We start from the raw sequence: 55,116 nt of genomic DNA, 5'->3' as shown, positions 1-55,116 counted from the left end.
AGTAACTTGCGTCACCTACGACAGCCCCCACGACGACAGCAGCCCGAAGAGCTGCTCCCGCTCGGGACCGGTGAGCAGCCTGCTCGGGGGCCGGACGTCGGGGCGGCACAGGCCCAGCTGCCCGAGGGCGTCCTTGACCACGCTGACGTTGTTCGCGTTCCCGTTGGCCGCCCGGAGTTCCTCGAACGGGCGGATCCGCTCCCAGACGGCCATCGCCGCCGGGTAGTCCCCTGTGGACAGTGCGTGGAACATCTCCAGCGAGATCGCCGGGTCGACGTTCACCAGGCCGGACGTGAAGCCGGTCGCGCCGACGGCGAAGTAACCGGGCGCCGAGAGCTCCGCCAGGCCCGCGATCCACACGAACCGGTCGAAGCCGGCATCGCGGGCGACCGAGCCGAAGCGCACCGGGTCCGGGACCGCGTACTTCACGCCGATGACGTTCGGCGCCACCTCGCCGAGCGCGTGCAGCTGATCGCCGGTGATCGCCGGGTTGCGGACGTAGAGCACGACGCCCAGTTCCGGCACCGCCGCGGCGATCGCCGCATGGTAGTCGACCCAGCCATCGCCGGAGATGTACGGGTGCACCGGCTGGTGGATCATGATCATGTCCGCGCCGGCCTCGCGCGCGTGCACTGCCGCCCGCGTCGCCGAGGCGACGTCGTGACCGATCCCGGCGAGCACGCCGGCCCGGCCGGCTGCGGCTTCGACGGTCACCTCCAGGCAGTGCCGCGCTTCGTTCGCGTCGAGCGCGTAGAACTCGCCGGTGTTGCCGTTCGGCGTCACGACCTCGATGCCGCCGGTGATCAGCCGGTCCACCAGCTTCGCGTACGTCTGGCCGTCGACGGCGCCCTCGGCGTCGAACGGCGTGACCGGGATGGCCACCACCCCGGACAGCCGCCGCCTCTGCTCCTCGAACGTCATCGGGCCCCCTTCGGATCGCCGGTCTCGGTGGTGCGTTCGCCGGGCAGCCCGAAGGCGACCCGGTCGATGAAATCGGTGATGTGCTTGCGCAGCAGGTGTTCGGCCTGCCGGGCGTTGCCGCTCTCGGCGGCGTTCAGGATCGCCCGGTGTTCGGCCGCTTCGCCCTGCCAGGTGGGGCTGATGCCCCAGCCGGTGACGGTGATCAGCGCGGCCTGGTCGCGCAACCCGTCGAGGACTTCGACCAGCAGCGGGTTCCCGCAACCGGCGTAGAGCGCGCGGTGGAACAGCCGGTTGGCCAGGCTCGCCTTCGCCCGGTCGCCGGCCGCCGCACCGGTCTCGACCCCGGCCAGCACCTGCCGCGCTTCCCCGAAGTCCGCGCCCTGTTCGACGGCCCGCCGGAGGGCTTCGGGCTCCAGCAGCGCGCGCAGGTCGTACACCGCGTACGCGCTCTCGGCGTCCATGACCCGGACCGCAGCGCCCTTGTACGTGCTCATCGTGACCAAACCGGAACCGGCCAGGATCCGGAGGGCCTCGCGCACCGGCGTCTTCGACACCCCGAGCAGGGCGCCGACCTCGGCTTCGACGAGCGTTTCGCCCGGCCCGAACTCCCCGCTCAAGATCGCTTCCTTGATCGCGTCACGCACGAAATCCGTCCGCGAGACGGGCGGCGGCGGCCTCCGGGCCGAAGAAGTGCTCGCCACTGGCATGTCCGATCTGATATACGATGCGACATACAACATTATCACGGACCTAGGGAGCAGCCATGCAGCGTTGCACCGGCTTCCGATTCCGACGAGTGTTGCTGGCGGTGAGCCTCGCCGCGGGCCTGGCGGCCTGCGGCGCGCCCGGTGGCGACGGCGGCCAGGCGGCAGATCCCCAAGCCGTGCCGGACAAGCCGGGCAAGCCGGTCGAGCTGAACATCCTCGACGTCGCCGGCAACCTGCAGCTGACCAAGCAGATGATCGAGAACTTCAAGGCCGCGCACCCGGAAGTCCTCGCGAAGGTCACCTATTCGACGGCGCCCGCGCCGAGCATGGCGGGCAAGCTCAAGGCCGAGCAGGACGGCGGCGTCGCCCAGACCCACCTGGTGCTCAGCGGCACCGACGGCCTCTCCGCCGGCATCGCGAACGGCACCCTGGCGAAAGTCCTGCCGGACTTCTCGAGCCGGTTTCCCAACCTGATGCAGAACTACCTCGAGCCCGCGGCCAAGATGCAGGAGCTGGCCAACGGCTACGGCATCGAGGTGGTGTACTACCCGTCGGGCCCGCTCCTGGAGTTCAACCCCGGCGCGGTGCCCGCCGCCCCGGCGTCCCCGCAGGAGCTGCTCGACTGGGCGAAGGCGCACCCGGAGAAGTTCCAGTACGCCCAGCCGTCGAACTCCGGCCCGGGCCGGACGTTCCTGATGGGCCTGCCGTACCTGCTGGGCGACAAGGACCCGAAGGACCCGGAAAAGGGCTGGGACAAGACCTGGGCGTTCCTGCAGGAGCTCGGCAAGTACGTGAAGTACTACCCGTCGGGCACCACGGAGACGATGAAGAACCTCGCGTCCGGCTCGGTGGACATGATCATGTCGACGACCGGGTGGGACATCAACCCGCGCAAGCTCGGCACCGTGCCCAACACGGTCAAGACGGCGATCATGCAGCCGATGCACTGGGTCACCGACGCCCAGTACGCCCTGATCCCCAAGGGCCTTTCGCCCGACCAGGAGTCGGCGATCCTGCAGCTGGTCGCGTGGATGCTCAAGCCGGACCAGCAGGCGATCGCCTACGACGACGGCTACTTCTACCCCGGCCCGGCGGTCAAGGACGTCACCCTGCAGATGGCGCCCCAGAAGAGCCAGGACACCATTCGGCAGTTCGGCCGCCCGGAGTACGAGCAGTGGATCGCGCAGTACCCCAAGGAGACGTCGCTGCCGGCCGAGCAGCAGGTCAAGGCGTTCGACAAGTGGAACCAGCTGGTCGGCGGCTCGAAGGTCGGCAAGAAGTGACGTTCGGGCGGCTGCGGCTGGACGGCGTCTCGCGCAGCTTCGGCACCGCGAACGCCCTGCGCGGCCTCGACCTCGCGATTCCCAGGGGCGAGTTCGTGGCCCTGCTCGGCCCGTCCGGCTGCGGCAAGTCGACGGCGCTCAACTGCCTGGCCGGCCTGCTGCCTCTGACCGCGGGCAGCATCTGGCTCGACGACACCCGCATCGACGGGCAGCCGCCGGAGCAGCGCGGGTTCGGGATGGTGTTCCAGAACTACGCACTGTTCCCGCACATGTCCGTCCGCGCGAACGTCGGCTTCGGCCTCAAGATGCGCAAGGTCGGCCGCGCCGAAGCCCGGCGGCGGGTCGACGAGGCGCTGCGCCTGGTGCAGCTGACCGAGCACGCGGCGAAGTTCCCCGCGCAGCTTTCCGGCGGCCAGCAGCAGCGCGTCGCCATCGCCCGCGCCGTCGTGCTGGAGCCGCCGGTCGTCCTGATGGACGAGCCGCTGTCCAATTTGGACGCCAAGCTCCGGCTCGAGATGCGGATGGAGATCCGCCGCCTCCACCAGACGCTCGGCCTGACCACGGTGTACGTCACCCACGACCAGGAGGAGGCCCTGTCGCTGGCCGACCGCCTGGTGGTGCTGCGCGAGGGCGCGGTCCAGCAGGTCGGCACACCCGAGGAGGTGTACGCCCAGCCGGTGAACAGCTACGTCGCGTCCTTCATGGGCTACCGCAACCTCCTCGACGTGACGGTGACCGGGGCGGCCGGCTCCACGGTCACCGTGGAGGGTGCGGGGGTCCGCCTCACCGGCCGCGGCACGCTCACGGAGGGCCCGGCGAAGGTGGCGATCCGCCCGGAGGACTTCGTGATCGGCGACGGCACCGAGAACGCCCTCGACGTCACGGTCGAGATCGTCGAGTACCACGGCCGTGAGCTGTCGGTCTCCGCCCGGCTGGCGACGGGCGTGCCGGTCTACTTCCGGACCGACAAGCGCCTCGCCCCGGGTGACACGGCGAAGATCGGCGTCCCCGCCGAGCGGGTCCTGGTGTTCGCGCCGTGACCGCCGGGATCGCCGGGATTGCGACGAGGGTGGGCGCCGGGCGCCGCGGCGGTTTCGCCGCTGGCGCGCCGGGTGCCGATGTTGCCGGCGGCGCGGTGGTGGCCGTCGCGCGGAGTGGCGCTGCTCGCGGTGTGGTGACGGCCGCCGTGAAGGCGCCCGCGGTGGTGGTGCCCGTCGCGGGCAGTGGCGCGGCTCGCGGTGTGGTGGTGCCCGCCGCGAAGGGGCCCGCGGTGCTGGTGCCCGTTGCGCAGGGCGGTGTCGCCTGCGGGGCCATGGTGGTTGCCGCCGCGGCTCACGCGGTGATGGTGGCCGCCGCGCGGGCAGTTGTTGCGCGCGGTGCAGTGCCGGGTGCCGCCGTGGTCGTCGGCATGAGCACGGCCGCCCGCGGTGGGGAGGTCGCGCCATGACCGCCGTCGCGAGTGCCCGTCCGGCGCTGCGGCACCGCCTCGCCGAACGCGGCATCGACCGCACCCTGCTGCTCCTGGTGCCCGGCCTGCTGGTGACCGCCTGCCTGTTCCTGTACCCCTTCCTCTACGGCCTCCAACTGTCGTTCGCGCCGCGCAAGGGCGGCGTCTTCGCGAACTACGCGCGGTTCTTCGGCGACCCCTACCTGCGCAACACCATCTGGACGACGCTCGGCATCGCCCTCCCGGCCACCTTCATCAACGTGCTCGCCAGCATCCCGATCGCCTACGTGATGCGCGGCCGCGTCCGCGGCAAGCGCCTCCTGACGACGATCCTCGTCGTGCCGATCACGCTCGGCACGGTGCTCACCGCGCAGGGCCTGATCATGTACGGCGGGCCGGCGGGCTGGCTGAACAAGGTGCTCACCGTCCTCGGCGTCACCGACCAGCCGTTGCCGCTGATCCACAACTACACCGGCGTGCTGCTCTCGCTGGTGATCACCGGCTTCCCGTTCTCCTTCCTGCTGACGTTGTCCTATCTGTCGGGTATCGACCCGTCCCTGGAAAAGGCGGCCGCCACGCTCGGCGCGAACGGCGTCCAGCGCTTCCGGCGGATCACGCTGCCCCTGCTGGCACCCGGCCTGGCGATCACCTTCTGCCTTTCGTTCGTCATGGCGTTCTCGGTCTTCCCGAGCGCGCAGCTCGTCGGCGACCCCGCGAACGAGACCCGTGTCATCTCGATCGCCGCCTACCACGCCGCGTTCGAGGAGTACGACTACTCGATGGGCTCGGCCGTCGCGATGCTCATGGCGGTGGTCATGCTGATCGTGATCGGCCTGGTCATGGCGTGGCGCGGCACGCTGTACCGCGGAGCGACCGGAGGCAAGGGATGACCGGTTGGGTCGCACGTCCCGGACGTTGGGTCGTCTGGACCGTCGTCGCGTTCTTCTTCGTCAACCTCGCGGGCGTGGTGCTCTCGGTGGTCGTCGACTCGTTCGGCACCCAGTGGTTCGGCACCTGGCTCCCGGACGGCTTCACCACCCATTGGTACGCCGACGCCTGGCGCGAGTTCGGCCTCTCCGACGTCCTCCTCACGACGGCGATCGTCGCGCTCGTGGTGATCGCCGTGTCGGTGGCCGTCGGCGTCCCGGCCGCCTACGCGCTGGCCCGCCGCTCGTTCCCCGGCAAGCGCCTGGTGATGCTGCTGTTCGTGCTGCCGATCCTGATCCCTCCCATCACCTACGGCATCCCGCTGGCCACCGTGCTGTACAAGTTCCACCTGGCCGGCACCATCACCGGCGTCATCCTCGCCAACCTCGTGCCCTCGGTGCCGTTCGTCGTGCTGACGATGACGCCGTTCATCGAGCAGATCGACCCGAAGATCGAGGCCGCGGCCCGCATGTCCGGCGCGCGGACCGTCTCGGTGTTCACCCGGATCCTCGGCCCGCTGCTGCTGCCGGGCATCCTGGCCGCGTCGATCCTGGTGCTGGTGCGCACGGTCGGCATGTTCGAGCTGACGTTCCTCACCGCCGGCCCGGACTCGACGACCCTCGTGGTGGCGCTCTACAACTCCGTGTTCGCCGCCGGCATCCGCGCCAACCAGTCCGTCGACGCCATGGCGACCATCTACACCGCCTCCATGCTCGTGCTCCTTCTCATTGCGTTGCGGTTCGTGAACCCGACCCAGCTGGTGACCCGGATCCGGGAGGAGGCCTGACTCGTTCGCTCATGCGTTCGACTCTACCCCGAAAAGTCGAACGCATGATCGACACGATTGAGCGAACCTGCAGGTCTTGCGCCTCCCCCGAGGGGAGCTGCCACGCTGATGGCATGCGGTACTCCATCGGCGAACTCGCCCACCGGACCGGGCTGACGGTCAAGGCCGTCCGGTTCTACTCGGATCGCGGCCTTGTGCCGCCGTCCGGGCGCAACACCGCGGGCCAGCGCCGTTACGACGACGCCGCGCTCGCCCGGCTCGACATCATCCGTGTGCTGCGCGACCTCGGTGTCGACCTTGCCACGATCCGGCAGGTGATCGACGGCGAGACCACCGTCGCGGAGGTGGCGGCGGAGCACGCCGCGGCGGTGGAGGTACAGATCGGCGTGCTGCGCCGGCGAAGGGAGGTGCTGAACGCAGTGGCGAACCGTGGCTCGCGCCCTGAGGAAGCGGGGCTGGTGCACCAGGCGAACCGTGGCTCGCGTCCGGAGGAAGCGTGTGTGGTGCACGGGGCGAGTCTCGTGCGCGAGGTGAATCGTGGCTCGCGTCGCGAGGATGCGAGTTCCGTGCCCTCGGTGACGTCCCCCGCGGAAACGGATCTCGCACACCAAGCGAATCTCGCGCACCAGCGGGCCCTGTTGTCCGAAGTGGAGCGGCAGTGCCTGATCGGTGACTTCCTCGCCGACGCCTTGGGTGATCGCCTCGAGCTGGCGGGGATCGCCCGGACCTTGACCCCGGACCTGCCCGAGCACCCCAGCCCCGAGCAGGCCGAGGCGTGGCTCGAGCTGGCCGCGCTGATGCGGGACACGGACTTCCGCGCGAACCTGCGCGGGTTCGCGGACAGTCACGAACCCGGGTTGCGTCGTGACCTGGCGGCCGAGGTGCGGGAGGCCGTCACCCCGGCCGTCGTGGCCGGGATCGTGCCGAAGTCACCGGCGGCGAAGGCGATCGTCGACGGCCTGGGGCGCGAGCCCGGCGAGCTCCGGGAATGGCTCGGCGTCGCCAACGACCCGCGCCGCGAGCGCTACCTACAACTATTGGGGGTGATCAACGGCTGGGCGGCACCGGAAAGCCTGGCTCCCGCCTTCGACTGGCTGGCCGAGGCGATGGCGGCCTGACCGACTCGACGATCGATGCCAGCGCGTCCTCCACCGGTCGGGCGTCGGCCCGGCTCCCGTCGCGCAACCGGACGGATAGCTGCCCGGCGGCGACCTCCTGCGGCCCGATCACGGCTTGGAACGGCACCAGGCGACCGTCGCGGATCCGGGCGCCGAGGCTGCCGTCCGCGGCGATTTCGGCCCGCAGGTCGTCGCAGCGGTCCAGGACTTCACGCGCGTACGGCACTTCCGCGGCGGACACCGGGAGGAGCCGGAGCTGCACCGGTGCGAGCCAGGCCGGGAACGCGCCGCCGTGGACCTCGATCAGCTGGGCGACCGCGCGCTCGACGCTGCCGATGATGCTCCGGTGCACCATCACCGGGCGGTGCTTCGCCCCGTCCGCGCCGACGTACTCGAGGCCGAACTGCGCGGGCTGGTGGAAGTCGACCTGGACGGTGGAGAGGGTCGATTCCCGGCCTGCGGCGTCCGCGATCTGGACGTCGATCTTCGGTCCGTAGAACGCCGCTTCGCCCTCGCCTTCGTCGTACGGGAGGTCACCAAGGACCGAACGGAGGATGTCCACCGCGCCGGACCAGTTCCCGGGCACGTACTTCCCGCCGGGGCCGGGCAGCGAGAGCCGGTAGCGGGCCGGGCTGATGCCTAGTGCGTCGTACGCCTGCCGGATCAGGGCCAGCGCCGCGGCCGCCTCGGCTTCGACCTGGTCGAGGGTGCAGAACACGTGGGCGTCGTTGAGCTGGATCGCGCGTACCCGGGACAGCCCGCCGAGCACGCCGGACGGCTCGCTGCGGTACATGCCGCCGATTTCCGCGAGCCGCAGCGGCAGCTCGCGGTGGCTGCGGCCGCGCGAACGGTAGATCAGCGCGTGGTGCGGGCACAGGCTCGGGCGCAGCACGAGCTGCTCGCCGCCGACGTCCATCGGCGGGTACATGTCGTCGCGGTAGTGCGACCAGTGCCCGGAAATCTCGTACAGCTCGCGTTTGCCCAGCACCGGCGAATGGACGTGCCGGTAGCCCGCGCGCCGTTCGAGGGCGTGGACGTACTCCTCGAGGCTGTGGCGGACGATCGCGCCGTCGGGCAGCCAGTAGGGCAGGCCGGCGCCGATCAGCGGGTCGGTGCCGAACAGGCCGAGTTCGCGGCCGAGCTTGCGGTGGTCGGGCATGGTGGACTCCCTCGTGGACGGCGAGGCGGGAGACCACAAGACGAAGCCCGGGGCACCCGCCCCGGGCTCGAAACGTCGTTCAGCGCGCCGGGACACTCCTCGGCGTCGTCGTCACTGCAGCGCGCTTCATGGGATCGACGTTAGCAGCCGCGGTCAATACTTTTGATCCTCCGGCAGCCGGAACGTGTCGAACCGCGGTTTCCCGGCAGGCCGCAGCACAAGCACGTTCACGCCCGCGGCGGTCTGGCGGGTTTCGACGTGCTCGAACGCCTTGGGCACCACGCCGTCCGGGAAGAGCCGGCGGCCCTTGCCCAGCACGATCGGGTACAGCCACAGGCGGTACTCGTCCACCAGGTCGTGCGCGATCAGCGTCTGCAGCAGGTCGCCGCTCCCGTGGACCTGGAGTTCGCCGTCCAGCCGGGCCTTGAGTTCGCGGACGAACCCGACGACCTCACCATCCACGATGGACGTGTTGGCCCACGACGGGTCCGCCATGGTCCGCGACGCCACGTACTTCGGCAGGGTGTTGAGCCCGGACGCGACCGGGTCGGCGGGGTCGGTGACCTTCGGCCAGTGCGCGGCGAAAATCTCGTACGTCCGCCGTCCGAGCAGGAAGGCGTCCGCGCGGGTGAACCACTCCGCGACGAATCGGCCCATGTCCTCCTCGTAGTACGGCTTCACCCAGCCGCCCAGGTCGAAGCCGCCGGAAGTGTCCTCCTCCTCACCTCCCGGTGCCTGGTAGACGCCGTCGAGGGTGAGGAACGTCGTCACGGTGAGTTTGCCCATGGTGTCTCCTTCGGGTCGGTCCTGCCTGTCCCGTCGGACGGGGCACCCTCGGATCGACAAACCGCGCGGAGAATTTTTCAGGAGCTCAGGAACAGCTCCAGCTGCTCGACGACGAACGCGTGGTCGTCGGCCTGCGGGAGCCCGGAGACGCCGACCGTGCCGACCGGCCCCACCCCGCGGACCAGCACCGGGAAGACGCCGCCGTGGGCCGCGTAGAGGTCCGGGTCGAGGCGGGAATGCTCCTCGAACGAGCCGCCCTTCGAGCGGAACTGCGTCCCGATGTAGAAGGAGCTGCGGCCGTAGCGGTCGACGACGCGGCTCTTGCGGTCGATCCAGGCGTCGTTGTCGGCCGACGTCCCGGGCAGCGCGGCGTGGAAGAGGCGCTGGCCGTTGCGCCGGATCGAAATCGTCACCGGCAGCCCGCGGTCCCGGGCGGCCGTCAGCAGCTGCTGGCCGAGGGCCAGGGCGGTCTCGTTGTCGAACTTCGTGAACTGGAGGCGTTCCTCCTGCTCGGCGAGCTGGGCGAGGCGGTCGGCTTCGATCATGAGGCTATTAAATCAACACTGTTGTTTAATTGCCAGCGAACTCGGTCAGCGACAGCACGTTGCCGTCCGGATCGGGGAACCAGGCGATCCGGCCGCCCGGCGTGGTCCAGATTTTGTCGGTGTCCTGTGGCAGCGTGGCGTAGGTGAGGAACTCGACGCCACGGCCGCGCAGCTCGGCCACCGCGGCCCGGATGTCGGCGACAGCCCAGCCGAGCACCGTGAACGGCTGCGGCGTGAACTCGGCGACGGCGGTGACGCGCAGCAGGGTCGCGCCACTGCGGAACACGGACGCGAAGGGGGTTTGCTCGATGAACTCGAGCCCGATGACATCCGTGTAGAAGGCGCGTGAGCGATCGAGGTCGGTCGACGGTGCGAAGGCGACCAATTCCGCTGAGTTGAGCATGGCTTCACCTCTCGGTGGCGAACGTACCCCTCCGGCCGAGCCGCGACCGGGGGACGAGGAGGTGGGCATGGGCCGGATCCGTCGGCGCACGGTGCTGGGCGGCGCGGCCGCGGCCACCGTCGCCGGCACGCTGCCGGTCGCCTGCGCCCCGGCGCCGCGGACGGGCACGATCGACGACGTCCGCCACGTCGTCGTGCTCATGCAGGAGAACCGGTCGTTCGACCACTACTACGGCACGATGGCCGGTGTCCGCGGCTTCGGCGACCGCGCGGCCCTGCGCGACGTCTTCCACCAGCGCGGCGACAAGGGCGGGCCGGTGCTGCCGTTCCGGATCGACACGTCCGTTGTGGACGGTCAGGACCTCGGCGAGCTGCCGCACGACTGGAACAGCACGCACCGCGCGTGGAACGGCGGCGGGTACGACCGCTGGATCGCGGCGAAGAGCCCCATGACGATGGGGTACTTCACGCGCGACGACCTGCCGTTCCAGCACGCGCTGGCCAGCGCGTTCACCCTGTGCGACCACTACTTCTGCTCGATCCAGGGCCCGACGCACCCCAACCGGCTCTACCACTGGACCGGCACGATCGACCCGGACGGCCTCGCCGGTGGCCCCGCGACGCACAACGCGCCCGACTACGAGCCCTCCTTCCGCTGGACGACCTACCCCGAGCGCCTCGAGGCCGCGGGCATCACGTGGCGGATCTACGCGAACGACGAGGAACGCGGCGTCCCCGAGCACTTCGTCGGCGACTACGGCGACAACCCGCTCTGGCTGTTCCAGAACTTCCACGACGCGCTGTACTCGATGGACCCCGTCAAACGCCGGCTGGCCGAGCGCGGGAACCTGCGCAAGAAGCTCAAACCCGACTCGGGGAAGGGCAAGGACCTCGACCACGTGCTGGCCGAGTTCCTCGCCGACTGCGCGGGCGGGACGTTGCCCGCGGTGTCCTGGGTGGTGGCCCCGTACGGCTACTGCGAGCACCCGGCCGCGCGGCCGGTCGACGGTGCCGCCTACATCCAGCGCATGCTGAAGGCGTTGTGGGACAAGCCGGAGCTGTGGGAATCGACCGTCGTCTTCATCAACTACGACGAAAACGACGGCTTCTTCGACCACGTCGTCCCGCCGTCGCCGCCGCCCGGCACCCCCGGCGAGTACCTGCCGGGCAACCGGCCGGAGAAGGGCGAGCCGTCCGGGCCGCCCGTCCCGATCGGGCTGGGCCCGCGCGTGCCGATGACCGTCGTTTCGCCGTGGAGCCGCGGCGGCTGGGTGAACTCGCAGGTCTTCGACCACACGTCGGTGCTGCGCTTCCTGGAGACCTGGACCGGTGTGCGCGAGCCGAACATCTCGGCCTGGCGCCGGGCCATCTGCGGCGACCTGACCAGCTGTTTCGACTTCCGCGCGCCCGACACGACCATCCCGCTGCTGCCGGACGCGGACGCGTTGCGCGCCGAAGCCGACCGCACGCAGCGACGCCTCCCGAAGCCGGGGCTGGGGCCGGCCGCGCTGGTGCAGGACCCCGGCACGGCGAAGGCGCGCCCGCTGCCGTACCAGCCGGTCGCCTGGGTCACGGTTGAGGCGAAGGCCCTCAAACTGCACCTGACCAACCACGGGACGCAGGCGCTGCAGCTGGCCGCGTACGCCTACCACGCGGGCGGGACGTCGCAACGCTTCGACGTCGGCCCCGGCGCCTCCACAGCCGGCGAGGTCGCGCACAGCGGCACGTACGACATCGCCATCCACGGCCCGAACGGCTTCGTCGTCGAGGCTTCGGGCGGCGTGGGCCTCGACGCGTCCGTCACGTTCCTCGACACGCCCGCGCTGCGGGTCACGGTGACCAACAACGGGCCGGCGCCGGTCACGCTGCACGACGTCACCCTCCCGCCGGGCGGTACGCACGACTTCCCAGTGGCGACGAGCAACGGCTGGTACGACGTCACGTTCGAGACGCCGGGGTGGCGCCGCCGCTTCGCCGGGCACCTGGAGGACGGCCGCCCGTCGCGGACCGGCCCCTAGCGGAGGGCGTCGAGCGCGAAGGCGGCGAGCATCGCGACGCCGTGGGGCATCGCGTCCTCGTCGAAGAGCACGCGGTTCGAGTGGTTCGCCGCCGCTTCGGCGGGGTCGACGCCGGGCGGGCACGCGCCGAGGAACGCGTACGCGCCGGGGACGCGTTGCAGGACGTAGGAAAAGTCCTCCGCGCCCATCAGCGGATCGGCGAGCAGTTCGACGTTCTCCGGCCCGAGCACCTCCGCGCCGAGTGCCAGGACTTCGGCGGCGACCCGGTCGTCGTTCACCGTCACCGGGTAGCCCGGCTCGACGTCGGCGACCACGCGGCAGCCGTAGGCCGCGCCGACCTGCTCGCACACCTTCGGCAGCTCGGCCCGGACCAGCGCGCGCGTCTGCTCGGACAGCGTGCGGATGGTGCCCTCGAGCTCGGCGGTCTCCGGGATGATGTTCGACGTCGTGCCGGCCTGGATCCGGGTCACCGAGAGCACCGCGGGGTCGAACACGCTGACCCGGCGCGTGATCATCGTGTGCAGCGCCCCGACCATCGCGGCGGCGGCCGGCACCGGGTCGATCGTGTGCTGCGGCGCCGAGCCGTGGCCGCCCTTGCCGGTGACGCGCACGTGGAACGAGTCCGCCGACGCCATCAGCGGGCCGGGCCGCAGCTGCAGCAGCCCGCTGCGCGCGTTGGCGAGGATGTGCACGCCGAACGCGCGCTGGACCCGCGTCCCGGCCGCGTCGAGCACGCCCTCGTGGATCATGAACCGGGCGCCGTGGTGGCCCTCCTCGCCCGGCTGGAACATGAACACGACCGACCCAGCCAGCTGGTCCCGGCGCTCCGCGAGCAGCCGCGCCGCCGAAGCCAGCATCGCGACGTGCGTGTCGTGCCCGCACGCGTGCATCGACTCCGGGTCCTCCGACGCGAACTCGAGGCCGGTCTCCTCGGTCAGCGGCAGGGCGTCCATGTCGCCGCGCAGCAGCACCGCCGGACCGGGCCGCGCGCCGCGCAGGACGGCCGTCAGCGACGTTGTGGCCCTGCCCTCGGTGATCTCGAGCGGCAGGCCGTCGAGGGCCTCGCGGATCGCCGCCTGCGTGCGCGGCAGGTGGAGGCCCTGTTCCGGGTGGCGGTGCACGGCCCGCCGGAGGGCGACCGTGCGGTCTTGCAGCGCCCGCGCGTCGTCGAGGAGCCCGGCGAACGGCGTGCCGGGCAAGGTGGGCAGGTCAGTGGGGCCGGTCATGGTCCCGATAGTGCCCCATGCGGCGCTTCGGGCGCACCGTGCGTGCGCCGGACCGACCGGCGGAATACGGTGTGCGCATGGCGGTGGATGAGCCGGTCACGGGCTTCGCGGTGGCTGTGGTCCGGGAAGACGGTCGGTGGCGGTGCAGTGCGCTCGACCCGGGGGCGTTGACCGAGCTGGACGCAGCGATCACTGAACTGGGCAAACTACGTTCCACCGGCGCGAGCTTCGGGCTGCTGGCGGTCGACGACGAGTTCTTCGTGATCGTCCGGCCGAGCCCGCGGGGGCCGTCGCTGCTGCTCTCGGACGCGGCGGCGGCGCTGGACTACGACATCGCGGCGGACGTCCTCGACGTCCTGCGCGTCGACCCGCCGGACGAGGAGGACGACTCCGTCTGGCCCGAGGGCGACCTGGAGATCCTCGCCGATCTCGGGCTGCCCGGGCCGGAGCTGGAGGTCATCGTCGGCGAGGTCGACCTGTACCCGGACGAGCAGCTGCAGATGGTCGCGCAGCGCTGCGGGTTCGGCAGCGAGTTCGCCAAGCTCCTGGACGAGCTCTGAGACGCCCGTCCGACACCGAGGCCGTGGAGGCCGCGCTGGAAGCGGCGCGCGCCCCCGGCGCGGACGTGCCGATCGGGGCGGTCGTGTTCGGCCCCGACGGCGTGCCCCTGGCGGCGGCGCGCAACGCCCGCGTCGAGCTGGGCGACCCGACAGCGCACGCGGAGATCCTCGCCCTGCGCGCGGCGGCCCAGGTGGTGGGCGACGGCTGGCGGCTCGAGGGCTGCACGCTGGCGGTGACGCTGGAGCCGTGCACGATGTGCGCGGGCGCGCTGGTGCTGGCCCGCATCGCCCGGCTGGTGTTCGGGGCGTGGGAGCCGAAGACGGGCGCGGTGGGGTCGCTGTGGGACGTCGTGCGTGACCGTCGTCTCAACCACCGGCCTGAAGTGCACGGAGGCGTCCTGGTGGAGGAGTGCGCCGGGCTTTTGGAGACGTACTTCGCTACGCGCCGCTGAGTTTTGGGTACTCCTCCGGTATGACGATGAAGCACCGGATCCAGCAGGCAGTGGGCAGCGCTCGCGAGAAGGCCGGCCTGGCGACCGGCAACCGCCGTCTGGAGGTATCGGGCCGCGCCCAGCGGCGCTCGGCCCAGCTCCGTTCAACGGCGTCCGACGTCCGCCGCCGGGCCACGCGCGCGGTACGGGAGGCGCAGGTCAGGCTGCGCGGCGGGCGGCCGGTCGACCCCAGGTGAGACCGGCGTCGGCCCTCGGGTATTGTTCTTCGCGGTGGCGTGTCCGAGCGGCCGAAGGAGCACGACTCGAAATCGTGTGACGGCTAATCCCCGTCCGTGGGTTCAAATCCCACCGCCACCGCTCCTGAACGCCCGGTGCCTCTCGAAGGCGCCGGGCGTTTTGCTATGAAATGCGCATGACGCAGGTGTGGCTCGCGGTCCTCTCCCTGATCGGCGTGGTGCTCGGTGGTGGCCTTTCGTACCTGGTGCAGACCACCGTGCAACGGCGCAACGAGCGCAGTGAGCGGCGGCGGCTGGCCGCCGAGCGCGTCGAGAAGCGGCGTGAGGAGCAGCTGGACCTGTTGCGCCAGTTCATCCGCGTCGCCCAGCAGGCCGAGCGGGCCGCCGAGGATCGGGATGACGACGATGATTCGTGGAAGACGGCCGCTCTCGATGTCGTCGACGAGCTGTGGGTGTGCGAACGGATGATCCACGTCCTGTTCGCCTCGGACCTGCACGGCCTGGCCCGCGCCTACGTGAAGGCGCTGGACCACGTCATCTGGCAGAAGCCCGGCGAAGGCACGATGTGGGACTACCTCCGAGGCCCGAAGGTCGCCTTCCTCGACGCGGCGCGGGATGAGCTGAGCCGTCCGCTTGACTTGAAGGGCTCTTGAAGTGTGACCGTGGCGGCATGACCATTCTCGTCACCGGGGCCACCGGCCACACCGGACGGCACGTCGTCGCCGGCCTCCGCGCCGCGGGCGTCCCCACCAGAGTCCTCGTCCGGGATCCCGCGAAGGCGCCCCAGGGCGTCGACGTCGTCCAGGGTGACATCACCGATCCCGCCGAAGCCGCCGAAGGCGTCGACGCCGTCTACCTGCTCTGGCCCTTCTTCACCGCCGACGGCATCGAACAGGCCGTGGAACCCTTTCGGGGCAGAAAAATCGTCTACCTCTCCGCCATGTCCGCCGAAGACGGCGGCGTCTGGGGAGACGTCGAAGCCGCCGTCGAAAAGGTCACCGACGACTGGACCTTCCTCCGCGTCACCGGCCTCGCCACCAACGCGCTCGCCTGGGCGCAGCAGGCCGGCACCGGCGTGGTCCGGGCGGCTTACGGGCAGGCGAAGCGGTCGGTCGTCCACGAACGCGACGTCGCCGACATAGCCGTCAAGGTGCTCACCGAGGACCACGCGAAGCAGATCTACCTCGTCACCGGCCCGGAAGCCGTCACGCAGGCCGAGCAAGCCCGGCTCATCGGTGCGGCACTGGGAACGCCTGTCACGTGGGAAGAACAGCCGCCGGAAGAGGCGAAAGCGCAGCTGAGTTCCTTCATGGGGCCGGAATTCGCGGCCGGTGCGGTGGACCATTGGGCGTCACTCGTCGAGGACCCGGAACCCGTTTCGCTGGACGTCCCCCGCGTCACCGGGCACCCCGCGCGGCCGTTCGCGGACTGGGCCCGCGAGCACTTCAGCTGAGTTCGACGACCGGCGCCGTCACCGGCTCCAGCTCGGCCGCCAGCGCGGTCAGCGCCGCGATCTTCTCCTGCACGGCCCGGATCACCGCCGCGCACGTGACGCTGACCTCGCTCACCACTTCGGCCGAGTGGTCGCCGGCCAGGACCGCCGACACCGGTGCCGCGGCGGCGGCCGCCAGCGCCCGGACCTCCTCGGCCGCGGACACCGCCAGCTCGTCCAGCCGGTCGGCGATGCGGGCGCCCAGCGCCGCCGTCGAAGCGGCCGCCCGCGCCGCGGCGGCGTACTGACCGTCCACTGTGTCCGCCCAGGTACCGAAAGCCTCGCTGCTGCCGCCGTTTTCGGCACGCTCGACGCCGGCGCGGAACTCGGCCTGCGCCGAGGTCACGCCCAGCGCGCCGGTGTCGACCGCCGTGGCGGACGCGCGGATCGACGCCGGTGCGCAGTCGAGGTGCCGCAGCGCCGCCACCGGGTCCGCGACGCCGAGCCGGCCGGCCGCCGCGCGCAACGGGGCCAGCTGCGAAGCCGCCGACACCAGCGCCGGGTGTTCGAAGACCTCAGCGGTCACGGTGCCACCGCTAACCGCCCCCGGAAACCGGTGCTCCGCGTGCTCACCGCCGCCATGCGCAGCCGGCCCGCCAGGTCCGACGTCGCGTCGCCGAGGACGCGCGCGTCCGCCTCACGCGCCGCCAGCGCCGTGGCCCAGCGCGCCGCCAGCTCACGCGCCTGTGGCGAGATGCCGAACGGCGTCGAATCGACGCGCGCTTCGGCGAACCTCCCCGCGGCTTTGTCGTCGGCGGCTGCCGCCTGGTCGAGCAGGTCGGCGGCGGCGCGCAGCCGAACCGGGTCGATTCGCGAGCCTCTGCCTTCCGGCATTCGGGACCTCCGTCATCAAGGGCGCTCACCCGATCGGGGAAGATCTTGCCTCATGCTCCCGGGCCGTCCGCATCGCGGTGACCTGCGGCGTTGTCGGCGTTCCACCAAGTGGACGTCTTGACCGCGCATCGGGAAGAAGGTGACCATGAAGACATGCCCGCCACCTCGGAAAGCACGCCGATCCGGGCCCTCGCGCGGTCGATCGGGGAAGGCATCGCGGAGCTCCTGCTGCGCCGCGGCCGCCTGGGTTCGCCGCCCGCCTGACGCGAACCCGACGTCCGATTTCCCCGAAACCCGTTGGAGTACAACCATGTCCGTAGATCTTCCTGCCCGGATTCAGCTGCGCGGGTCGGTCACGCCCGCGGATGGCATCGTCGAAGGCCCCCGAATTCTCCGGGAACCGCAGCGGAAGCCGTACGAGCTGTTCGCCCTCCGCCCGCTGGGCCGGGTGATCGGTGCCGAGGTCGACGGCGTCGACCTCGCCGCGCCGGTCGGCCCTGACCTGCGCGAAGAGCTCAACCACGCGCTGCTCGAGTGGAAGGTGCTCTTCTTCCGCGACCAGCGGATCACCTCGGCGCAGCAGCGCGCGTTCGCCGCGAACTGGGGCGAACTGGAGACCAACCCGTTCATCGCGCGGGGCGAGGACGAAGCGGTCACGCGCTTCGAGCGCACCGCGGCCATGCCCGGGTACGAGAACATCTGGCACACCGACGTCACCTGGCGGCCCGAACCGGCGCTGGGCTCGGTGCTGCGGCTGATCGAGGTGCCGCCCGTCGGCGGCGACACGATGTGGGCCGACATGGCCGCGGCCTACGACAACCTGCCCGAAGACGTCCGCGCCCGCATCGACGGGCTCACCGCGGTGCACGACTACCTCCCCGGCTTCGACCGGTTCTCCGATCCCGCGCTGCTGGCGCGGTGGCAGGACCGCTTCCCGCCGGTGGAACACCCGGTGGTCCGGACGCACCCGGAGACCGGGCGGCGCACCCTGTTCGTCAACCAGGCGTTCACCACGCACATCGTGGGCCTCGACCGGGCCGAGAGCGACCGGCTGCTGCGGTACCTGTTCCTGCAGGCTCACACGCCCGAGTTCCAGGTCCGGTTCAGCTGGCGGCCGAACTCGGTCGCGTTCTGGGACAACCGCGCCACGCAGCACTACGCGGTCAACGACTACCACCCGCACGTCCGGATCGCGGAGCGCGTCGCGATCGCGGGCGACCGGCCCCGCTGAGCCGTAGCCTGGGGCCATGACCGATGAACCCAAGGTAGTGGTGACCGGTTTCCTGGAGGCCCTCGAGGACCTCGACGTCGACCGGGCGCTGACGTTCGTGGCGAGCGACATCGTGTACCAGAACGTGCCGTTGCCGCCCGCCCGCGGCGTCGCGGCGTTCGAAAAGCAACTGCGCGTCATGGCCAAGTACGGCTCCGGGTTCGAGGCGCGGACCCACCACATCGCCGCGGACGGCAACGTCGTGCTCACCGAACGCACCGACGTGCTGCGCCGCGGCGCGTGGGAAGCGGAGTTCTGGGTGTGCGGCACGTTCGAGGTCGAGGCGGGCCGGATCGTGCTCTGGCGCGACTACTTCGACTGGACGACGGTGCTGGCCGCGAGCGCGAAGGGTGCCGGGCGGGTCGCCTTGGCCGGCGCGCGCACCCTCCTCGGCCGGTACAAGGCGAGGCAGCCGGTGCGCTAGACCCGGTGTTCGCCGCGGTCGTGGTCCCGAAGGTCCACGACCGCGGCTATCCCCAGCACCAGCACGAACACGCAGCTGAAAACAATCAGCCCCCACATGATCATTTTCCCTCCCCCCGTGTCGTGCCTACCGTGAGCTGTCGGGGAGTGGTCTGTGCCACTTTTCCGGCGGCTCACGCAGACCGTACCGCCGCTTCACGCAGGTTGTTCCGACCCTTGACCTTCATTTAAGGCAGATGCGCCGGATGGGTGACACGCCGGTGTCCGGCTGTCACAGAACGGGCGCAATCCGTTACGCGCCAACGGATACCGATGCGATTCCGCTCTGGACGGTCACCGTAGTGGAACGCAGCGTCGAGACCTCGGCGACGTACCGCAGCACCTTGTCCGCTTCGTCCCCGCCGAGCGGCTCGCACTCGTTGGCGGCGTTCCGCCGGACCGGGATCAGCTCGAGCCGCGGTTCGTCGCCGAGCATGCACCCGGCGAGCAGCCCGTCCGGCCGGTCGGCGGCGAGGTGGCCGAGGCCGTAGAGGATCGGACGGCCCCGGTACACCTCGACGGCCTGGATCGTGGGCGAGCCGTGCCCCGCCACCAGGTCGGCGCCGGCGTCGACCGCCGCGCGCCCGTAGGTCACCTGGTACTCGGCGAGCTCCGCGCCCGGCAGGCCCCAGTGCATCGAGACGACGACGTGGTCGTGGTCGCTCTTGGCCCGCTGAACGTCGGCGACCAGCCGGTCGAGGTGCTCGGGCACCGGCATGGTGCGGACGAGCGGCGGGCGGCCCGGGATCTCCGCGACGTGCGGATCGGGCTGGTACGCCGTCGTCGCAAACGCTTGCGCGACCACCGGGAAGTCCGGCTGCGCGGCGAAGGGGCGGCGAAGTGACGTGTACGCGAGGAATGCGACCTTTTCGCCTGATCGCTCGATCACCGCGGGGGTGTGCGCGGCGTCGGGATTCGCCCCGGCCCCGCAGTACGCGATTCCGGCGTGCTCGAGGACGGCCAGGCTCGCCGGCGGGTGGGGCGCGTCGTTGGCGACCGAGACGACATCGACACCGATCGGCTTCAGCGCTTCGGCCGCCGCCGCGTCGACGGGGCCTTCGAGGTTGACGAACCGGAGGTCGGCGCCCTTGAGCAGTGGTTCCAGCGGCCCGAAGGACGGCGTCGCCCGGCCGTGAAGAGTGACGTCTCCGCCCAGTACCAGCGTGATCACGAAACCTGCTCTGCCGAGTGAGTGACGACGAAAGTAGTTGTTACGAATCGTTGCATCTTTGTCTTCCTCCTCCTCACTTGTTCGGGGGACTATGCCACGACTGTTCAAGCACAAAGGGGACTCAGGGTGACCAAGACCCACAGATCCAAGGCGGCCTTCACGCTGGCCGTCGCGTCGGGCCTGGTGCTCGGCGGCGTGGCCGCACCGGCCGCGCTCGCCGCACCGAGCGCCGACGCGGTCATCGCCGAGGTCTACGGCGGCGGTGGCAACTCGGGCGCGACGCTCGTCAGCGACTTCGTCGAGCTCGCCAACCGCGGCGCGGCCGCCGCGAGCCTCGCCGGGTTCAGCGTCCAGTACCTGCCCGGTTCGGCGAGCCCGTCGAGCACCTGGCAGGTGACGCCGCTGGCCGGCAGCGTCGCGCCGGGCGGGCGTTACCTCGTCGCCGAGAGCAAGGGCTCCGGCGGCACCGTCGCGCTGCCGACGCCGGACGCGACCGGCGCGATCGCGATGTCGGCCACCGCCGGCACGATCGCCCTCGTCTCCGGAACCACCGCGCTGACCTGCAAGACCGCCGCCGACTGCGCCGCCGACGCGCGGATCAAGGACCTCGTCGGGTTCGGCGCGGCGACCGTGCGCGAGGGCAACCCGACCGCGGCGCCGTCGAACACGACGTCCGTCGCGCGCGGCACGGCGCTGGCCGACACCGACGACAACGCCGCCGACTTCACCGCCGGCGAGCCGACCCCGACCAACACCGCGGGCGAGTCGACCGGCGGGGACCCCGGCCCGGCGCCGACCCCGGCGAAGATCCACGACATCCAGGGCACCACGCGCATTTCGCCCTTCAAGGACCAGAAGGTCTCCGGCGTCACCGGCGTCGTCACCGCGACCCGGACGTTCGGTTCGTCGCGCGGGTTCTGGCTCACCGACCCGAACCCGGACAGCGACCCGCGCACCAGCGAGGGCCTGTTCGTCTTCACCGGCTCGACCACCCCGGCGGTCGCGGCCGGCGACGCGGTGACCGCGACCGGCACCGTCCGCGAGTTCTACCCGGACGCGCCCGCGACGTCGAACTTCCAGTCGCTCACCGAGCTGAGCAGTGCACAGTGGACGGTCGACTCGCACGGGAACGCCCTCCCGGCGCCGACGGTGCTGAACCCGGACACCGTGCCGACGACGTACGCGCCGTCGCCGGGCGGCAACATCGAGCCGCTCACCCTGGAGCCGGCGAAGTACGCGCTGGACTTCTGGGAAGCGCACGAGAGCGAGATTGTTTCGGTCACCGACGCGCGGGTCGTCGGCCCGACGAACTCGTTCAACGAGCTGTACGTGACGTCGAAGCCGGACCAGCACCGGTCGGTCCGCGGCGGCAGCGTCTACCTCGGTTACGACCAGCTCAACAGCGGCGTCATGAAGGTTTCGTCGCTGATCCCGTTCGACCAGCGGCCGTTCCCGAAGCTCAACGTCGGTGACGTGCTGACCGGCACCACGTCCGGCCCGGTCGAGTACAGCAACTTCGGTGGCTACACGCTGTTCGCCAGCGTGCTCGGGACCGAAAAGGACAACGGGCTGCAGGGCGAGACCACGCGCAAGCAGCGGACCGGCGAGCTCGCCGTCGCGACGTACAACGTCGAAAACCTGGCCCCGAGCGACCCGCAGGCGAAGTACGACCGGCTCGGCGAGGCGATCGTGACGCACCTGGCGACGCCGGACATCGTGAACCTGGAGGAGATCCAGGACAACACGGGCGCGACCGACGACGGTACCGTCGCCGCCGACCAGACGCTGCAGAAGTTCACCGACGCGATCGTGGCCAAGGGCGGCCCGCGCTACCAGTGGCGCGAGATCGACCCGGTGAACGACCAGGACGGCGGCCAGCCGGGCGGCAACATCCGGGTGGCGTTCCTGTTCAACCCGGCCCGCGTGTCCTTTGTGGACCGTCCCGGTGGGACGTCGACGACCGCGGTCGGGGTCGTCCGCGAGCACGGCAAGGCGCACCTGACGGCGTCGCCGGGCCGCGTCGACCCCACGAACGAAGCCTGGACGACCAGCCGCAAGCCGCTGGCCGGCGAGTTCGTCTTCAAGGGCCGCACGGTGTTCGTCATCGCCAACCACTTCAACTCGAAGGGCGGCGACCAGCCGACGCACGGCCGCTTCCAGCCGCCGACGCGCAGTTCCGAGGTCCAGCGGGCGAAGCAGGCGACGGTGCTGCGCGGCTTCGTCGATTCGTTGCTGGCGGCCGATCGCAACGCGAACATCGTGGTGGCGGGCGACCTGAACGACTACCCGTTCTCGCCGGCGGTCCAGACGCTCACCGCGGGTGGCGCGCTGAAGGACCTGATCGCGTCGGTGCCGGAGGCCGAGCGGTATAGCTACGTGTTCGAGGGCCAATCCCAGGTGCTGGACCACATCCTGGCGTCGCGGGCGCCGCGCGGGGTGGACTACGACGTCGTCCACATCAACGCGGAGTTCGCCGACCAGGCCAGCGACCACGACCCGCAGGTGATCCGGTTCCGGCCGGGCGCGGGCAACCCGTTGGAGGACGCGTTCTACGACTTCCTCGACTGGTTGGAGCAGGTCTTCGTGAAGTAGGTCTTTTCGCGACGAGGCCACCTTCGGGCGTATTGCCCGGAGGTGGCCTTTCTCGTTCCACCACTCCGATGGGTGACCACGGAACCGCGGAGCGTTGACGGCCGTCTTACGGTTGAAGGCACCACAAGGGGAGGGGTGGCGTGGACGGGTATGCGGTGAAAGTCGACGAGCTGGGCAAGCTCATCGGCGACCTCGGCACAGCGGCGGATCGCATGGCGGGCGCCAACAAGAAGCTGGGCGGCGGCGGGGCGTTCGGCGCGCTGGGGACGGCGGAGCTGGGCAAAGCCGGCGTCGAGTTCGAGGAGGCCTGGCGCTTCGGCATCGGCCGCCTCGGTGAGGCGGCTTCGGAGGTGACCGAGCGGCTGAAGGCGGCGAAGCAGAAGTACGAGGAGATAGAAGCCCAGTTCGGCGGCGAACTGGGCAAGTTCGGCTCGGCGGTGCTGGGCGATGGTGTCGCCGGCGGTGAGTCCCCGGGTGGAGTGAAGGGAAACCACCCGCAGATCGCGCAGCCGGCCGAGGGGCCGGTGGGTGGGGGATACACCGGTGGAGTGCCGGGGATCGACGACCTGGCCGAGGGACCGGCGGCCGGGATCGGCGATCTCACGTCGAAGGCAGGCCCCGAGCGGCCGGCCGGGCGGACTGGTTCGGTCACTGAGCCGGGTGAAGGGCCGGTGGGTGGCGGCGTGACGGGTGGGGTGCCGGGCATCGATCGGCTGGCCGAGCCCGGTGGCCCGGCGCAGCCCGGCGACGGGCCGCCCGGTGGCGGCGCGACCGGCGGCATCACCGACCTCCTGAACGGCCTCGGCCGGTGAGCGCCCGCGACTTCCCGGCCCTGGGCTTCGACCCGGCGCCCGGCGATCTCGACGGCATCGCCGACCTGGCCGGCAAGTACCGCACGGTCGCCGACGACCTGACCGAGGCCGACGACTCGCTCCGCCGGATCGTCCGGAAGCAGGGCATCTGGCAGGGCGAGGCGAGCGAAGCCTTCGCCCGGCGCATCGGCCCGCTGCCGGCGTGCCTCGACGATGCCGCCAAATCGATGAGCCGAGCCGCCGACGCGCTCGAAGGCTGGGCGCAAACCCTCGGCGACCTGCAGAAACGCGCAGCCGACCTCGAGGCCCGCGCGGAAGCCGCGGCCCGGGCGGCCGAGCAGGCGCGGGCGAACCCGGACCTGGCCCTGGCCGACCGGACGTTCCCGGACCAGCAGTCCCTGCAGATCGCCCAGCGCCTCCTGGACAACGCCGGCCAGCAACTCCAGACGGCCATCGACGGCTGCCAGAACGTCCAAGACGCGGCCAAGCAGCTCCAGCAGGAGCACCAGGACGCCGCGGCCCGGGTCGCGGAGCTGCTGAGGAAGGCCAAGGAGCCGGCCCCGGACGAGCCGGACCTCCTCGACAAACTCGGTGACGCGGTCGGCGGGGCACTTGTCGACTTGTCGAACACCCTCGCGGACGAGTTCGACGAGGCGTGGAACTTCGTCCAGGACCACGCGGAGCTGATCTCGAAGCTCTCGGACGTGACCGGAGACATCGGAAACGCGCTCGGTTTCGTCGGCGAGTTCCTCCCGTCCCCGGCGAAGGAGGTGGTGGGGGCCGTCGCGACCACCTTCGGGAAGGCAGCGATGGAAGGTCACGCCGTAGCCAAACTGGCGGGCGCCGATGTCGCTCGGGAAACCTTGATCTTCGACGGAATCGGCGCGGGGACCTCGTTCATCGGCAGCTTCTTGCCGATGGGAGGCGAAGCGGTGATGAAGGGCCTCGGATACGGCGCCTTCGGCGCTCAGTTCCAGGCCGATGCCGGCGCACGGATGATCGGCACGCACTTCGAGGGGCCGATCGGAGACCTCCTCAACTATTGGGTGCCGAAGGATGCGACCCAGGCCGCGGCTTCCCTCGTGTCGCCGGCCGGAATGGCGTACTGGAACGCTGCCGAAGCCGGGATGCAGGCCGACGATGCGCCGGAGCGCCGTCGTCAGCGTGCGGAAGACGAGGTGTGGAACTGATGCCTCTGGAAATCGACCTGCCGCCCGGGTTCGCCGGCATGCCGGTGGGCACCGACGACAGGCTCAACCGCAGCCACGCCTGGATGGTCGCCGAAAACGTGGCGTCCGGCACGAGCGTCGAACAGTTCGGCAGCTACCTGATGGCGCTGGTCCCGGCCATGCAGGCCAACGGCATCCGAGTGTTCGGCAAGTTCGCGGTCGGCCGGCGCAAGGGCGACGTCGCGACCTTGACGCTCGGCGTGGCGCAGTGGCCGGACACCGCACCCGGCAACCGGGACGCCGTGGTGGCGGCGCTGGCCGAGCAGTACCGCGGCCGCCACAAGCGCGCGGTCGTCCAACCGGTCCGGCTCCCGATCGGACCGGCCATCGTGGCGATCAGCGGTGGCGAGTTCCACGTTCCCGAACGGGACGTGCGCACCCAGATCAAGGCGGAGTACCAGATCCCGCTGCCGGACGGCCGGTCCGTGGTGATCCTGTCGGTGATCGCGGAGTCCGAGGACGCCTGGCCCGCGGTGGCCGAGGCGACCGCGAAGGTGGCTTGGAGTCTGCGGAGCGGGGAAACGCCGTGATCAGCACGGTGGCCGCCGGTTCATCCGAGTCGCCGGCCGTGCGGACGGCCTTCCTCGTCCTGATGGGCGTGATGGTCCTTGCCGGGCTGACGTTGACGATCTTCCGCGTACGTCGTTCGACGAAGCCGCGTGAGGAGCAGGTGGCCGCCCTGGCCGCGCAGCTCGACGGCCGGAACCAGGTGTACGTCCGGAAGATGGAGATCGGGTTGGCCCGAGAGGACCTGATCCGGGTCGCGTACAGCCGGGGGTACTCGCTGATCGACCATCGGGTCGGAAAGTACTACGAGTTCGTCTTCACGCCGCACCAGCCGGGGAGACTCGCATGACCGACAACGCGCAGCTGATCGAGGAAATGCGCTGGCAGCTCCGCCGGATCGAAGACCGCAAGGCCGAGAACCAGCGCGTCCTGGCGGCCATCGCGGGGAGCGACCACGCCACCGTGACGTCAGCGGACCGGTCCGTCACCGTGCTCGCCGGGCCCGGTGGGGTCGTCAGCGAAGTCCGGCTCGCGCCCGAGGCCATGCGGTTCGACGCCGTCACGCTGAGCCGGACCATCACCGCGGCCATCCGGGAAGCCGTTGCCGCCGGGCGGGGAGCCACCCCGGCACCGGTGGCCGCTCCGGTCCCGAAGGCGGCGCCGCGCAGGCCCGCCCCGGCGGACGACGACGATCCCTACGACACGGTGTTCGATGTCTAGCCCGGTGATGGTGCTGGCCGCGCGCTCCGGCAGCGCAACCGGTCTCCTGCTCTGGCTGATGCTCACCGTCGTGCTCGTCGGCCTCATGGCCGCCAGCCTGACGTTGATGATCATCCGGATGAACCGGGCCTCCGAGCCGCGCGAACAACAGATGGCACGCCTGGCCGCGCAGCTGGACGGGCGGAACAAGGTGACCATCCGGAGGATCGAGTTCAGCATCGGCAGACCCGACCTGCTCTGGGTCGCGCAAAGCCGCGGCTACTCCCTGATCGAGCACCAGTTCGGGAGTTACTACGAGTTCGTCTACGCGCCGCACCAGCCGGGAAGGGTGGCGCCGTGGTCATTCTGAACCTGTCAAGCAGGCGGCTCCCCGCGCTGCTTCGCCGCCGCCCGCTTGGCTCGCCAGCCCAGGGCCAGCACCGCCTGCACCAGCTCCTGGTAGCTCGGCTTGACCTCCTCGAGGTACCGCTCCAGGTACGCCGCGCGGGCCGTCGACACCGGGCGCGGGTCGTCGCCCGGGGCGAGCCACGTCAGGCCCTGGATGTTGTGCAGCGCCATCTTCCACCAGCGCGTGGCGCGCTCGGCCGCCCTCGCTTCGCGCTCGGTGGCCACTTCGATCGCCGCCGTGGCCGCCTCGATCTCCGTCTCCAGGGCCTCCGCCCGCGCCAGCTCCCACTCGCGCAGGTTCTCCGCCGAACCCCGGGAGAGGGCGATGATCTCCTTGTACCGCATGGCCGCGGTGGCGTCGTCGGTCATCGGTCGTTCTCCGGACGCTGGAACGGGATGATCACTTCGGGTGCGCCGTGCGTCGTGCGGTCGAAGAACAACGCGCGGCCCGGCCGCGGCGACCAGTGCACGACCTGGCCCGCCGCGAACGGGGACAGCTCGTTGCCTTGGACGTCGAGCGCCGCCCACGTGCCGATGTCGTCGGTGCCGGCGAAGCCCAGCGTGTCCTTGAGCCGGGCGATGCTGCGCCACCAGCCGATCGTGTGGATGCCGTGGCCCGGCCCCTGTTTGAGCACCACCCGCAGGTGGTCGAGGCCGCTCTTCAGCTGCCCGACCGCTTTGGCTTCCAGCACGGGCAAAGCCGCGTCGACGCCGTACAGCAGCAGTACCTTCGCGCCGCCCGACATCGAGCCGGTCAGCGACTCCAGGACGCCGGTCAGGTCGTCCACCAGGGACGCCGCGTGGTCCTCGCGCAGGCGCTCGGTCAGCTCCATCGCCGCGTCGGCGCACGCTTCGATCGGGCAGCTCAGGATGAACTCGACTTCGCCGGGTTCGTACTGCCGGGCCAGCGAGCGCGCCGCCGAGTCCATGATGGACAGTGCCTCGGCGGTCGCCGAGCCGAGCACCGCGACGTTGCGGCCCGGGGCCCGGGGGAGGTCGACGCCGCACGCCGTTTCGGTCACGTCGATCGACTGGCCGAGCAGGGCCCGCGGCTTCGAGCTGGGCTTGAGGTCCAGGTACGCCGGGAACCGTTCCAGGACCGGCTGGTGCGCGCCGTCGAACAGGCGCGGCCGCGGGAAGTGGCCCGCGTACTCCTCCCACAGCCGGTGCTGCAGCCGGACGAACACGTTCTTGCTGCTCGCGTCCGGGATGTGGGCCAGCTGGTTGCCGTGCGCGACGCCGGAGTCGTGGTTGATCACCGCGTGCCACTTCGGCGCCGACACCGCCGCGTTGTTCGTCTCGGCCAGCACGCGCCGCGCCTTCGGCATCGCGATCCGCAGCGTGCACTGCTCGAACACTGCCGGCTTGCCCCAGAACGCCTCGATGCCGGCGACGTCCTGGCTCGCCAGCACCAGGTGGATGCCCTGCGACCGGCCGCGCCGCGCGATGTCCTCCAGCAGCTGCGTCGCCGTCGCCGTCACCTGGTCCCGGCCGGCGAACAGGTACTGGAACTCGTCGATCACCGCGACGATCCGCGGCCAGTGCCCGCCCGGATCGGCGTCGCGCAGGTCGGCGAGGTTGGTGACCTCGTGTTCCTTCGCGGCCGCGGACCGGCGGCGCAGCTCGTCGGCCAGGAACCGCAGCAGCGCCAGGCCGAACTCGCGGTCGGTGTTGACGTTGACGCCGACGAGCCGCGCGTGCGGCAGCCAGCTCGCGTCCTTGCGGCCCGGCGCCAGACCGGCGAACGAGACGCCTTCCTTGAAGTCCAGCAGGTACAGCGCCAGCTCGGCCGGCGTGTACCGCGCCGCGAGGCTGCCGAGCAGCGCGTACAGGAAGTTCGTCTTGCCCGAACCGGACGGGCCGCCGATCAGGGCGTGCGGGCTCGCGTCGCCGATCACGACCTCGACCGGCTCGCCTTCGAAGAACCCGACCGGGGCGCGCAGCTCGCGGGCCGAGTTCTCCTGTCCGAGCTCCGCGGGCAGGAGGTCGTCGAACGACCGTGGCCCGCCCTGCTTGGCGATCAGCGCCTTGGCGATCTTGTCGACGGCCCGGATCACCTGCGCGGACGGCATCGCGGCTTCGAGGTCGACGACCAGGTCGGTGCCGGTCATGCTGCTGATCGCGTGCCGGTCGTCGAGCAGGCTCAGCGTCTCGACGGGCGCGCTCACCGCCGTCGGCACGTCGACCATGATCAGGCAGATGCCCGCGGCCAGCGCGCCGCTCGCGACGCGCTTGAGGTCGCGGGCGCGTTCCGGTTCGAGGGTCTCGCCGTTGCCGTAGAGCACGACGATGCGGTACGGCTCGCCCCGCTGCTGGTTGTGCTGCCGCATTTCCCGCAGCGACGTGAAGCCGGCGGACATGCAGCTGGCGTGGATGCGGCGGATGTGGCCGGCCAGCTCGTCGAGGAGGTCCTCCAGCCGGCCGGGGTCGTAGAGCGACAGCGCGCTGGTGTGGCTGAGGGGGTAGAGGTCGGGCAGGATCGCGGTCAGCTGCCCGATGTCCCACAGGTGCACGCGGACCGCGCCCGGCTCGAACGTCGACAGCACGCGGACCAGCAGGTTCTGCACGATGCCGTCGATCACCGGCCGGGTCTTCGGCGCCGACGTGATCGCCAGGTGCGACTCGTCGAGCAGCGGGACGGCGACGTCGAACGTGCGGGTCGCGTCCCCGCCGGCGGCGGTCGCGGAGCCGACGCGCCACAGCCCGGGCGACATCAGGCCGGGGTTGTGCCCGACCGTGCCGAGCCAGTCGCCCGGTGGCAGCCCGGCCGGGCCGGGTGCGTTCTGCGCGACCAGTTCGCGCAGGGTCGCGGGGCCTTGGCTCCAATCGGTGTAGAAAGCGCTTCGCACCGTCCCGAGCGCGCCGAACACCTCGTGCGCGGCGGGATGGCGCGACCACTCGTTCTGCTGCTCGGCACTGGCGTGGTTCATGCCGACCTTGACGATGTCCTGCTCGAGCTGGAGCTTGGCGAGGTCGGCCTCCGCGGCTTGGCGCGCGCCGGCCGCCGCGCCCAGCACCAATCCGATCTGGTGGCGGACCCGGTCGAGCGCGGTCTCGACCCGGTTGCGTTGCTCGGCTGACTTGTTGGCCATCGGCGTCCCCAAGAAAAGGTGTCCCCTGAAAAGGATTACAGGCGCGACCGGTATCCGCTCACCAGATCTTCGGCAGCGTGCAGGCGGACGAGGAGCTGGTCCAGCCCCTCGCCGGCCTGTGCGTACTGCGAAGGAAGCCAGGGATCGGCCTTGGCCTGGGCATCCACGAGAGCTTGCCGGGCTTCTCCGAGCAGGCTTGTGGCCCGTTCGGAGTGGGCGCGCGCGTCGGCGAGCCCGGTCACGGCAGCGGTGAGCAGCTGGTGGAGTTCGGCGAGCGTCATCCGGCTTACAGACGCGCCGAGTAGGAGTCGGCGGAGGAAATGCTTGCTTGGACGGTGCTCTGCAAGCCGTTGATGCCTTGCAGGGCTTCCGCAAGGAGTCCGTGCGCCTGGCTCACTTCGTGCTGGCTGCTCCCCTGCGTCGCCTGTGCGAGCGACTGCTGGGCTTCTTCGAGAGACTGCGCTGCCTGTTGCAGGGCGGCGATGCTCGCGGACGCCTTCTCGTTGGCGAGCGCGATGCCAGCGCGGATCTCTTCGACTCCGGCCATCGGGCCTCTACTCCTCGAAATCTGGTGTCGTACGGGGGACGGATTCCATTGAAACAGATCCAGCGACTCAGCGTGATCATCAGACTTTGCCGAGTGATCGCGGGCCCGGAATCAGCAAGGCCCCGGACGTGGGAACGTCCGGGGCCGGGCCGATCACGGTCTGTGCGGGGGTCGTCCCGACGCCAGTACCGCACCTTGAAGTCGCTGGCCAGCGCTACCCCAGGTCAGAGCGGTTTCAGTGCCACTGCTGGCCTTTCTCGACGGGGGCGGGCGAGGTGCTGGTGAGACTAGCGCGACCGGAGTAACCGCTTGCGCTCAGCCCTGTTCGTAACTCCCCGTACAGGTACGGAATTCCGCCGCGCCGAACGCATTTCATGTTCGGGTGGGCCGAAAGTGCCGCGCAACTGTGTCCGAGGCATACCGACGGTGGGTCGCGCAAGGGGTGAGCGGGACCAGAGTGACGGAGGGGCGGGCGCGCGGGAGTGGTCATTCCACAGCGGGGTGAAAGGGGTTGGCGCCCGGCTGGGGGTGCCCGACGGTGGAGGAGTCGGTAGGGCCGGTCCGGAGAAAGGAAGCCTCGTGTTCACCCAGGTCAAGCGATTTGCCCGGTCGTGTTCGGCGGTGGCGATGGCCGCCGTGCTGGTGCTGAGCGGGATGCCGGCCGCTCAGGCCACTGTTCCGAGGGTGAGCGGCTTCTTGCCACCGATCGGCGCGGAGCTCCCGATGGGCTGGCTGTCGGTCAACACGCCGCTGGAGATCGGGATCCGGCGGTTCAGCGTCGATTTCCGAGGCGGCATCAAGGTGCGGGTCGAAGCGAACCCGGCCGACCCGGGCAGCAGCGTGCGGCTGCGGGTCATCGGGCTCAAGGTGGTCGGCGTCCTGCCCGCCGGCGACGGCTCGCGTCAGGATGGCGGCACGATCACCCTGGAACAGGACGACGTCGACGCCGACGCCCCGAGCGTGCTCAGGCTCATCCAGCGGAACCCCCCGCGCTACGAGCAGATCCTGAGGCTGACGTTCACGATGACCATCGACCAGCCCGACTCCCGGCGTGAGCCGCTGGTGCTGGTCACCAAGGCCCCGGCCGAGCTGGTCGGCGAGCTCACGCAGTTCCCGCCGGCGGGCGACCTGCACCAGCTGCGGAACCCGGTCGACCTGGTGCAGCCGGACGACCCGGACAGCACCATCGCGACCATCCGGGAGTTCCCCGTGCTGCTGGACGGCCGGTAGGACGGAAAACGCCGGGTGTCCCGAAGCGGGACACCCGGCGTGTTCAACCGGCGGAGGATACAGGATTCGAACCTGCGAGGGCGTGAACCCAACACGCTTTCCAAGCGTGCGCCTTAGGCCGCTCGGCCAATCCTCCGCAGGAGACGATACCGGATGGCCCCGCGCGGCCCGGAAGGTGGGTCAGGCCGTGACGTCGGCGACCACGCAGGTGATGTTGTCCGGGCCGCCGCCCTCGTTGGCCAGGCGGATCAGCTCCGGGATCACCTCGGCCGGCTCCTGGCCCGCGTCCAGGACGTCGCGCAAGGTCGCCTCGGTGACCGGGCCGCTGAGGCCGTCCGAACAGAGCAGGTAGCGGTCTCCCGGCTTGGCCTTGAACGTCCAGATGTCCGGGTCGCCCGAGCCCGCCGTCTGAAGCGCTTTCATCAGCAACGACCGGCGGGGGTGGGACTCGGCGTCCTCGGCGGCGACGCGGCCGTCCTCGACCAGGGCCTGGACCAGCGTGTGGTCGCGGGTCAGCCGGCGCAGGCCGCCCTCGCGCAGGAGGTAGCCGCGGGAGTCGCCGATGTGGGCCGCCGCGAACTCGATGCCGTCGAACAGCAGGGCCGTCAGCGTCGTGCCCATGCCTTCGGTCGCCGGCTCCTGCGACGCCACTTCGTGCAGCCGATCGGCGATCGACTTGACCACACCGGCCAGGGTTGCGGCCAGGTCCACGTTCGTCAGATCGAGCCGTCGCAGGTCGACCTCGAGCTCGCGCAGCACGTCGACCGCCGTCGCGCTGGCGACCTCGCCGTGCGGCTGGCCGCCGATGCCGTCGGCGACGGCGAGCAGGCGGGAACTCGCGTACACCGCGTCCTCGTTGACCCGGCGACGCTTCCCGACGTCCGACCCGGCGGCGTACCGCAGGACGTAGCGATCGTGTGTCATGTCCCCCATGAAAGCATTGGTTGACTGAGTTCACAAGCGCCTCGGCTGAATGGAGCATCCTCCGATAGAGTCCTCGCCATGGACGACGACGCCACGGTCAGCGCGGCCGACATCGCGCGGCTCGCCGGGGTGGGGCGGGCCGCGGTCAGCAACTGGCGCCGCCGCTACCCGGACTTCCCGCCGCCGGTCGGTGGCACGGCGTCGAGCCCGCTGTTCGGCCTGTCCGCCGTCGCCGCCTGGTTCCGCGCCCGCGGCAAGAAGTTCGAGCTGAGCGCCGGCGAACGCGCGTGGCAGCGCCTGCGCGCCCTCGGAGACGACCTCGACCTCGCCGAGCGCGTCAGCCGCGCGGGCGGCTTCTTCGCCTTCCAGGCCGGCCTCATCGACACCTTCGACAGCCGGCTCGACGACCCGGAACTGCTCACCCTGCTCAGCGAGCTGACGCACCAGGCGGGGCCGGTCGAAGCGTTCGAACTGGTGTGCCGCCGGTACTTCGAGGCGCATTCGCGGCGGTTGTCGGCGACGCCGGAACCGATCGCCGAGCTGATGGCCCGCCTCGCCGGACCGGTGTCGACGATCCTCGACCCCGCGTGCGGCTTCGGCGCCCTCGCGCTCGCGAGCGGCGCGAAAACCGTGCTGGCGCAGGACAGCGACCCGATGACGGCGTCGATCGCGGCACTGCGGCTGCGGTTGCGCGGCATCGAGGCGGAGGTCCACGCGGTCGACGCGCTGCGCGAAGACGCCTTCGCCGGCCGCACCGCCGAAGCGGTGTTGTGCGACCCGCCGTTCAACGAACGGGCCTGGGGGCACGACGAACTCGTCGGCGACGCGCGCTGGGAGTACGGCCTGCCCCCGCGCGGCGAGCCCGAGCTCGCCTGGGTGCAGCACTGCCTCGCGCACGTCGAACCCGGTGGCACGGTGGCGATCCTGATGCCGGGTGCGGCGGCCGGGCGGCGCAGCGGCAAGCGCATCCGGGGCAACCTGCTGCGCGCGGGCGCGGTCCGCGCCGTCGTCACGCTGACGCCGGCGGGTCCCGACCTCTGGCTGCTGCGGCGGCCGGCTCCCGGCGAGCGCGCGCCGTCCACGGTGCTGCTCGGCGAAGCGGGCGACAAATTGTCCACAGTGGACGAAATGTGGCAGGAGTTCGGCCGCCACCCCGAATCCGGCGTCCGGATCATCGACCTGCTCGACGACGACGTCGACCTGACACCCGCCCGCCGCCGCACCCGGGACGAGGATCCCGGCCAGGCCTTCCAAGCCGTGCGCGCCAAGTTCGCCCAGCTGACACCGCAGCTGCCACCGCTCGAAGCGGCGGACGCCGAGCCGGCGTTCACCACCATCGGCGAGCTGGTCAAGGCCGGCGTCGTCGACGTCCGGCACGCGCCGGTGCGCGCGGACGCCGAACACCCGCTGGCCGAGGCGGGTGACGTCGTCGCGTCGGTGACCGGCATCGCGTACGTCCACAGTGGACCGCCGCGGCCGGTGGGCGCCGGGCTCACCGTGTACCGCTTGGACGACGAGCGGCTGGACGCGGGCTTCCTGGCCGGCTGCCTGCGCGCCGCCGACCTGCCCGCCGCGTCGGCGTCCACCCGGATCGACGGCAGGCGCGTGCGGATCCCGCGGCTGCCGATCGCCGTCCAGCGGGAGTACGGCCGGGTCTTCACAAGCCTCGCCGAGTTCGACACCGCCCTGCGCGAGGCGGCGGAAACGGGCCGTGAGCTGGTCCGGCTAGGCTTCGCGGGACTTGTCGAAGGACGGCTCAGGCCGGGCCACTAGGGGAACGGATGCTGATCGCCGACCGCTACGAGCTCGACGAGCTGCCCCTCGGCCGCGGCGGGATGGGCGCGGTGCACGGCGGGTTCGACCGCAGGCTCGGCCGCCGCGTGGCGATCAAGCTGCTCAGGCTGCCGGGCCGCGACGAAGAGCTCGAAGCCCGCTTCGCGCGCGAAGCCCGGATCCTGGCGACGCTCGACCACCCCGGCGTGCCGACGCTGTACGACTACGGTACCCACGACGACCGGTTGTTCCAGGTCATGCAGTTCGTCGACGGCGTGACGGTGGCCGACCTGCTCGCCGAGCACGGGCCGCTGCCGGTGCCGTGGGCCGCGGCGATCGCGGCGCAGGCGTGCGCGGTGCTGACCGCCGCCCACGCGCTCGCCGTCTGCCACCGCGACCTCAAGCCGTCCAACCTGATGCTCGGGCCCGACGGCGGCGTGAAGGTGATGGACTTCGGGCTGGCCGTGCTCCGCGAAGCCGACGCGGCGCAGTTCACCCGGGCCGGGCAGCTCCTGGGGACGCCGTCCTACATGGCGCCCGAGCAGATCCAGCGGGGTGGCGCCGAACCGCGCAGCGACCTCTACGCGCTGGGCTGCGTGCTGCACGAGATGCTCACCGGGCGGCGGCTCTTCGACGGGCCGACCGCGTACGCGGTGTTCGAGCGGCAGGTCAAGGAGCTGCCGCCGCCGGTGCCGGGCGTCCCGAAACCGTTGAACACGCTGCTCGCCGAGGTGCTGGCCAAGGATCCGGAAGCCCGGCCGGCCGGCGCCGCCGTGCTGTACGAGCGGCTCGGTGCGTTCGTCGGCGGGCTGCCCCCGCTGCCGGGCTTCCTGGTGCCGCCGTCGGTGCCCAGCCCGGGCCGGATGTACGCCCGGATGCTGGGCCGCGTCAGCGGGTGACCGCCGGCCGCTGGTCGGCGAGCGGCAGCCCGCGCCGCTGGATGCGCCGGTAGGTCGTCGCGTTCTGCACCGCGATGCTCAGGCCGAGGCTGAGCGCGATCGACGCCGAGGTCAGCGGCCCCGTGATGCCGAGTGCGGTACCCAGCGCGATCACACCGACCCGGACCGCGACCGTCAGCGCCCACAGGCCGATCGTGACGGCCGAGCCCTTCTGGAACGTCGTGCCGTCGCGCTCGGTGAGCGTCGTCGTGGTGCTGCGCAGCACGCCGAGCCCGGCGAGCAGCAGCAGGTCGGCGGCGAGCAGGCCGAGCTCGGCGGCGGACGCGCCGGGCAGCGCTTTCAGCGTCAGGTACGCGCCGACGGCCGTGAGCAGCAGCGGCAGCACGACCAGCGTCCGGCGGCTGAGCAGCGTGCCGCGGACCTGCTTGTACACGACCTTGTACAGCACGAAGGCGGCGATGACCGCGTAGAGCAGGACGCTGGACATTTCGAGGCTCCCCTGGTTTCGAAGGTTCCCCCAGCTTCGGCGACCAGCGCCCCGGTTTCGTCGGCCCGGGGATCGGATCCGGGTGGATTCCGGCCTCCACCCCCGGGTTGACCGCAGCTACCCAAATCGTGACCTTTCCCGACGAACCTCGAACGGGTGACCGCCGTCTTTACCGGTGTCCAAACGCGATGATCGAGACAGCTGGGGGTACCGGATCGTGAAGAGGCTTCTGGCGGGAGCGGCCGCGCTGGCCACCGCGTTCGTGCTGGCCGCGTGCTCCGGCGGGGGCTCGGCCGGTGGCTCGAACGCGGGCGGCGGGGCCGTCGCCGCGGCGGGCACCGGCGGCGGGACGCCGACGACGTCCAGCGCCACCCCCACCCCCGCGCCGACCAGCACCGCCACGGTGCCGACGCCCACCACCGAGACTACGAAGGCGGCGCCGACCAGCACCTCGGCCAAGCCGAAGCCCAAGCCGACGCCGAAGCCGGCCCCGAAGCCCGCGGCGGACCCCGGCGTCCCGTGCGCGGCGGCGGCCGCGGCCCCGGGCACCGCCGCCTGCGTCGACATCTCCGCGCACAAGGCGTGGATCCTGCAGGGCGGCAAGGTCGTCTACGGGCCGGTGCCGATGCTGCCGGGCCGCAAGGGCTACGCGACCCCGACCGGCACGTTCCACGTGCTGTCGAAGGAGAAGATGCACCTGTCGAAGGAATTCGACAACGCGGAGATGCCGAACTCGGTCTTCTTCTACCCGGGCGACGCGTTCCACACGGGCAGCCTCTCGGTCTACTCGCACGGCTGCATCCACCTGTCGCCGGCCGCGTCGCTGAAGTTCTTCAACACGCTGCACATCGGCGACGTCGTGCAGGTCGTCCCGTAACTCGCTACGTTCCGTCACGTGGCGTAAGTCACGTTCGGGTGAAGTAATCGCCGTTGCTGCAACTGGCTCCCTTGATCTTGCGACAAAGAGATCATCGGAAGGGAGCCGGATGGCCATGCGCACGCTTCGCCTGTTGCTGACGGCGGTCCTGGTGGGAGCGTTGCTCCCCGTCGTGTCACCGGGGGTGGCGACGGCGGTGACGCTCCCACCGGGGTTCGTCCTCCGGGACACCGACACCGGCCTGGGGCCGTACGAGCTCACCGACTTCGCGTACCTGCCCGACAACTCCGTCCTGGCCACCGGCAAGAGCGGAGCCGTCCGCTGGCTGCCGGTCGGCGGCGCCGGCCGGACGATCGCGACGCTGCCGGTCCGCACCGAGGAGGACCTCGGCCTCGTCGGGGTCGCCGTGGCGCCCGGCTACGCGACGTCGCGGGCCATCTACCTCACGCGGTCGATCAACGCCGGCGGCGGCTTCGTCATGCGGCTGTCGAAGTTCACCGTGACCGTGGACGCGGCCGGGGCGCCCACCGGCCTGACCGGCGAGCAGCCGCTGTTCGAGGTGCCGGGCACCTCCAACGTCCATGGCATCGACGCGGTCATCGCGGCCCCGGACGGGACGCTGTGGCTGTCCGTCGGCGACAGCAGCGACTACCGGATGATGGACCCGGCCGCGCTGCGCGCCCTCGACGTCAACCAGCCCTACGGCAAGATCTTCCACCTGACCGCGTCCGGCCAGGGCGTCCCGGGGAACCCGTACTACGACGCCGCCGATCCCGGCTCGACCGCGAGCAAGGTGTTCGCGCGCGGCTTCCGCAACCCGTTCCGCTTCAGCATCGACCCGAACCTCGGCCTGCCGGTGGCCGGCGACGTCGGCTGGAGCAACTGGGAAGAGGTCGACGTCGTCCAGCGCGGCGCCAACCACGGCTGGCCGTGCTGGGAGGGCAGCCGCCCGACGCCCGGCTACAGCGGCCTCGCGGGCTGCGCCGGCGTACCGAACCAGCCGCCCATCCACGAGTACACGCACGGCACCGGGCCGATGAACGGCAACAGCGTCACCGGTGGCATCGTCTACAGTGGAGCCAGTTATCCGGCGGCCTACCGCGGCTCGTACTTCTTCGGCGACTACGTGGCGAACAAGGTCTGGACGCTGCGGTACGACGGCCAGGGCAAGCTGAGCCAGGCGCCGGAGAACCCGCCGGTCTTCACCGGCGTCGGCGGTCCGGTGAAGTTCGCGGCGGCGCCGAACGGCGACATCGTCTTCGCCGACATCCTGTCCGGGAACGTGCGGCGCCTGAGCTATTCGGCCGGCAACACCGCGCCGGTGGCCAAGGCGACGACAGCCACGAACCCGGACACCCGCACGGTGACGTTCGACGGCTCGGCGTCGGTCGACTACGACAACGACACACTCGCCTACGACTGGGAGTTCGGGGACGGGACCACCGCGGCCGACGCCGGCCCGAAGGTGTCGCACACCTACCCGGCGGGCACGGCGTCGTTCACCGCGAAGCTGCGCGTCCGGGACCCGCTGGGACTCGGCGGCGAGGTCGCCATCGTCGTCGCGCCCGGCAACCGCACCCCGGCGCTCACCCTGAACACCCCCGGGAGCGCGACGTTCGCGGTGAACCAGACGGTCTCCGTGAGCGCCACCGCGTCCGACGCCGAGGACGGTGCGCTGCCGATCACCTGGACCACGGCGGTGCGCCACTGCCCGAGCGAAGCGACGTGCCACTCGCACCCGGGCGTCGGCGGCACCGGATCGAGCTTCTCGCAGCCGTTCACCGCGCACCCGGACTCCCGGATGGAGCTCACCGCGACGGTGACCGACAGCGCGGGTGTCACCACGGCCAAGACGTACACGGCGCTGCCGCGGCAGCACCGGATCACGCTGCGCGGCACCCAGCCCGCGGAGCTGAGCATCCCGGTGGCGGGCGGGGTCAGCTCGGCCATGGTCACCGAAGGCGCTTCCTTCGACGTCGAGGCCGCGCCGCTGGCCATCGACGGCGTCTCGAAGTTCACCGGCTGGCAGGGCGGTCCGGCGGATCCCAAGTGGATCGTCACGGTCGGTTCGGCCGACCTGACGCTGACGGCGAACTACGCGACCCCGATCGACCAGCGCTACGACACCGACCCGGCGTTGCGCGCGAGCCTCGGTGCGCCGGCGGGGGCGGAGATCACCGACGGCCCGGTCCACTACCGCGTTCACGCGAACGGCCGGCTCTACTGGAGCGCCGGGACGGGCACCCGGTACGTCACCGGCCCGGTGCTGGACAAGTACCTCGCCCTGGGCGGGCACGCCCTGCTCGGGCCGCCGACGTCGGACACGGCCACGACGCCGGACGGCGTGGCCCAGTACAACCACTTCCTCGCCAACGGCACCGTGGGTTCGATCTACTCCACCGCGGCGACGGGCGCGCACCTCGTCACCGGCGAGATCCGGAAGCGGTGGGCGGCGCTGGACTACGAGCGCGGCGTGGGCTACCCGACGACCGACGAGCTGGCCACACCGGACGGTGTCGCGCGGTACAACCACTTCGTCAAGGGCGGCAACGTCGGATCGATCTACTACACGGTGGCGACGGGCGGGCACGCGATCTCCGGTGAGATCCGCAAGAAGTGGGCCGCGCTGGACTACGAGCGCGGGCTGGGTTATCCGACGACCGACGAGCTGGGGACACCGGACGGTGTCGCCCGCTACAATCACTTCGCCAAGGGTGGCACGGTCGGGTCGATCTACTACACGGCCGCCACGGGTGCGCGGGCGATCAACGGCGAGATCCGGAAGAAGTGGGCGGCCCTCGACTACGAGCGCGGCCTCGGCTACCCGACGACCGACGAACTCGCGACACCGGACGGCCGCGGCCGCTACAACCACTTCACCAAGGGCGGCTCGATCTACTACACGACGGCCACCGGCGCCCACATGGTGAAGGGCGAGATCCGGAACCGCTGGGCGGCGCTCGGGTGGGAGTACTCCTACCTGCGGTACCCGAAATCGGACGAGTACGTGACGAACGGCTGGTACCGCAGCGACTTCGAAGGCGGGTACATCACCTACAGCGCCGTGGGGTCCCGCGACTTCCGCTGGTGATCCGGCCCGCGGCGTCGCTGAATTCCGGCCCGTCCGCCAGTCCTCTTAGGACTGCCGCAGGTCCGCCGGTGTCGTGCCGGCCGTTGTCAGCGGCAGGCCGAGGGCGACGCGCTCGGTGAGCCACGGGCTCGGCCGGTAGCGGGGGTCGCCGGTGGTCGCGGTGAGGCCGCGCAGTATGCGCAGCACCACGTCGCCGCCGACGAGGTCGCCCCACGCCAGCGGGCCGCGCGGGTAGCCGAGGCCGAGGCGGACCGCCGTGTCGATGTCCTGCGGGGTCGCCAGGTGCTGGCCCGCGATGAAGCAGGCGGTGTTGACGATCGACGCCAGCAGGCGCTGCGCGATCGGGGCGGGCCCGTCGCGGACGACCGTCACCGGGTGGCCGGTCGCGGCCAGCGCACCCCAGGCGGCGCGGGCCGCCGCCGGGTCGAGTCCCGGGTGGACGGACATCGTCAGCCGTCGTTCGTAGCCGCCCAGCGGATCGACACCCGCGACGCGGGCCGGCGGCAACCCGGCGCGGGTCGCCGCGTCCACTGTGGACTCGCCGTAGAGCGGTACGAGCAGGATCGCGTCCGGGTAGGCGTCGGACACCACCTGCACGCCCGCGGACGACAGCGCGCGGGCGAGGTGCTCGTCCGCGGTGAACACCGGGCTGGCCGGCTTCGGCGGAGCGGCGGGCTCGTCGGCGACCTGCTGCTTGCCGTCGGCGTAGGAGTAGAAGCCTTCGCCGTTCTTCCGCCCGAACAGTCCGGCGGCCACGCGCGGCCTGGTCAGCCACGACGGCCGCAGCCGCGGGTCGCCGTGGAAGCCGCTCCAGATGCTTTCGAGGACGGCGTGCGAGACGTCGAGGCCGGTGAGGTCGAGCAGCTCGAACGGGCCGAGCTTCAAGCCGAGCACGTCCCGGGCGATCCGGTCGACGTCGGCGGGCTCGGCCAGCGCCTCGGCGAGGATCTGCAGCGCCTCGGTGTTCAGGCCGCGGCCGGCGTGGTTGACCAGGAAGCCGGGCGCGTCCTTGGCGAGCACCGGCTCGTGGCCCCAGCTCTTGACCAGCTCGAGTGCTTCGCCCGGCAGCCAGCCGTGCGTGCGCGCACCGGGGACGACCTCGACCAGCCGCATCAGCGGGACCGGGTTGAAGAAGTGCAGGCCGACGAGCCGGGCGGGGTCGGCCAGCCCGGCGGCGATCTCGGTGACCGACAGCGAACTCGTGTTCGTCGCGAAGATCGTCTCCTGTGGACAGACGCGTTCGAGGCTCGCGAACAGGGCGCGCTTGGTTTCCAGGTCCTCCCGGACGGCTTCGACCACGAGGTCGACGCCGTCCGCGGGCGCGTCGGGCGCGGCCACGGCGACCAGCCGGCCCTTGACGGCTTCGGCGTCTTCGCTCAGCTTGCCCTTGGCGGCGAGCTTGTCGACCATCCCGCCGACGTAGCCGATCGCCTCGGTGACGGCCTCGCGCCGGACGTCGGCCAGCTCGACGGTCACCCCCGCGGTCGCGGCCAGCTGGACGATCCCGCGGCCCATCACCCCGGTCCCGATCACCCGGATCCTGCCGACCTTCCCGGCCCACCCCGTCACGTCGCGCCGCCTTCCGCCGTTGGACTCTCGCCTCAGCCTAGAGGCCGACGAACTCCGCCATCCGCCTCGCCGAGTGGGCGAAGAACGCGTCGGCCGGGTCGACGCTGCCGACGTACTGGCCGAACAGGTCGAAGCTGATCGCGCCGAACAGCTGCGTCCACGCCATGAGCAGGCGGGCGACGGTTTCCGGCCCGGCGATGATCCCGAGGGCCTTCGTGAGCGTCTCGGCCTGGGCGCGCAGCTCGGGCGGGACCTCGCCGTCGATGTCCCGCAGCTCGGTGTGGGTGAGGACCTTGACCAGGGCGAGCGCGACGCGGGAGGCCGGCACGACGGTGTCCTGCGGGGCCGCGTACCCGGGGATCGGCGAGCCGTAGATCAGCGCGTACTCGTGGGGGTGCGCGCGGGCCCAGTCGCGGGCGCCCTGCCAGATCGCCACCCAGCGCTCGCGGAGGTCACCGGTGCCGGGGTCGGCGGTTTCGGCCGCCTCGCCGATGGCGTTGTAGGCGTCGACGATCAGGTCGGTCAGCAGCCGGTCGCGGCTCGGGAAGTACCGGTAGATCGCGGACGACACCATGCCGAGCTCCCGGGCGACCGCGCGCAGTGACAGGCCCTGCGCGCCGACCTCGCCGAGCTGGCGGCGGGCCTCGTCCTTGATCTCCTGGGCCAGTTCGGCGCGGGCTCGGTCGCGTGCGGTGCGGGGGGCGGTCATGAGATCAGTGTGCCACGACGAGAGCAGTGCACCAAATCGAGAGCAGTGCTCTTGACACGGTGCACTGCTCCCGTGTTCACTGCTCTTAACCGAGAGCACTGCTCTCCCAACCTTCGGAGGACACCATGACCGGGACCCGCTACATCGAGCCGAAGAAGTCGACCAGCGCCTTCAACGAGCTGGTCGCGAAGCTGACGAAGCTGGGCTTGAGCGTCTGGGGCAGCCGGGTGCTGACCGTGGTCGGCCGGAAGAGCGGGGAGCCGCGCTCGGTGCCGGTGAACCTGCTGACCGTCGACGGCGTCCGGTACCTGGTCGCCCCGCGCGGCGAGACGCAGTGGGTCCGCAACCTGCGGGCGGCCGGTCAGGGCACGCTGCGCGTCGGGCGCCGGGTCGAGACGTTCACGTTCCGCGAGCTGGACCACGACGAGAAGCCGGGCATCCTCCGCGCATACCTCAAGCGCTGGAAGTTCGAGGTCGGCGTGTTCTTCGACGGCGTCGACGCCAAGGCCTCGGACGAGAAGCTGCGCGAGATCGCGCCGGGCTACCCGATCTTCGAGATCTTCACGAAGTAGGTTTGCGCCGGGTGAAGTTGGCCGCCACCAGGACCACGCCGACCAGGAACGCGGCCAGGCCGATCAGGAACCACAGCTTCTGGCCGGTCATGAAGCTGCCGGTGATGACGCCGATCCCCTGCAGCACCCAAACGGCGCCGACCAGCACGAGCACGACTCCGACCGCGAGGGTGATCCACCGCCTCATCCACCCAGCTTAAGCGGGCGGCACGAGGTTGTGGCGGTAGGCGTAGACCACCGCGTGCACGCGGTCGGGCAGCCCGAGCTTGCTGAGCACGCGCGAGACGTGCGTCTTGACCGTCTCTTCGCCGACGTGCAGCTTCCGCGCGATCTCGGCGTTGCTGCAGGCACCCGCCAGCAACAGCAGCACCTCGCGCTCGCGGGACGTCAGCCGGGCCAGCTCCGGGGGTTCCGCGGCCGCCGGCTCGAGGACCGCCGCGAACTTCGCCACCAAGCGCCGCGTCACCGAGGGGTCGATCAGGGCGTCGCCGCGGGCGGCCACCCTCATCGCCGCGACCAGCTCTTCCGGCGCCAGGCTCTTCAGCAGGAACCCGCTCGCCCCGGCGCGCAGGGCGCGGTAGACGTACTCGTCGGCGTCGTAGGTCGTGAGCACGAGGACGCGGGTGTCGTTGCCCGGCGCGGCCAGGATCGCCTCGGTCGCCGCCAGGCCGTCGAGGCGGGGCATGCGGACGTCGAGGACCGCGACGTCCGGGCGGAGGCGGGCGGTCTCGGCGACCGCCTCGCGGCCGTCGGATGCCTCGCCGACGCAGGCGAAGTCGGGCTGGGTGTCGAGGAGCGCGCGCATCCCGGAGCGGAACATCGCGTGGTCGTCGGCCAGCAGGACGCGGATCATGTGCTCTCCACCGGGAAGGTCGTGCGCAGCTGCCAGTGGCCGCCGGTCTCGCCGTAGGAGACCTGGCCGCCGAACAGGGTGACGCGCTGGCGGATCCCCGCCAGGCCGCGGTGTGCGTGCTCGTTCTCTTCGGCGCGGCCGGCGCGGAGCCCGTTCGTCACCGTCAGCACGACCTCGGTGCGGCCGTGGTTCAGCTCGACCTCGACCGGGCCCTGGCCGTGGCGCAGGGCGTTGGTCAGGGCCTCCTGGGCGATCCGGTAGAGCGCGATGTCGAGCGAACCGGGCAGTTCGCGGGGCTCGCCGCGCAGGGTCAGGCGGGTGGGCAGACCGGCCACGCGGACCGTCTCGACCAGCTCGTCGAGGTTGTCGAGACCGGGCTGTTCGGCGTTGGTCTCGGCGTGCAGGAGGTCGAGCAGCCGGCGCAGGTCCGCCATCGCCGAGCGGCTCGCCGACTCGACCGCGCCGAGCGACTTCCGCACCGCTCCGGCGCCCTCGGGCAGGCCCAGCCGGGCGGCGCCGGCGTGCACGCCGATGGCGCTGACGTGGTGGGAGATGACGTCGTGCAGGTCGCGCGCGATGGTGGTCCGTTCCTCGAGGACGGCCCGCTTGACGGCTTCTTCTTCGTGCTGCCGCCGTTCGTCGGCTTCCCGCTCGAGGTCGGCGATGTAGGCGCGCCGCGCGGTCGTGTACCGGCCGACCAGCCACGGCAGCAGCGCGGAGACACCGACGTTGATGGCGATGAGCCGCCAGTCGGCCGCGGTCCGCCCGCCGCCCTCGATGCAGCCGGCGGTGACGCCGGCGAGCAGGGCGCCGAGCGCGAGCACGGCGGGCCGCGTCCGCAGCCAGGCCCCGGCCCGGTAGCCGGCGATGAGGATCCCGGCGTTGTTGCCGGTGACGTACCCCTGGCACGTGCAGAGGAGGAGCGGGGCACCCGCGAAGAGCACGGCGTGGGCGAGGGCGACCCACCCGGAGTACCGCGCGGCCCCGGCGAGCGCGGCGTTGACGGCGATCCCGGCGGCCAGCACCACCCAGGCCCGCCACCCGGCCTCGGGCAGAGGCCCGCGCAGGGTGAAGAGGGCGGCGTCGCAGACGACGCAGACGAGCGCGACCAGCAGCGACTGCCGTCTCAGGGACCCCCGGATGTCCTGCACACCCGCCACTGTGCCCTACCCCGGGAACGGACGGGAACGCCCCGATGCGACGTGAGGGGGTGTGCGCGGCACCGGGGCGTTCCCCGACTGGGGATGCGGGTCAGTTCGTCGGGCGGGCCGAGTAGTCGCCCCGGCGCTGACCCGGCTGGCGCTGGCCCGGCTCGAAGCCCTTGCCCAACGTCGTCGCGGTGGCCGTCTGCCCCTCGACCTTGGCCACCACCGTGACGTTCGTGTCGCCGGTCTTCACGTCGCCCGTCTTCTGGGTCGACGAGTCGAGCGTGTACGTCTGCTTGTAGCCGTCCTTGCTGGTCAGCGTCACCGAGGTGGCGCTCAGCTCGGTGACGTCGCCGGTCTGGAGGCGCTCGGTCGTGTAGCCGCCGCTGCCGTTCGAGACCACGAAGTCGCCGTGGAGGGCGTCGCGCAACGCCGCCATTCCGCCGCCGAAGCCACCGCCCGGCCCCTGGCCGCGGAACTGGCCGCCGCCCGGACCGCCGCCGGGGCCGCCGAAGCCGCCGGGGCCCTGCGCGGAGTTGTCGGCGCTGCTCGTGCCCGCCCAGATCGCCGCGCCGCCGCCCGCCGCGATCACCACGGCGATGCCGGCCGCGATCGCCGTCTTCTTGCCGGACCACCCCTTCTTCGGCGCCGCCGGGGCCGGGTCGCCCCAGTTGGCGCCCTCGGGCTGGGTGTTCGGCATCGGCTCGGTCGTCATCGTGTCCTCCGGTGGTGCCCACACTGGTCCCGCTCAGGTTCACCGCCGCGGCTGTGTTTGAGCTGTGCGGAGCGTCAGCGGGCGCTGTGCCTCGATCGCGGGAACCTTCACAGCGAATGCACAGCGAGCACACAGCGAACACCGACGCCGGGCCGGGAAGGTGGCACTATGACCGCTATGAACGCCACGTCACCCGGCCCCGGCAAGGCCGACCTGCGCCGCGCCGACGGGAGCCCGGTGCGGGTGCTCGTCGTCGACGACGAGGCGACGCTGGCCGAGCTCGTGTCGATGGCCCTGCGGATGGAGGGCTGGGAGGTGCGCAGCGCGGGCGACGGCACCGAGGCCGTCCGGATCGCGCGCGACTTCCGGCCCGACGCCGTCGTCCTCGACGTCATGCTCCCCGACTTCAGCGGCCTCGAGGTCCTGCGGCGGATGCGGTCCGAGGCGCCGAACCTGCCCGTCCTCTTCCTCACGGCGAAGGACGCGGTCGAGGACCGCATCGCCGGGCTGACCGCGGGCGGCGACGACTACGTCACCAAACCCTTCAGCCTCGAAGAGGTCGCCCTGCGCCTGCGCGCGCTGCTGCGCCGGGCCGGCGGGGTCACCGGCGCCAGCGGGTCGACGCTCGTCGTCGGCGACCTCACCCTGGACGAGGACAGCCGCGAGGTGCACCGCGGCGGTGATCTCGTGCCGCTCACCGCGACCGAGTTCGAGCTGCTGCGCTACCTCATGCGCAACCCCAAGCGCGTGCTGTCGAAGGCCCAGATCCTGGACCGCGTGTGGAGCTACGACTTCGGCGGCCAGGCCAACATCGTCGAGCTCTACATCTCCTACCTGCGCAAGAAGATCGACGCCGACCGCGAGCCGATGATCCACACCATGCGGGGCGCCGGGTATGTCCTCAAGCCCGCAGGCTGAACCGACGCGCGTCCGCCGGCCGTGGTCGCTGCGGCGGCGGCTGATCGTCCAGCTCGCCGCGCTGCTCGCCCTGGTCTGCGTGGTCGTCGGCGTGGTGACGGAGTTCGCGCTGAGCGAGTTCCTCGTCGGTCAGCAGGACAAGCGGCTGGCCGCGGCGAGCGACCGCGCCGCGCACGGCCCGGAACGGCCGGCGCCCTGGCCCTACGGCGAAACGCCGCCACCGGACGCGCTGCGCGTGCTCGGCCAGGGCGAGGGCACGCTCGCCGTCGTCCAGGTCGGTTCGAAGATCACCGCCGGCGTCCTCGACTCGAGCGCCGCCGGACCGTCGAAGCGCAAGGCGCCGTTCAAAGAAGTCCCGACGGCGCAGGTGCTGGCCCTGCTCGCGCTGTCGTCGGACGGGAAGCAGCGGAGCATCGACCTCGGCGGCAGCCTCGGCGAGTACCGCGTCGTCTCGACGACGTCGCCGCGCGGGGAAAAGACGGTCATCGGCCTGCCGCTGAAGGACGTCAACGAGACGCTCTGGCAGCTCGGGTTCATCCTCGGCGGGGTCGCGCTCGCCGGGATCCTGGTGGCGGGCGCGGTCGGCGCGGCGACGATCCGGCGCACGATGCAGCCGCTCGACCGGCTGGCCGCGACCGCGACCCGCGTCTCCGAACTGCCGCTGGACCGCGGCGAAGTCGCGCTGTCCGAACGCGTCCCGGAGGCCGACACCGACCCGAACACCGAGGTCGGCAAGGTCGGCTCGGCGCTGAACCGGATGCTGCAGCACGTCGCGAACGCGCTGACCGCGCGGCACGCGAGCGAGAACCGCGTCCGCCAGTTCGTCGCGGACGCGAGCCACGAGCTGCGCACCCCGCTGGCGGCGATCCGCGGCTACGCGGAACTGACCCGCCGCGGCGGCGAGCAGGTGCCGCCGGACGTCGCGTTCGCGATGAGCCGCGTCGAGTCCGAGTCGCGCCGGATGACGACGCTGGTGGAGGACCTGCTGCTGCTCGCCCGCCTCGATTCCGGGCGGCCGGTGGTGCACGAGTGGGTGGACCTGTGCCGGCTGGTGGCGGACGCGGTCGCGGACGCGCACGTCGCCGGCCCGGACCACAAGTGGCTGATGGACGTCCCGGGCGAGCCGATCGGCGTCCTCGGCGACGCGGGCCAGCTGCACCAGGTGGTGATCAACGTCCTCGCCAACGCGCGCACGCACACGCCACCGGGCACCACGGTGACGACCGCATTGTCCACTTCGGACGGAATCGTCCGGCTCCGGGTGGCCGACGACGGCCCGGGCATCCCGCCGGAGATCCTCCCGGACATCTTCGAGCGCTTCGCCCGCGGCGACAATTCCCGGTCGCGCGCGGCGGGGAGCACGGGACTGGGGCTGGCGATCGTGGCCGCGGTGGTCGCCGCGCACGGTGGCCGCGTCGGGGTGCAGAGCCGGCCGGGACGCACGGAGTTCGAGATCACCTTGGCGGAGGCGCCCGCGCCGGGTTAGCCGGGGTAGCGGGCCACGATGGTCGCGAGGTCCGGCGCCAGCCGCAGCTCGGTCGCCAGCAGGTCCGGGTGCCGCAGCCAGTGCAGCCGTGCTTCGTCGGGCTCGCCGCGGAACGTCGGCGGCCAGGAGGTCATCGGCGTGAAGTCGTCGAGGACGAGACAGCCGCCCGGGCGCAGCCACGCGCGCGGTGCCAGCGGCGGTTCGGCGCCCTTGCCCTGACCGCCGCCGTCGACCACCAGCAGGTCGAACGGCCCGGCCGCGGCCAGCTCGGTCCAGTCCCCGCGCAGGAGCGTCACGGACGGCGTGCCGTCGAACAGCTCGGCCGCGGCGGTGTGGCGCCCCGCGTCCCGTTCGACGCTGACCAGCGCGGTGCCGGGGCCGGCTCCGGCCGCGAGCCAGGCCAGCCCCACCCCGAAGCCGGTCCCCGTCTCGCCGATCGTGCCACCGGCGACCCCGCCGGCGAGCAGCCGCAGCAACCTGCCCTGGGCGGGGCGGCAGGAGCAGCCGAAGCCCGCTCGCCCGGCCGCGGCCACGGCCCGCCGGACGAGGTCGGGCAAGTCCGTTTCCCCCGCGTACTCCGCAGTCCCGTTCTCCGACATGATCACCCGTCCGGGGTCGATGCACAGCCGGCGCACAGCTTCGCCACAAGTTCACCACATGCACCGCCGACACGGTGACGTTCATGACGACCACGCTGCCGGCGCCCGCGCACGCCCAGCCCCAGCCGCCCGCTCCCGTCCGGGAACCGCGGTGGGTCAAGCCGTCCGTGGCCGCCCTGCTGCTCGGGACCGGCCTGCTCTACCTCTGGGACCTCGCGAAAACCGGCTGGGCCAACGACTTCTACGCGATGGCCGTGCAGGCCGGCACGTGGAGCTGGAAGGCGCTGTTCTTCGGTTCGCTCGATCCGGGCAACGTCGTCACCGTCGACAAACCCCCCTTCTCCCTTTGGCTCATGGGGCTGTCCGGGCGGGTCTTCGGCTTCTCCAGCTGGAGCCTGCTCGTGCCGGACGCGCTCGCGGGCGTCGCCTCCGTCGGCCTGCTCTACCTCGCCGTGCGGCGGCTTTCGGGGCCGGGTGCCGGGCTGCTGGCCGGGGCCGGGCTCGCGCTGACGCCGGTCGCCGCGCTCATGTTCCGCTACGACAACCCCGACGCCTTCCTCGTCCTCCTGCTCGTCGCCGGTGCGTACTGCGTGGTGCGGGCGCTGGAGCACGCGAGCACGAAGTGGCTGGTGCTGGCCGGGGTCGCGATCGGGTTCGGGTTCCTCGACAAGATGCTGCAGGCCTTCCTCGTGCTGCCCGCGTTCGTGCTCGCGTACGCCGTCGCGGCCCCGGCGTCGCTCGGGCGCCGGATCGGGCAGCTGGTCGCCGCGGCGGGTGCGGTGGTCGTCTCCGCCGGCTGGTGGATCGCGGCCGTCGCGCTGTGGCCGGTCGCGGACCGGCCCTACATCAGCGGCTCGACCGACAACACCGTGCTCGAACTGGCCTTCGGCTACAACGGCCTCGGCCGGATCTTCGGCGAAGGCCGCGGCGGTGGGGGCGGCGGCCGGACGTTCACGCCGCCCGCCGGGGTGGAGCTGCCCACCGGCGGCGGTGGTTTCGGTGGCTTCGGCGGGCAGGCCGGCCTGACCCGGCTGTTCGGCGGCGAGTTCGGCGGCGAGGCGTCGTGGCTGTTGCCGGCCGCGATCATCGGGCTGGCCGCCGGCCTGTGGTTCACGCGCCGGGCGCCGCGCACCGACCGCACGCGGGCGGCCCTGCTGCTCTGGGGTGGCTGGCTGGTGGTCACCGCGCTGGTGTTCAGCTACATGAGCGGCATCATCCACCCGTACTACACGGTCGCGCTGGCCCCCGGGGTCGCCGCGACGCTGGCGATCTCCGCGCGCGAGCTCTGGCGCGGCCGGGCGAACTTCGCGGCTCGCGCGGTGCTCGCCGTGCTGCTCGCGGTGACGGCGGTCTGGTCCTTCCTCCTCCTCGCGCGGACGCCGGACTGGCAGCCGTGGGTCCGCTACACGCTCCTGGTGGCCGGTGCCGCCGCCGTGGCGGGGCTGCTCTTCGGCGCCGACCGGTTCCGGCGGCTCGGCCCGGTCGTGGCCGTGCTCGGCCTGTGCGGCGCGCTGCTCGGGACGACGTCCTTCACGCTGGCCACCGCGGCGACCGCGCACTCCGGCGGGACACCGTCGTCCGGGCCGGCCGTCGCCAGTGGACGGGGGCCGCGCGGCTTCGGAGCGGGGGAAGCCGGCACCGCGGTCATCGACCTGCTGAAGGGCACGACGACGAAGTGGGCCGCGGCGCAGAGCGGCGCGATGCAGTCGGCGGGGCTGGCCCTGGCGAGCGGACGCCCGGTGCTCGCGATCGGCGGCTTCAGCGGCAGCGACCCGGCGCCGACGTTGCGGCAGTTCCAGGCATACGTCGCCGACGGCGACATCCGCTACTACGTCGCCGGTGGTCGCGGGGGCTTCGGCGGCGGCCGCGGGACCGCCGGGGAGATCCAGGCCTGGGTCGAGCAGAACTTCACGCCGCTCTCGGTCGGGGGCACGACGGTTTACGACCTGGCTAAATCTGTCGATTGACAGAAATTCGGCCGACCGGGTTGAATTGTTTCAAGCGTGTAAACAGTCGGGGAATCATTCGGCGTATTCGAGACCCGTGCGGTATCGGCGGATGCGGACACGTGTTCGAATAGCCGGAACGTGCTCGGGTCATTCCGAACGACCGTTCGGGTCCGTTGAGTCGCGCTGGGTAACGCCCTCGGCACCGGTTGCGATCGCAGTAACGACAGGAGACTTCGGGGCGTGCACTTGCACGCGCTCCGCGCACACGCACGCCGTGATCTTGGCCGGTCGGCCGACAGAAATCCCGTGCAAAACACCCTCGAACACATCGATGCCGCAGGCTGACCCGGGCGGCGGTCACTCGTTCGGCTGCATTGGGCGGACGTTGTGGGGATCTTGTGTCACTCGCTAGGCTCTCCGCCGGGAGAGGGACAGGGGTGGCTGATCCGGTGCGCTGAGTGCTGGGATTTCACTGGTGGTAGGCGCCTCCTGTCCGCGTTCTCTCGCGATGACCCGATCAGGTGCGGCGGAAGTGAGCAGTGATGACCGTGCGCGTTAGCGCAGCTCGAACCAATCGCCCTTCCAGTCGTCACCACCCGTAGTCCTGAGCGCCGCAATTCCCCCTTTCGGTACGCACCACTCCACTTCCCCCGCAACCTGGAGTTCGTTGTGATTTCCCGTCCTCGCCCCCGTCTGCTGACGGTGCTCCTGACTTTGCTGACCCTCGCCGGAGTCACTGCGCTTTCCGGGTGCAGCGACAGTTCCGCCTCCGGCAGTGGCAGCAAGATCACCATCGGGTTCAGCGCCTGGCCGGGCTGGTTCCCCTGGCAGGTGGCGCAGGAACAGGGCCTGTTCGCCAAGAACGGCGTCAACGTCGATCTGAAGTATTTCGACAATTACACCGACAGCATCAACGCCCTCTCCAGTGGCGCGATCGACGCCAACAGCCAGACCCTCAACGACACGCTTTCGTCGGTCTCCGGCGGCGCCAAGCTGTCGATCGTGCTGGTGAACGACAACTCCACCGGCAACGACAAGGTCATCGCGCGGGACGGGATCACCAGCATCGCCGACCTCAAGGGCAAGAAGGTCGCCGTCGAGCAGGGCGCGGTCGACCACTACCTGCTGCTGCTGGCGCTGCAGTCGGCGAAACTGACCGAAAAGGACATCCAGCTCGTCAACCTCCCGACCGACGCCGCGGCTGCCGCGTTCAAGAGCGGCCAGGTCGACGCGGTCGCCGCGTTCGCGCCGTTCACCTCGACGGCGCTGGAGCGCGCGGGCAGCCGCGCGATCTCGTCGTCGGCCGAGTTCCCCGGCGCCATCCCGGACCACCTGGTCACGTCGCAGAAGCTGGTCAAGGACCGCCCGAAGGACGTCCAGGCGCTGGTCAACACCTGGTTCGAGACGCTGACCTGGATCAAGAACAACAAGGACGCGGCCGTCAAGATCATGGCCAAGCGCGGTGGCGTCTCCGAGGCGGACTACAAGTCCTACGACGCCGGCACCACGATCTTCACGCGCCAGCAGAACATCGACGCGTTCACCCCGGGCGTCACCGCGCAGCACCTGGACTTCCAGGCGAACAAGATCGTCGACTTCATCGTCGGCACCGGTCTCGCCCAGCAGCGGCCTTCGCTCGACGGCCTGTTCGACGACCAGTTCGTGAAGGCCGCGCCCCAGTGACCGGTCCGACCCAGCGCACCACCCCGGCGGCCACGGCCGACGCGCGGGCCGCGGAAGCCCAGGAAGCGGAACAGCGGCTCGCCGAGCAGCAGGAGGCCGGCCGGGCGGGCGGCGGGCGACCGGCCTGGTCGCCGCTGCCCCGCCGGGCCGGGCTGAAACCGTCCGCTTCACCGCTGTTCTCCTTGCGCACGCCCATTTCCGCGGCGTCCCGCTGGACGCTCGCGGTGCTGTCGTTCGCCGTCCCGTTCCTGGCCTGGGTGGTGCTGAGCTTCAGCGGGGCCGTCGACTCGACGTTCCTGCCGTCCCCGGCCGCGGTGCTCCGGGCCGGCCTCGACATGGCGAGCAGCGGCGAGCTCTTCGACGACCTCTGGACGACCACCCAGCGGGTGCTCGAAGGCTTCGGCCTCGCCGTGCTCGTCTCCGTCCCGCTCGGCATCCTGATGGGCAGCTTCACCGCCGGGCAGGCGTTCTTCGAGCCGCTGATCGGGCTGCTGCGCTACCTGCCGGCGAGCGCGTTCATCCCGCTGCTGATCATCTGGCTCGGCCTCGGCGAGCCGTCGAAGATCGCCATCCTCTTCATCGGCACGGTCTTCTTCAACACGCTGATGACCGCCGACGTCGTCCGCGGCGTGCCGAACTCGCTCATCGACGTCTCCTACACGCTCGGCGCGCGCCGCGGCGAGGTGCTGCGCAAGATCGTCGTGCCGCACTCGCTGCCGGGCATGATCGACGCGATCCGGGTCAACGCGGCCGCGGCGTGGAACTTCGTGGTCGTCGCCGAGCTGATCAACTCCTCGGCCGGCCTCGGCTACCGGATCGTCCGCGCGCAGCGGTTCCTGCAGACCGACAAGATCTTCGCGGTGCTCGTGGTCATCGGGATCGCCGGGCTCGCCATCGACGTCCTGCTGCGCCTGCTGCGCACGCGGGTCGGGAAGTGGGCGGCATGACGCTGGAACTGCGGAACGTCGCCAAGGACTACACCGTCCGCGGCAAGGTCACCCGCGCGCTCGACGGCGTCGACCTCGAAGTGCTGCGCGGCGAGTTCGTCTGCGTCGTCGGCGCGAGCGGCTCGGGCAAGTCGACGCTGCTTTCGCTGGTGGCCGGGCTGAGCCGGCCGACCGAGGGCGAGATCGTGCTCGACGGCGTGCCGGTGACCGGGCCCGGCCCCGACCGCGGGCTCGTCTTCCAGGCGGGTGCGCTCTACCCGTGGCGCAGCGTCGAGAAGAACGTCGCGTTCGGACTCGAGCTGCTTTCGCTCGACCCGGCCGAGCGCGCCGAGCGGGTGGACTGGTACCTCGCCGAAACCGGCCTCCAGGCCGTGCGCAAGTCGTTGCCGAAACAGCTTTCCGGCGGCCAGAAGCAGCGCGTCGCGATCGCCCGCGCGCTCGCGTGCGAACCGGAAGTCCTGCTGCTGGACGAACCCTTCGGTGCCTTGGACGTCCAGACCAAAGAGGACATGCAGGTGCTCATCCGCCAGGTGTGGGCCGACACCGGCACCACGGTGCTGATGGTCACCCACGACGTCGAGGAAGCGGTTTTCCTCGGTGGCCGGGTGGTGGTGCTCGCCTCCGACCCGGGCCGGATCGCCGCCGACGTCGAGGTGGCGCTGCCCGCCGAGCGGGACCTGGCGGTGAAGCGCGAACCGCGGTTCCTCGAGCTGCGCGCCCGGATCGAGGACCTGGTCCGGGAGCAGCACCGGGGCCACGTGAGCCGGGTGGCCGCGGTCGAGTGAGAACGGAAGACGGGAAGGTCGCGGGATGAGACACGGCAGGCCGACCGCGAAACGGGCCGGCGGAGGCTTTCTCGCCCGGCTCGGTATCCGCGGCAAGCTGAACCTGCTGCTCCTGCCCCCGCTGGTCGCGGTGGTGCTGGTGTCGGTGCCGTTCGTGCTGACGCAGGCGAACAGCGCCGGTGCGGCGGCGCAGTCGGCCGACGTGGCGCGGCACGCGCAGCAGCTCGGCGGGCTGATGTGGCAGCTGCAGCGCGAGCGGCTGGTGACGGCCGCGTTCGTGGCGACGCCGTCGGCGAGCCCCGACCAGATGGTCCAGCAGCAGAAGGTGGTCGACCAGACGGTCGCCGACGTCCGCCGGTCGCTGGGCGACGACGCCCCCGACGAGCTGTCCGCGGCGCTGACCCGGATCGGCTCGCTCGCCGAGCTGCGGCAGAACGCCGCCCGCCGCGGGGTCGCGCTCGACAGCGTCGCCCGTACCTACAACGCCGTGGTCGACGCGGTGATCGACGCCCTGCGCCTGGTCCCGCAGCTCACCAGTGACGCCGAGGGCGCCCGCGAGCTGACCGCGCTGGACGCCCTGCTGCGCGCGAACGAGGAGAACTCGCTGCGCGCGATGGCCCTCATCGTGACCGCCGTGTCGCCGGACGCCGGCAAGCCCATCCTGGACGACGCGACCCAGCAGGCGCCGATCTTCGTCGACCGGTTCGTCAAGCAGGGCGACGACGGTGACGACTCCCAGCGCTCCGCCCTCGTCGTCCGGGTCGAGCAGAGCGACGCCGGGCGCCGCGTCGACGAACTCGCCGCCCTGGTCGAGCAGCCGCGCGACGCGGCCGCCACCACGCAGTACGTCGCGGACGTCTTCTCCGCGGCGGACGCCCACGCGGGACAGCGGAGGCTCGTGCAGGAGCGGGCGATCAACGAGATCGCCGACTCCGCGACCGGACGCGCGGACGCCGCGACGCGGCTGGCCTGGACGGTCGGCCTCGGCGCCGGCGCGCTGTTCCTGCTGGTCGCCTTCCTCGCCGTCGCGGTGTCCCGCTCGATCGCCGGCCCGCTGCGCCAGCTGACCACCGCGGCGACGTCGGTCGCCGACCTGGCCGGCACCGAGCTCGTCCGCGTGACCGACACCGAAGAGGCCGAGGAGCAGGTCCCGCGCCTGGCCACCATCGACGTCGTCTCCGAAGACGAGCTGGGCAAGCTGGCCGCCGCGTTCAACCGGGTCCAGACCACCGCGGCCGAGCTGGTCGAACGCCAGGCGCTCACCCGCCGCAACACCAGCCTGATGTTCGCCAACGTCGCGAAGCGCACGCAGAACCTCGTCGGCCGCCAGCTGGCCCTGATCGACGAGGTCGAGCGCAACGAGCAGGACACCCGGCTGCTGGCCAGCCTCTACCGGCTCGACCACCTCTCCACCCGCCTGCGCCGCAACGCCGACAACCTGCTCGTGGTGTCCGGCACCCGCGACGAAACCCGGATCGCCGGCCCGATCGAGCTGTCCACGGCGCTGCGCTCGGCGCTCGCCGAGATCGAGGACTACCAGCGCGTCAAGCTCGGGGTCGTCGCCGACATCCTGCTGTCGTCGGCCCTCGGTGCCGACCTGGTGCTCGTCTTCGCCGAGCTGCTGGAGAACGCGACGTCGTTCTCGCCGCCGGGGTCGATGGTCGAGGTGGACACCATGCAGCTGGCCGACGGCGCCTGCCTGGTGAGCATCGTCGACCACGGCATCGGCATGACCGCGGAGAAACTGGCCGAGGAGAACCAGCGGCTCGTCGAGCGCGAACGCCTGGAGCTCGCGCCGACCAGTGTGCTCGGCCTGTTCGTGGTCGGCCGCCTGGCGCGGCGCCACGAACTGGGCGTCGAGCTGCTCGCGACGCCGACCACCGGCGGTGTGACCGCGCGGCTGACCATCCCGGCGTCGCTGTTCACCCACCGCACCTCGCTGCGCCCGAAGACCGAGCAGACGCCCGCGATCCCGGCGCAGGCCGCGCCGCCGATTTCCGCGCCGCCGCGGCACGCCGCGCCGGTCACGCCCCTCCCACTGTCCTCTTCGGACGACTTCCGGCCGCCGGCGCCCGATCGCGACCGGCCCGCCGAGCTGCCGGCGCCGGCGATCCCGGCGCTGCTCGGCCACGGCAACGGCTTCCGCTGGTTCCGCGAACTGGAACCGGTGTGGCCGGACGCCGAACCCGACGCCACCCCGGCCGAGGAACCCGAAC

The 55,116-nt window shown here is 71.4% G+C and carries 57 protein-coding genes and 2 tRNA genes (1 of these 59 cut by a window edge); 35 read left to right on the top strand and 24 right to left on the bottom strand.

Features of this window, described 5'->3' with window-relative positions:
• Positions 1-15: 15 nt before the first annotated feature.
• Positions 16-921, bottom strand: a complete 906-nt coding sequence (locus H5965_RS10510; RefSeq protein WP_310969395.1) for a dihydrodipicolinate synthase family protein — start codon at positions 919-921, stop codon at positions 16-18.
• On the bottom strand, positions 918-1,622 hold the full coding sequence (locus tag H5965_RS10505) for a GntR family transcriptional regulator (protein WP_310969684.1): 705 nt from the start codon (positions 1,620-1,622) through the stop codon (positions 918-920). Before H5965_RS10505 ends, H5965_RS10510 begins: the two co-directional genes overlap by 4 nt.
• Positions 1,623-1,684: 62 nt before the next feature.
• On the opposite strand from H5965_RS10505, the gene H5965_RS10500 reads away from it, so the two are divergent.
• The 6 genes from H5965_RS10500 to H5965_RS10475 all read left to right on the top strand — a co-directional run bounded on the left by H5965_RS10500 (position 1,685) and on the right by H5965_RS10475 (position 7,190).
• Entirely contained in the window at positions 1,685-2,911 is a 1,227-nt protein-coding gene (locus tag H5965_RS10500) for an extracellular solute-binding protein (protein WP_310969393.1), read from the top strand.
• A complete protein-coding gene (locus tag H5965_RS10495; RefSeq protein WP_310969392.1) occupies positions 2,908-3,951 on the top strand; it encodes an ABC transporter ATP-binding protein in 1,044 nt (347 codons plus the stop codon). Before H5965_RS10500 ends, H5965_RS10495 begins: the two co-directional genes overlap by 4 nt.
• Complete coding sequence (locus tag H5965_RS10490) at positions 3,948-4,358, top strand: hypothetical protein (RefSeq protein WP_310969390.1); 411 nt, start codon at positions 3,948-3,950, stop codon at positions 4,356-4,358. The genes H5965_RS10495 and H5965_RS10490 overlap by 4 nt, the downstream gene beginning before the upstream one ends.
• Entirely contained in the window at positions 4,355-5,248 is an 894-nt protein-coding gene (locus tag H5965_RS10485) for a sugar ABC transporter permease (RefSeq protein WP_310969388.1), read from the top strand. Before H5965_RS10490 ends, H5965_RS10485 begins: the two co-directional genes overlap by 4 nt.
• Positions 5,245-6,072: an ABC transporter permease subunit gene (locus tag H5965_RS10480; protein ID WP_310969386.1), complete on the top strand. Its 828-nt coding sequence runs from the start codon at positions 5,245-5,247 to the stop codon at positions 6,070-6,072. The genes H5965_RS10485 and H5965_RS10480 overlap by 4 nt, the downstream gene beginning before the upstream one ends.
• Before the next feature lie 113 nt (positions 6,073-6,185).
• Positions 6,186-7,190, top strand: a complete 1,005-nt coding sequence (locus tag H5965_RS10475) for a MerR family transcriptional regulator (RefSeq protein ID WP_310969384.1) — start codon at positions 6,186-6,188, stop codon at positions 7,188-7,190.
• On the opposite strand, the gene thrS is transcribed toward H5965_RS10475, so the two are convergent.
• The 4 genes from thrS to H5965_RS10455 all read right to left on the bottom strand — a co-directional run bounded on the left by thrS (position 7,120) and on the right by H5965_RS10455 (position 10,083).
• Positions 7,120-8,388, bottom strand: coding sequence for a threonine--tRNA ligase (thrS, locus tag H5965_RS10470; protein ID WP_310969383.1), 1,269 nt, complete (start codon positions 8,386-8,388; stop codon positions 7,120-7,122). The genes H5965_RS10475 and thrS overlap by 71 nt on opposite strands.
• A 114-nt stretch (positions 8,389-8,502) precedes the next feature.
• Positions 8,503-9,135 (bottom strand): dihydrofolate reductase family protein, encoded by a 633-nt coding sequence (locus H5965_RS10465; protein WP_310969381.1) that lies wholly within the window; start codon positions 9,133-9,135, stop codon positions 8,503-8,505.
• A gap of 77 nt (positions 9,136-9,212) precedes the next feature.
• A complete protein-coding gene (locus tag H5965_RS10460) occupies positions 9,213-9,680 on the bottom strand; it encodes a heme-degrading domain-containing protein (RefSeq protein WP_310969379.1) in 468 nt (155 codons plus the stop codon).
• A 25-nt stretch (positions 9,681-9,705) separates the two neighbouring features.
• Positions 9,706-10,083 carry a VOC family protein gene (locus tag H5965_RS10455; RefSeq protein ID WP_310969377.1) on the bottom strand — a complete coding sequence of 126 codons (378 nt, stop codon included), beginning with the start codon at positions 10,081-10,083 and terminating at the stop codon, positions 9,706-9,708.
• 67 nt (positions 10,084-10,150) lie between these two features.
• Here H5965_RS10455 and H5965_RS10450 point away from each other — a divergent pair, with 67 nt between their 5' ends.
• The gene (locus H5965_RS10450; protein ID WP_310969376.1) at positions 10,151-12,100 is read left to right on the top strand and encodes a phosphocholine-specific phospholipase C; all 1,950 of its coding nucleotides are present in this window, start codon (positions 10,151-10,153) and stop codon (positions 12,098-12,100) included.
• Here H5965_RS10450 and H5965_RS10445 read toward each other — a convergent pair.
• A complete protein-coding gene (locus H5965_RS10445) occupies positions 12,097-13,326 on the bottom strand; it encodes a M20 family metallopeptidase (RefSeq protein ID WP_310969375.1) in 1,230 nt (409 codons plus the stop codon). The genes H5965_RS10450 and H5965_RS10445 overlap by 4 nt on opposite strands.
• Positions 13,327-13,403: 77 nt before the next feature.
• Here H5965_RS10445 and H5965_RS10440 point away from each other — a divergent pair, with 77 nt between their 5' ends.
• From H5965_RS10440 to H5965_RS10415, 6 genes are all read left to right on the top strand, one after another.
• Positions 13,404-13,886: a tRNA adenosine deaminase-associated protein gene (locus H5965_RS10440; RefSeq protein WP_206789346.1), complete on the top strand. Its 483-nt coding sequence runs from the start codon at positions 13,404-13,406 to the stop codon at positions 13,884-13,886.
• Between the two features lie 23 nt (positions 13,887-13,909).
• A complete protein-coding gene (locus H5965_RS10435) occupies positions 13,910-14,338 on the top strand; it encodes a nucleoside deaminase (protein ID WP_310969374.1) in 429 nt (142 codons plus the stop codon).
• A 20-nt stretch (positions 14,339-14,358) separates the two neighbouring features.
• Positions 14,359-14,574: a CsbD family protein gene (locus tag H5965_RS10430; protein WP_310969373.1), complete on the top strand. Its 216-nt coding sequence runs from the start codon at positions 14,359-14,361 to the stop codon at positions 14,572-14,574.
• Between the two features lie 33 nt (positions 14,575-14,607).
• A tRNA-Ser gene (locus H5965_RS10425) sits at positions 14,608-14,695 on the top strand.
• A gap of 55 nt (positions 14,696-14,750) precedes the next feature.
• A complete protein-coding gene (locus H5965_RS10420) occupies positions 14,751-15,227 on the top strand; it encodes a hypothetical protein (protein ID WP_310969372.1) in 477 nt (158 codons plus the stop codon).
• A gap of 17 nt (positions 15,228-15,244) precedes the next feature.
• Positions 15,245-16,027, top strand: coding sequence for an NAD(P)H-binding protein (locus H5965_RS10415; protein ID WP_310969370.1), 783 nt, complete (start codon positions 15,245-15,247; stop codon positions 16,025-16,027).
• Here the strand turns inward: H5965_RS10415 and H5965_RS10410 are convergent.
• Together H5965_RS10410 and H5965_RS10405 are read right to left on the bottom strand one after the other, a co-directional pair.
• Positions 16,020-16,592 (bottom strand): hypothetical protein, encoded by a 573-nt coding sequence (locus H5965_RS10410; RefSeq protein WP_310969369.1) that lies wholly within the window; start codon positions 16,590-16,592, stop codon positions 16,020-16,022. The genes H5965_RS10415 and H5965_RS10410 overlap by 8 nt on opposite strands.
• Entirely contained in the window at positions 16,589-16,900 is a 312-nt protein-coding gene (locus H5965_RS10405; protein ID WP_310969367.1) for a hypothetical protein, read from the bottom strand. Before H5965_RS10405 ends, H5965_RS10410 begins: the two co-directional genes overlap by 4 nt.
• A gap of 310 nt (positions 16,901-17,210) precedes the next feature.
• On the opposite strand from H5965_RS10405, the gene H5965_RS10400 reads away from it, so the two are divergent.
• A complete protein-coding gene (locus tag H5965_RS10400) occupies positions 17,211-18,131 on the top strand; it encodes a TauD/TfdA family dioxygenase (protein WP_310969365.1) in 921 nt (306 codons plus the stop codon).
• A 16-nt stretch (positions 18,132-18,147) separates the two neighbouring features.
• Positions 18,148-18,594: a limonene-1,2-epoxide hydrolase family protein gene (locus H5965_RS10395; RefSeq protein ID WP_310969361.1), complete on the top strand. Its 447-nt coding sequence runs from the start codon at positions 18,148-18,150 to the stop codon at positions 18,592-18,594.
• Positions 18,595-18,885: 291 nt separating this feature from the next.
• On the opposite strand, the gene H5965_RS10390 is transcribed toward H5965_RS10395, so the two are convergent.
• Positions 18,886-19,803: a CapA family protein gene (locus H5965_RS10390; RefSeq protein WP_310969359.1), complete on the bottom strand. Its 918-nt coding sequence runs from the start codon at positions 19,801-19,803 to the stop codon at positions 18,886-18,888.
• A 126-nt stretch (positions 19,804-19,929) separates the two neighbouring features.
• Here H5965_RS10390 and H5965_RS10385 point away from each other — a divergent pair, with 126 nt between their 5' ends.
• The 7 genes from H5965_RS10385 (at position 19,930) to H5965_RS10355 (ending at position 26,012) form a co-directional block, all read left to right on the top strand.
• Positions 19,930-22,395 carry an endonuclease/exonuclease/phosphatase family protein gene (locus tag H5965_RS10385; RefSeq protein WP_310969358.1) on the top strand — a complete coding sequence of 822 codons (2,466 nt, stop codon included), beginning with the start codon at positions 19,930-19,932 and terminating at the stop codon, positions 22,393-22,395.
• A 140-nt stretch (positions 22,396-22,535) separates the two neighbouring features.
• Positions 22,536-23,207, top strand: coding sequence for a hypothetical protein (locus H5965_RS10380; protein WP_310969356.1), 672 nt, complete (start codon positions 22,536-22,538; stop codon positions 23,205-23,207).
• Complete coding sequence (locus H5965_RS10375) at positions 23,204-24,397, top strand: putative T7SS-secreted protein (RefSeq protein WP_310969354.1); 1,194 nt, start codon at positions 23,204-23,206, stop codon at positions 24,395-24,397. The genes H5965_RS10380 and H5965_RS10375 overlap by 4 nt, the downstream gene beginning before the upstream one ends.
• Positions 24,397-24,966, top strand: a complete 570-nt coding sequence (locus H5965_RS10370) for a hypothetical protein (protein ID WP_310969353.1) — start codon at positions 24,397-24,399, stop codon at positions 24,964-24,966. Before H5965_RS10375 ends, H5965_RS10370 begins: the two co-directional genes overlap by 1 nt.
• Positions 24,963-25,292, top strand: coding sequence for a hypothetical protein (locus tag H5965_RS10365; RefSeq protein ID WP_310969351.1), 330 nt, complete (start codon positions 24,963-24,965; stop codon positions 25,290-25,292). The genes H5965_RS10370 and H5965_RS10365 overlap by 4 nt, the downstream gene beginning before the upstream one ends.
• Positions 25,289-25,663 carry a YbaB/EbfC family nucleoid-associated protein gene (locus H5965_RS10360; protein WP_310969350.1) on the top strand — a complete coding sequence of 125 codons (375 nt, stop codon included), beginning with the start codon at positions 25,289-25,291 and terminating at the stop codon, positions 25,661-25,663. The genes H5965_RS10365 and H5965_RS10360 overlap by 4 nt, the downstream gene beginning before the upstream one ends.
• Positions 25,656-26,012 (top strand): hypothetical protein, encoded by a 357-nt coding sequence (locus H5965_RS10355; RefSeq protein ID WP_310969349.1) that lies wholly within the window; start codon positions 25,656-25,658, stop codon positions 26,010-26,012. Before H5965_RS10360 ends, H5965_RS10355 begins: the two co-directional genes overlap by 8 nt.
• A gap of 5 nt (positions 26,013-26,017) precedes the next feature.
• On the opposite strand, the gene H5965_RS10350 is transcribed toward H5965_RS10355, so the two are convergent.
• From H5965_RS10350 to H5965_RS10335, 4 genes are read right to left on the bottom strand one after another with little or no spacing between them, the layout of a single operon-like run.
• The gene (locus H5965_RS10350) at positions 26,018-26,419 is read right to left on the bottom strand and encodes a hypothetical protein (protein WP_310969348.1); all 402 of its coding nucleotides are present in this window, start codon (positions 26,417-26,419) and stop codon (positions 26,018-26,020) included.
• On the bottom strand, positions 26,416-29,142 hold the full coding sequence (locus H5965_RS10345; RefSeq protein WP_310969346.1) for an FtsK/SpoIIIE domain-containing protein: 2,727 nt from the start codon (positions 29,140-29,142) through the stop codon (positions 26,416-26,418). The genes H5965_RS10350 and H5965_RS10345 overlap by 4 nt, the downstream gene beginning before the upstream one ends.
• A gap of 35 nt (positions 29,143-29,177) precedes the next feature.
• Positions 29,178-29,423, bottom strand: a complete 246-nt coding sequence (locus H5965_RS10340; protein WP_003056173.1) for a hypothetical protein — start codon at positions 29,421-29,423, stop codon at positions 29,178-29,180.
• A 5-nt stretch (positions 29,424-29,428) separates the two neighbouring features.
• The gene (locus H5965_RS10335; RefSeq protein WP_003056176.1) at positions 29,429-29,689 is read right to left on the bottom strand and encodes a hypothetical protein; all 261 of its coding nucleotides are present in this window, start codon (positions 29,687-29,689) and stop codon (positions 29,429-29,431) included.
• 579 nt (positions 29,690-30,268) lie between these two features.
• Between H5965_RS10335 and H5965_RS10330 the strand changes: the two genes are divergently transcribed.
• Positions 30,269-30,919, top strand: a complete 651-nt coding sequence (locus H5965_RS10330) for a hypothetical protein (RefSeq protein ID WP_310969341.1) — start codon at positions 30,269-30,271, stop codon at positions 30,917-30,919.
• A 51-nt stretch (positions 30,920-30,970) separates the two neighbouring features.
• On the opposite strand, the gene H5965_RS10325 is transcribed toward H5965_RS10330, so the two are convergent.
• Both H5965_RS10325 and H5965_RS10320 read right to left on the bottom strand, forming a co-directional pair.
• Positions 30,971-31,055: transfer RNA gene (locus tag H5965_RS10325), tRNA-Ser, on the bottom strand.
• 44 nt (positions 31,056-31,099) lie between these two features.
• Complete coding sequence (locus H5965_RS10320) at positions 31,100-31,843, bottom strand: protein phosphatase 2C domain-containing protein (protein ID WP_310969339.1); 744 nt, start codon at positions 31,841-31,843, stop codon at positions 31,100-31,102.
• Between the two features lie 78 nt (positions 31,844-31,921).
• Between H5965_RS10320 and H5965_RS10315 the strand changes: the two genes are divergently transcribed.
• Together H5965_RS10315 and H5965_RS10310 are read left to right on the top strand one after the other, a co-directional pair.
• Positions 31,922-33,616, top strand: a complete 1,695-nt coding sequence (locus tag H5965_RS10315; RefSeq protein WP_310969337.1) for an N-6 DNA methylase — start codon at positions 31,922-31,924, stop codon at positions 33,614-33,616.
• A gap of 8 nt (positions 33,617-33,624) precedes the next feature.
• Positions 33,625-34,515, top strand: a complete 891-nt coding sequence (locus H5965_RS10310) for a serine/threonine-protein kinase (protein ID WP_310969336.1) — start codon at positions 33,625-33,627, stop codon at positions 34,513-34,515.
• On the opposite strand, the gene H5965_RS10305 is transcribed toward H5965_RS10310, so the two are convergent.
• The gene (locus tag H5965_RS10305) at positions 34,505-35,002 is read right to left on the bottom strand and encodes a hypothetical protein (RefSeq protein ID WP_310969335.1); all 498 of its coding nucleotides are present in this window, start codon (positions 35,000-35,002) and stop codon (positions 34,505-34,507) included. The genes H5965_RS10310 and H5965_RS10305 overlap by 11 nt on opposite strands.
• A 217-nt stretch (positions 35,003-35,219) precedes the next feature.
• Here H5965_RS10305 and H5965_RS10300 point away from each other — a divergent pair, with 217 nt between their 5' ends.
• Together H5965_RS10300 and H5965_RS10295 are read left to right on the top strand one after the other, a co-directional pair.
• On the top strand, positions 35,220-35,879 hold the full coding sequence (locus tag H5965_RS10300; protein WP_310969333.1) for a L,D-transpeptidase: 660 nt from the start codon (positions 35,220-35,222) through the stop codon (positions 35,877-35,879).
• Positions 35,880-35,988: 109 nt separating this feature from the next.
• The gene (locus H5965_RS10295; RefSeq protein WP_310969331.1) at positions 35,989-38,970 is read left to right on the top strand and encodes a PQQ-dependent sugar dehydrogenase; all 2,982 of its coding nucleotides are present in this window, start codon (positions 35,989-35,991) and stop codon (positions 38,968-38,970) included.
• 45 nt (positions 38,971-39,015) lie between these two features.
• Here H5965_RS10295 and H5965_RS10290 read toward each other — a convergent pair whose 3' ends face one another.
• Positions 39,016-40,539, bottom strand: a complete 1,524-nt coding sequence (locus tag H5965_RS10290) for a 3-hydroxyacyl-CoA dehydrogenase (RefSeq protein WP_310969330.1) — start codon at positions 40,537-40,539, stop codon at positions 39,016-39,018.
• Between the two features lie 37 nt (positions 40,540-40,576).
• Positions 40,577-41,248, bottom strand: coding sequence for a TetR/AcrR family transcriptional regulator (locus H5965_RS10285; RefSeq protein ID WP_310969329.1), 672 nt, complete (start codon positions 41,246-41,248; stop codon positions 40,577-40,579).
• A 125-nt stretch (positions 41,249-41,373) separates the two neighbouring features.
• On the opposite strand from H5965_RS10285, the gene H5965_RS10280 reads away from it, so the two are divergent.
• Positions 41,374-41,820, top strand: a complete 447-nt coding sequence (locus H5965_RS10280; protein WP_310969327.1) for a nitroreductase family deazaflavin-dependent oxidoreductase — start codon at positions 41,374-41,376, stop codon at positions 41,818-41,820.
• Here H5965_RS10280 and H5965_RS10275 read toward each other — a convergent pair.
• From H5965_RS10275 to H5965_RS10260, 4 genes are all read right to left on the bottom strand, one after another.
• Positions 41,810-42,007 carry a hypothetical protein gene (locus H5965_RS10275; protein WP_310969326.1) on the bottom strand — a complete coding sequence of 66 codons (198 nt, stop codon included), beginning with the start codon at positions 42,005-42,007 and terminating at the stop codon, positions 41,810-41,812. The two genes, H5965_RS10280 and H5965_RS10275, sit on opposite strands and share 11 nt — an antisense overlap.
• 9 nt (positions 42,008-42,016) lie before the next feature.
• The gene (locus H5965_RS10270; protein WP_310969325.1) at positions 42,017-42,673 is read right to left on the bottom strand and encodes a response regulator transcription factor; all 657 of its coding nucleotides are present in this window, start codon (positions 42,671-42,673) and stop codon (positions 42,017-42,019) included.
• Positions 42,670-43,824, bottom strand: a complete 1,155-nt coding sequence (locus H5965_RS10265; protein WP_310969324.1) for a histidine kinase — start codon at positions 43,822-43,824, stop codon at positions 42,670-42,672. The genes H5965_RS10270 and H5965_RS10265 overlap by 4 nt, the downstream gene beginning before the upstream one ends.
• Positions 43,825-43,924: 100 nt before the next feature.
• The gene (locus H5965_RS10260; RefSeq protein ID WP_310969323.1) at positions 43,925-44,533 is read right to left on the bottom strand and encodes a hypothetical protein; all 609 of its coding nucleotides are present in this window, start codon (positions 44,531-44,533) and stop codon (positions 43,925-43,927) included.
• 168 nt (positions 44,534-44,701) lie between these two features.
• Between H5965_RS10260 and H5965_RS10255 the strand changes: the two genes are divergently transcribed.
• Positions 44,702-45,451 carry a response regulator transcription factor gene (locus tag H5965_RS10255; RefSeq protein ID WP_033261680.1) on the top strand — a complete coding sequence of 250 codons (750 nt, stop codon included), beginning with the start codon at positions 44,702-44,704 and terminating at the stop codon, positions 45,449-45,451.
• On the top strand, positions 45,429-46,937 hold the full coding sequence (locus H5965_RS10250) for a HAMP domain-containing sensor histidine kinase (RefSeq protein ID WP_310969320.1): 1,509 nt from the start codon (positions 45,429-45,431) through the stop codon (positions 46,935-46,937). Before H5965_RS10255 ends, H5965_RS10250 begins: the two co-directional genes overlap by 23 nt.
• Here the strand turns inward: H5965_RS10250 and H5965_RS10245 are convergent.
• A complete protein-coding gene (locus H5965_RS10245; RefSeq protein ID WP_310969319.1) occupies positions 46,934-47,494 on the bottom strand; it encodes a class I SAM-dependent methyltransferase in 561 nt (186 codons plus the stop codon). The genes H5965_RS10250 and H5965_RS10245 overlap by 4 nt on opposite strands.
• A 125-nt stretch (positions 47,495-47,619) precedes the next feature.
• Here H5965_RS10245 and H5965_RS10240 point away from each other — a divergent pair, with 125 nt between their 5' ends.
• The 5 genes from H5965_RS10240 to H5965_RS10220 all read left to right on the top strand — a co-directional run.
• Positions 47,620-49,503, top strand: coding sequence for a glycosyltransferase family 39 protein (locus H5965_RS10240; protein ID WP_310969317.1), 1,884 nt, complete (start codon positions 47,620-47,622; stop codon positions 49,501-49,503).
• A gap of 651 nt (positions 49,504-50,154) precedes the next feature.
• Positions 50,155-51,168, top strand: a complete 1,014-nt coding sequence (locus tag H5965_RS10235; RefSeq protein WP_310969315.1) for an ABC transporter substrate-binding protein — start codon at positions 50,155-50,157, stop codon at positions 51,166-51,168.
• The gene (locus H5965_RS10230) at positions 51,165-52,115 is read left to right on the top strand and encodes an ABC transporter permease (protein WP_310969313.1); all 951 of its coding nucleotides are present in this window, start codon (positions 51,165-51,167) and stop codon (positions 52,113-52,115) included. The genes H5965_RS10235 and H5965_RS10230 overlap by 4 nt, the downstream gene beginning before the upstream one ends.
• Entirely contained in the window at positions 52,112-52,900 is a 789-nt protein-coding gene (locus tag H5965_RS10225; protein WP_310969311.1) for an ABC transporter ATP-binding protein, read from the top strand. Before H5965_RS10230 ends, H5965_RS10225 begins: the two co-directional genes overlap by 4 nt.
• Before the next feature lie 25 nt (positions 52,901-52,925).
• Positions 52,926-55,116, top strand: partial view of a nitrate- and nitrite sensing domain-containing protein gene (locus H5965_RS10220; protein ID WP_310969309.1) — the 5' portion only. Its footprint extends 632 nt past the window's final position; only the first 2,191 of its 2,823 coding nucleotides appear in the window; its start codon is at positions 52,926-52,928; its stop codon lies beyond the right edge, outside the window.

Source organism: Amycolatopsis sp. 505 (assembly GCF_031625235.1).
Lineage (GTDB): Bacteria > Actinomycetota > Actinomycetes > Mycobacteriales > Pseudonocardiaceae > Amycolatopsis.
This window is presented reverse-complemented; position numbering and strand designations above follow the sequence as displayed.

What these genes read in the sequence shown, in the direction of transcription:
- H5965_RS10355 (WP_310969349.1), top strand. Translation starts at nt 25,656, where the DNA reads ATGTCTAGCCCGGTGATGGTGCTGGCCGCGCGCTCCGGCAGCGCAACC.
- H5965_RS10340 (WP_003056173.1), bottom strand. Translation starts at nt 29,423, where the DNA reads ATGACGCTCGCCGAACTCCACCAGCTGCTCACCGCTGCCGTGACCGGG.
- H5965_RS10370 (WP_310969353.1), top strand. Translation starts at nt 24,397, where the DNA reads ATGCCTCTGGAAATCGACCTGCCGCCCGGGTTCGCCGGCATGCCGGTG.
- H5965_RS10320 (WP_310969339.1), bottom strand. Translation starts at nt 31,843, where the DNA reads ATGACACACGATCGCTACGTCCTGCGGTACGCCGCCGGGTCGGACGTC.
- H5965_RS10360 (WP_310969350.1), top strand. Translation starts at nt 25,289, where the DNA reads ATGACCGACAACGCGCAGCTGATCGAGGAAATGCGCTGGCAGCTCCGC.
- H5965_RS10440 (WP_206789346.1), top strand. Translation starts at nt 13,404, where the DNA reads ATGGCGGTGGATGAGCCGGTCACGGGCTTCGCGGTGGCTGTGGTCCGG.
- H5965_RS10455 (WP_310969377.1), bottom strand. Translation starts at nt 10,083, where the DNA reads ATGCTCAACTCAGCGGAATTGGTCGCCTTCGCACCGTCGACCGACCTC.
- H5965_RS10305 (WP_310969335.1), bottom strand. Translation starts at nt 35,002, where the DNA reads ATGTCCAGCGTCCTGCTCTACGCGGTCATCGCCGCCTTCGTGCTGTAC.
- H5965_RS10250 (WP_310969320.1), top strand. Translation starts at nt 45,429, where the DNA reads ATGTCCTCAAGCCCGCAGGCTGAACCGACGCGCGTCCGCCGGCCGTGG.
- H5965_RS10395 (WP_310969361.1), top strand. Translation starts at nt 18,148, where the DNA reads ATGACCGATGAACCCAAGGTAGTGGTGACCGGTTTCCTGGAGGCCCTC.
- H5965_RS10310 (WP_310969336.1), top strand. Translation starts at nt 33,625, where the DNA reads ATGCTGATCGCCGACCGCTACGAGCTCGACGAGCTGCCCCTCGGCCGC.
- H5965_RS10240 (WP_310969317.1), top strand. Translation starts at nt 47,620, where the DNA reads ATGACGACCACGCTGCCGGCGCCCGCGCACGCCCAGCCCCAGCCGCCC.
- H5965_RS10225 (WP_310969311.1), top strand. Translation starts at nt 52,112, where the DNA reads ATGACGCTGGAACTGCGGAACGTCGCCAAGGACTACACCGTCCGCGGC.
- H5965_RS10510 (WP_310969395.1), bottom strand. Translation starts at nt 921, where the DNA reads ATGACGTTCGAGGAGCAGAGGCGGCGGCTGTCCGGGGTGGTGGCCATC.
- H5965_RS10295 (WP_310969331.1), top strand. Translation starts at nt 35,989, where the DNA reads ATGGCCATGCGCACGCTTCGCCTGTTGCTGACGGCGGTCCTGGTGGGA.
- H5965_RS10475 (WP_310969384.1), top strand. Translation starts at nt 6,186, where the DNA reads ATGCGGTACTCCATCGGCGAACTCGCCCACCGGACCGGGCTGACGGTC.
- H5965_RS10405 (WP_310969367.1), bottom strand. Translation starts at nt 16,900, where the DNA reads ATGCCGGAAGGCAGAGGCTCGCGAATCGACCCGGTTCGGCTGCGCGCC.
- H5965_RS10315 (WP_310969337.1), top strand. Translation starts at nt 31,922, where the DNA reads ATGGACGACGACGCCACGGTCAGCGCGGCCGACATCGCGCGGCTCGCC.
- H5965_RS10450 (WP_310969376.1), top strand. Translation starts at nt 10,151, where the DNA reads ATGGGCCGGATCCGTCGGCGCACGGTGCTGGGCGGCGCGGCCGCGGCC.
- H5965_RS10500 (WP_310969393.1), top strand. Translation starts at nt 1,685, where the DNA reads ATGCAGCGTTGCACCGGCTTCCGATTCCGACGAGTGTTGCTGGCGGTG.
- H5965_RS10275 (WP_310969326.1), bottom strand. Translation starts at nt 42,007, where the DNA reads ATGAGGCGGTGGATCACCCTCGCGGTCGGAGTCGTGCTCGTGCTGGTC.
- H5965_RS10415 (WP_310969370.1), top strand. Translation starts at nt 15,245, where the DNA reads ATGACCATTCTCGTCACCGGGGCCACCGGCCACACCGGACGGCACGTC.
- H5965_RS10260 (WP_310969323.1), bottom strand. Translation starts at nt 44,533, where the DNA reads ATGACGACCGAGCCGATGCCGAACACCCAGCCCGAGGGCGCCAACTGG.
- H5965_RS10345 (WP_310969346.1), bottom strand. Translation starts at nt 29,142, where the DNA reads ATGGCCAACAAGTCAGCCGAGCAACGCAACCGGGTCGAGACCGCGCTC.
- H5965_RS10485 (WP_310969388.1), top strand. Translation starts at nt 4,355, where the DNA reads ATGACCGCCGTCGCGAGTGCCCGTCCGGCGCTGCGGCACCGCCTCGCC.
- H5965_RS10420 (WP_310969372.1), top strand. Translation starts at nt 14,751, where the DNA reads ATGACGCAGGTGTGGCTCGCGGTCCTCTCCCTGATCGGCGTGGTGCTC.
- H5965_RS10350 (WP_310969348.1), bottom strand. Translation starts at nt 26,419, where the DNA reads ATGACCGACGACGCCACCGCGGCCATGCGGTACAAGGAGATCATCGCC.
- H5965_RS10280 (WP_310969327.1), top strand. Translation starts at nt 41,374, where the DNA reads ATGACCGGGACCCGCTACATCGAGCCGAAGAAGTCGACCAGCGCCTTC.
- H5965_RS10335 (WP_003056176.1), bottom strand. Translation starts at nt 29,689, where the DNA reads ATGGCCGGAGTCGAAGAGATCCGCGCTGGCATCGCGCTCGCCAACGAG.
- H5965_RS10445 (WP_310969375.1), bottom strand. Translation starts at nt 13,326, where the DNA reads ATGACCGGCCCCACTGACCTGCCCACCTTGCCCGGCACGCCGTTCGCC.
- H5965_RS10460 (WP_310969379.1), bottom strand. Translation starts at nt 9,680, where the DNA reads ATGATCGAAGCCGACCGCCTCGCCCAGCTCGCCGAGCAGGAGGAACGC.
- H5965_RS10270 (WP_310969325.1), bottom strand. Translation starts at nt 42,673, where the DNA reads ATGATCCGCGTCCTGCTGGCCGACGACCACGCGATGTTCCGCTCCGGG.
- H5965_RS10400 (WP_310969365.1), top strand. Translation starts at nt 17,211, where the DNA reads ATGTCCGTAGATCTTCCTGCCCGGATTCAGCTGCGCGGGTCGGTCACG.
- H5965_RS10255 (WP_033261680.1), top strand. Translation starts at nt 44,702, where the DNA reads ATGACCGCTATGAACGCCACGTCACCCGGCCCCGGCAAGGCCGACCTG.
- H5965_RS10480 (WP_310969386.1), top strand. Translation starts at nt 5,245, where the DNA reads ATGACCGGTTGGGTCGCACGTCCCGGACGTTGGGTCGTCTGGACCGTC.
- H5965_RS10285 (WP_310969329.1), bottom strand. Translation starts at nt 41,248, where the DNA reads ATGACCGCCCCCCGCACCGCACGCGACCGAGCCCGCGCCGAACTGGCC.
- H5965_RS10465 (WP_310969381.1), bottom strand. Translation starts at nt 9,135, where the DNA reads ATGGGCAAACTCACCGTGACGACGTTCCTCACCCTCGACGGCGTCTAC.
- H5965_RS10430 (WP_310969373.1), top strand. Translation starts at nt 14,359, where the DNA reads ATGACGATGAAGCACCGGATCCAGCAGGCAGTGGGCAGCGCTCGCGAG.